This window comes from Microbacterium sp. NPDC089987 (assembly GCF_044748505.1).
GTDB lineage: Bacteria > Actinomycetota > Actinomycetes > Actinomycetales > Microbacteriaceae > Microbacterium.
On sequence record NZ_JBIVGE010000003.1, the window covers coordinates 1 to 54,646 of the forward strand.

The window sequence follows — 54,646 nt, forward strand, 5'->3', positions numbered from 1 at the left end:
TGGAGGGGAGCCAGGCCCTTCAGGCCTTCCGCTCAACCGCTTGGGGCGAACAAGTAATAAGTTACGCCGATCCCCCACACCCCGCAAATCACCACCCACCCCCGGGCGTGTCGCACACCACCGTCTGCCCGTGAATACGCGGATGATCAGGCTGTTCCGGCGTAGTGTCTGCTCATGCAGCAGATGGAGCCTTCGCACCCCGTGCCGCTGCCCTCCCGGCTGGCGGTGGGCGAGCTGGCCTGGCGCAGTGTGTGCGCCGTGGGCCGGGCGCTCTCCCCCGACGACTTCCTGCCGCCGGATCCCGGCCAGATCGCCGCTGCCTATCGCACCGACAGGGAGCTCCGCATCGACGGCGAAGTGCCCGACGTATGGTCGCCGCTGTCTGGCGGACGGCCGATGGCTGGGTTCGCACGCATGGCAATTACCCGCATCACGCCTCCGCGCTCACGGCAGCGCTTCGGGTGCCTCTCCACGCTTCGCCCGAGGACATCTCGAGCAGGCTGGCGACCATGGCGTCCGACGTGGCCGCCCACGGGATCACCGCCGCGGGCGGGCTGTGCGTCACGGTGCGCCGAGAGGATCCGCAGCGCGACGCGATGCTGCGGCGGCATCCGCTCGTCGAGACGCGTCGCGTGGCGGACTCCCCCGCGCGTCCGCTGCCGCTCCTTTCAGCGACCGCTCCCCTCTCGGGCGTGCGCGTCCTCGACCTCACCCGCGTGATCGCCGGTCCGGTCGCCACCCGCACGCTCGCCTTCGCGGGAGCAGACGTGCTGCGACTCGACCCGCCTCACCTCCCGGAACCGGAGTGGCAGCACCTGGACACCGGCCACGGCAAGCGCACCGCACTGCTCGACGTCGGTGCCGAGTCGGCGCGTGTCGAGAGCCTGCTCGCAGATGCGGACGTCGTCGCGCTCGGATACCACCCTTCCGCGCTTGCACGTCTGGGGCTCTCGCCTGCAGACCTCGCTCGACGGCATCCGCATCTCGTCATCGCCCAGCTGAGCGCGTGGCCTGGCGATGACTCGCCGCGCGGGTTCGACAGTCTCGTGCAGGCGGAGTCCGGGATCTCGTGGATCGAGTCCGCTGACGGTGCGTCGCCAGGCGCGCTCCCCGCGCAGGCGCTGGATCACTCCGCCGGCTATCTGCTTGCCGCCGCGGTGATCACGGCCCTGCGACGCCGTGCGGAGGTCGGCGGCGGCTGGCTGGTGCGCGCCTCCCTGCGGCGCGTCGCGGCGGAGCTGCTCGGGATGCCACGGCGGCCCGTCCCCGCGCCTGCGGATGAGTACGAGGCGCGAACTCAGGAATTCGAGGTGGCGGGTCGACGGGTGACGACCGTGGCACCCGCGGTGCTGTGGCCTGGTGCACCCGCGCGCTTCCGTCCGGCCCGTCCGTGGGGCGGCGACACTCCGGAGTGGTGAGCGCCCTCCGTGGCACGACGCGACATGAGCGAGGCCGAGCGTCAGTCCCGCGTCTGGGTCATCTCCGACGCCGCGCAGAGGCGACCACGATACCCAGCGACAGCACGAGCGTGGCCGCGCCCCACAGTCCGCACGCCGGCGGCAGCACCCGGTAGGCCAGATGCTGCACGGTGAACGACGCGTCGAGAGGACCGAACGCGAGCAGCCCGACGACCCACGCGGCGATGAGGATCGCCGGCAGGCTCAGCATCCAGATCCACCGGGCCCACGCCGGCAGCATCCGCGGGAGGCGCTCGACCGGCCGGCGGCGCAGCCAGATCAGGGCGAAGACGCCGATGACCAGCAGTCCGACCACACTCGATCCGTGCTGCAGCCACTTGTAACCCGCGAGTGGTCCCCACATCTGCTGCAGCGCGGGAATCGCCTCCACGCCCCAGCGTCCCTCGTGGGTGAAGAGGTCCCAGCCGATGTGCGAGAGTACCCCGAGCATCAGCGAGATCACCAGCAGCAGCGGATAGCCGAAGCGCTCGCGCGGAGCGACCAGCTCGATCGCTGCGTCAGCGCCAGTGCGTCGCCAGTCAGCCGGAAGACGATCGGCGATGGCATCCGGGGCCAGCTCGACGGATGCCGGACGAAGCACCACCCGCCAGACCAGCAGCAGCACGAAGGCGACGAGAGTCGTCCACACGATGTTCGACCAGCCGTGCGTGAAACCGTACGAGAGTCCCGCCCCGCGCAGGAACAGCGGCAGATCCGGCGTCATCGCACCGATCGCGATCGCAGCCGGAACCAGCGGTGATCGCGCGAACGGCAGCGCGATCACCGCATGGCTCGGAGTGAAGGGCATGCTCAGCCGATGAAGACGCCCGCGAGGGTCTTCTTGCCGCGGCGCAGCACGGAGACGCCGCCGGGCAGCGTGCCCTGAACGGTGGTCTCATGATCGACGACCTTCGCGCCGTCGAGTGTGACGCCGCCCTGCGTGATCGCCCGTCGCGCCTCGGATGCGCTGGTGACCAGGCCGGTCGCGACCAGCGCATCGACGACGGATGCTCCGGTCGGCACCGTGGCATTCGGCAGCTCGTCGAGTGCCGTGCGCAGGGTCGCCGCATCGAGCTCGCTCAGGTCACCCTGCCCGAACAGCGCCTCCGACGCCGCGATCACCGCGGCCGTCGCCTCGGCGCCGTGCACGGTGGTGCAGACCTCGAGCGCGAGGCGCTTCTGCGCCGCTCGTCGGAACGGCTCGCTCTCGACGAGAGCGGCGTACTCCTCGATCTCGGCGCGGGTCAGGAAGGTGAAGACCTTGAGCCGTTCGATCACGTCGGCGTCGGCGGTGCTGAGCCAGAACTGGTACATCCGGTACGGGCTGCACATGTCGGCGTCGAGCCAGACCGCATTGCCCTCGCTCTTGCCGAACTTCGTGCCGTCGCTGTTGGTGATCAGCGGGGTGCCGATGGCGTGCGCGGAGGCGCCCTCGACGCGGTGGATGAGATCCGTGCCGCTGGTGAGGTTGCCCCACTGGTCGCTGCCGCCGGTCTGCAGCACGCAGTCGTAGGAGCGGTACAGCTCGAGGAAGTCCATGCCCTGCAGGATCTGGTAGCTGAACTCGGTGTAGCTGATGCCGGCATCCGAGTTCAGACGCGCTGCCACAGCGTCCTTCTTGAGCATCGTGCCGACGCGGTAGTGCTTTCCGATTTCGCGCAGGAAGTCGATGGCGCTCATCGGCGCCGTCCAGTCGAGGTTGTTCACCATGCGGGCGGCGTTCTCGCCCTCGAAGCTGAGGAAGCGCTCGACCTGTGCGCGCAGGCGCTGCACCCACTCCTCGACGGTCTCGCGCGTGTTGAGCGTGCGCTCGGCCGTGGGGCGCGGGTCGCCGATCAGGCCGGTCGAGCCGCCGACGAGGCCGAGCGGCTTGTGCCCCGCGAGCTGGATGCGGCGCAGCGTGAGCAGCTGCACGAGGTTGCCCAGGTGCAGGCTCGGCGCGGTCGGGTCGAATCCGCAGTAATACGTGATCGGGTCCCCGGCGAGAAGGGCGCGCAGCGCCTCCTGATCGGTGGACACGTGGACGAGGCCGCGCCACAGCAGCTCGTCCCACACGTTCTCGAACGTGGGGTCGAGCGCCACCGGGGCGGTCGTCAGAGCGGGATTCGACACGCGTTCCAGGCTATCAGCGCACGACACGCGCACCGTCCCGTCGGGTGTCGGATGCCCGTGGGATGCTGTCGGCATGTCGCCGGTCGATCCGCTCACCTCCGCCGTGCTCGCCTCGATCATCCTGATCGTGCTGGTCATCGTGCTCGTGCTCTCGCTGCTCGGCGTGCGCACGCCCTCGACGGCGACGATGGCGGTGTGCGCCGTCCTGCTCGTCGCTGCGGTGACGATCGTGATCGTCGTCCACCCGATCGCGATGCCGGCGATCGGGGTGCCGATGACGGTGATCGGGATCGGCGCCGCGACTCTCGGAGGCAACCCGTTCACTCGACGGGCGCTGGACATCGCCACCGGCAAGCGCGTGCGCGAGACCCCGGACGGCGGCATCCTCATCGTCGCCGCGCAGCACGCAGATCCCGCGGACGTGCGGACCCTCATGCGGGGAGGAACCGTGATCGGCTACCTCGAGCGGATCTGCACCGTGCTGGCGATCGCCGTGGGGTTCCCGGAGGCGATCGCCGCGATCATCGCTGTGAAGGGCATCGGCCGCTTCCCCGAGCTGGGCGAGGCCGAAGCGAGGGAGCGCTTCATCATCGGCACCCTCGCCAGCCTGCTCTGGGCAGGGGCGATCGGCCTGATCCTGCGCCTCAGCCTGGGTTGAGCTCGAGCAGCCGGAATCCCTCGACCACCGCTGCCGAGCCCGCGGCCGTCAGCGCCTGCGACACCGCCGACTGCGTGACCCCCTCCTCTGCGGCGAGCTCGCGCTGAGTGCGGCCGAGGCAGCGGCCGTAGGTCAGCCGGCGCAAGCGCTCCCGCATCCCGCCGACGAGTTCATCCCGAGCCAGCAGATACGCGTTCGCCCACCGCACCTGCTCGAGAGGCATCTGTACACTCTCGTGCACGACGATCCAGGTGCGGGCCTCGGGCGCCGCGCGCTTCTGCAGCGCCTGCACATGCTCGATGGCGCTGCGCGCGGCCCACCAACCCGGTCCCTCGGAGATACCGTCCTTCGATGCCGTCGAGGGGATGCGGCCCACATCACCGACGCCGATTCCGAAGCGGAACTCCACTCCGTCCGGCAGTGCGAGACGGATCAGCAGCAGAGAGGCCAGTGCGGCGTCGAGCGTCGGGTAGATGCCCTGCTGCTCATCGCCGACCGTCGGGCGGAGCGGCTGCGCAGCCAGGGGAAGGTCCTGCTGCGCCCGAGCGATCGCCGCGTCGAAGTGCTGCTGTGCTTCGATGCGGTCATCCAGCTGCCGGGATCCGATGATGTCGGCCGTGACTGCGATCACCATGGCATTAGGGTATCACTGATATCGCACGATAATAAGCAGATCGCTCATATTCCGCGGTTATCAGTTCCGGAGATCGCGGCGATCACAATCCCAGGGCGTGAGCGGCAGCCTGTGCGCGTGCTACGAGCTCGGCCCGCTGCTCGGTCACGCGATCCGGTGCGGTGCCCCCGACGCCCGAGCGCGACGCCACCGATCCCTCGATGGACAGCACCTCTCGCACCTCGGCAGTCAGATGCTCCGACACCGAATTAAGCAGCACCTCATCCGCATCCTCGAGTCCGATGCCGCGCTCCTCGCAGGCGCGCACCAGCGCGCCCGAGATCTCGTGCGCATCCCGGAACGGCACGCGGCGCTTGACCAGCCACTCCGCGACATCCGTCGCCAGCGAGAAGCCCTGCGGCGCGAGCGCCGCCATCCGCTCCGTGTCGAAGCGCAGCGTGGCGACCATGCCGGCGAACGCGGGCAGCACCACTTCGAGCGTCTGCACCGAGTCGAAGACCGGCTCCTTGTCCTCCTGCAGGTCGCGGTTGTAGGCCAGCGGCAGACCCTTGAGCGTGGCGAGCAGCCCGGACAGGTTGCCGATCAACCTGCCCGACTTGCCGCGCGCGAGCTCGGCGATGTCGGGGTTCTTCTTCTGCGGCATGATGCTCGACCCGGTCGAATACGCGTCGTCGAGCGTGACGAAGCCGAACTCCCGGGTGTTCCAGAGGATGATCTCCTCGCTCAGACGCGACAGGTCGATGCCGGTCATCGCGGCGATGAACGCGAACTCGGCCACCACATCGCGGGCCGAGGTGCCGTCGAGCGAGTTCTCGGCCGGGCGGTCGAGCCCGAGCTCGCGTGCCACGAGAGCAGGGTCGAGGCCGAGCGTCGAGCCGGCGAGCGCTCCCCCGCCGTACGGCGAGACTCCGGCGCGGCGCCGCCAGTCGACGAGCCGCTCGAGCTCGCGCACCAGAGGCCAGGCGTGCGCCTGCAGGTGATGGGCGAGCAGCACCGGCTGTGCGTGCTGCAGGTGCGTGCGTCCCGGCAGGATGGCGCCGGGGTGCGCCTCGGCCTGCGCGACCAGTGCGTCGATCACGCGCAGCAGGTGCTTGGCGATGACCCGGGCGTGGTCGATGAGGTACATGCGCACGAGGGTGGCGATCTGGTCGTTGCGGCTGCGACCGGCGCGCAGCCGGCCCCCCACCTCGGCACCGACCTCGGCGATGAGCGCCTTCTCGAGCGCTCCGTGCACGTCCTCGTCACCCGGATCGGGCAGCAGGGTGCCATCTGCGATCCGCGCCGCGAGAGCGTCGAGTCCCTCGTGCATGATGCGTGCTTCGTCGGCTTCGAGGTAGCCCGCCGCCTGCAGAGCGGTCGCGTGCGCGTGGGACCCCGCGATGTCGTACGGGGCGAGAATCCAGTCGAAGTGCGTCGAGCGGCTCAGCTCGGCGAGCTCCGGCGAGGGACCGCCGGCGAAGCGCGCGCCCCAGAGTGCGCCGTCGTTCGTGCCGTTGCCGCTCACGCTGCCGTCTCCTGCTTGCCGAGCAGCCACACGAGCAGCGCCTTCTGGGCGTGCAGACGGTTCTCCGCCTCGTCCCAGACGACACTCTGCGGGCCGTCGATGACCTCGGAGTCGACCTCGTAGCCGCGATCCGCGGGCAGGCAGTGGATGAAGATGGCATCCGGTGCGGCCTGCGACATGACCTCTGTCGTGACCTTGTACCCGCCGAGATCGCGCAGACGCTCGATCTTCTCCTCCTCCTTGCCCATCGACACCCAGGTGTCGGTGACGACGACGTCAGCGCCGACGGACGCCTCGCGCCGGTCGGAGACCAGGGTGATCGAGCCGCCGGTCTCGGCCGCACGGGCCTCGGCCGCAGCGACCACGTCAGCGCGAGGAGCGTAAGCCGCGGGCGAGGCGATGCGCACGTGCATCCCGGCGGTCACTCCGGCGAGCGCGTAGGAGTGCGCCATGTTGCTGCGTCCGTCGCCGAAGAACGACAGGGTGAGACCCTTGAGGTCTCCCTTGTGCTCGCGAATCGTGAGCAGGTCGGCCAGCAGCTGGCAGGGGTGGAAGTCGTCGGAGAGTGCATTGACGACGGGAACCCGGGTGCCGCGCGCCATCTCCTCGAGCCCCGACTGGGCGTAGGTGCGCCACACGATGGCCGCCACCTGGCGCTCGAGCACACGGGCGGTGTCGGAGGGGGTCTCCTTGCCGCCGAGCTGGCTGTTCGCGGTCGAGATGATCAGCGGCGATCCGCCGAGATCGGCGATGCCCACGGCGAACGAGACGCGGGTGCGAGTGGAGGACTTGTCGAAGATCACCGCGACCGTCTGCGGGCCGGCCAGGGCCTTGCTCGCCCAGCGGTCCTTCTTCAGCTCGAGCGCGAGGTCGAGGATCTCCGCCTGCTCGGCGGGGGTCAGGTCGTCGTCGCGCAGCAGGTGGCGGGTCATGCGGAGGCCTCCGAGAGGGTCGTTGCGGTCTGTGCCTGCGCGGTCTCTGCGACGGCCGCGAGCGCGGCGCCGAAGCGCGTGACGAACTCGTCGACCTCGTCGTCGCCGATCGTGTAGGCGGGGGCGATGCGGATGATGTCGGCCGTGGGCGCGTTGACGATGAGTCCGCGCTCGTGTGCGGCCGCGCGGACGTCGGCGGCGACCGGTGCGGTGAGGTGGATGCCGATGAGCAGGCCTGCTCCCGAGGTGCGGTCGACCAGCGGCAGCGACGTCACCGCATCGCGCAGCTGTGCTCCTCGCGCGGTGACGTTCTCGAGCAGGTTCTCGCTCTCGATGTAGCCGAGCACGGCGTTGGCGACGGCGCTCGCGAGCGGGTTGCCGCCGAACGTCGAGTTGTGGGTTCCGGGATAGAACAGGTCGCCGGCCGCTCCGAATGTGATGAGCGCGCCGAGCGGGAAGCCCGCCCCGATGCTCTTGGCCACGGTCACCGCATCCGGCGTGATGCCCTCGCGCTGGAAGGCGAACCACTCCCCCGTGCGTCCGGACCCGGTCTGCACCTCGTCGAGGATCAGCAGCGCGTCGTTCTCGGTGGCGAGCTCGCGAGCACGCACGAGGAATCCGGCCGGGAGCTCGACGACGCCCGCCTCGCCCTGGATCGGCTCGACGATCAACGCCGCGACGGCCTGTGACGCGAATGCCGACTCGAGGCTCTCGACGGAGCGCTCGACGGTCACCACATCGGGGATCGCGGGCTGGAAGGGGTCGCGGTACGCGGCCTTCGGCGTCAGCGACAGCGTGCCCATCGTGCGCCCGTGGAAGGCGCCCTCGACCACGAGGATCGTCGTGCGGGCTCTGCCCTCGGTCTCGGTGAAGCGCGCGCCGTGCAGACGCGACAGCTTGATCGCGGTCTCGTTCGCCTCGGCGCCGGAGTTGGCCAGGTACACGCGGCCCTGCTCACCTGTGCCGGCCAGGCGCTTGAGTCGCGCGGCGATCTCGAGCTGAGCAGGCGAGGCGAAGTAGTTCGACACGTGCGACAGCGTCGCGGCCTGCCGCGAGACGGCGTCGACGAAGACGGGGTGGGCGTGCCCGAGGCAGTTCACCGCGATGCCACCGAGGAAGTCGAGGTAGCGGTTCTCATCGGCGTCCCATACCCACGAGCCGTCACCCCTGGTCAGCAGCGCCAGGCGCCCGCCCAGACTCATCAGATCGCGTGCCGCGTCATCGTTCCAATCAGGCATCCTTGACCACCTCCGTGCCGATTCCCTTGCTTGTGAACAGCTCGACCAGCACCGAATGCGGCACCCGTCCGTCGATGATGGCGGCGGCGTCGACGCCGCCCTCGACGGCATCGAGGCAGGCTCGCATCTTCGGGATCATCCCCGACTCGAGCGTCGGAAGCATCTCGGCCAGCGAGCTGGATGTGAGATGCGAGACGAGTGAGTCGCGGTTGGGCCAGTCAACGTAGAGCCCTGGCACATCTGTGAGGATCACCAGCTTGCGCGCGTCGAGCGCGACGGCGAGGGCGGATGCCGCGGCATCCGCGTTGACGTTGAGCGACTGCCCGGGGTGGTCGAGGTCGGGGGCGATCGAGGAGACGACCGGAATGCGCCCGGAGGCGAGGTGGTCCAGCACCGGGGTCGGGTCGACCTGCACGACGTCGCCGACGCGACCGAGGTCGACCTCTTCGCCGTCGATCACGACGCCACGACGACGACCGCCGAACAGACCCGCGTCCTCTCCGCTGAGCCCGGTCGCGATGGGCCCGTGCGAGTTGATCTTCGCGACCAGCTGGGGGTTCACCTGGCCGGTGAGCACCATGCGGACCACGCTGATCGCCTCGGTGTTGGTGACCCGGTAGCCGCCCTTGAACTCGCTCGGGATCGCGAGTCGGTCGAGCATGTTCGAGATCTGCGGGCCGCCGCCGTGCACGACGACGGGCTGAACACCGACATAGCGCAGGTACGCGATGTCCTGCGCGAACGCCTCCTGCAGCTCGTCCGAGACCATCGCATTGCCGCCGTACTTCACGACGACGATCTGGTCGCGGAACTTCTTCAGCCACGGCAGGGATTCGATGAGGGTGCCGGCCTTGACGGCCGCCTCTTCGGGCCGGGTGTCGTGGATGTCGGTCATGAGGCGTAGGCGCTGTTCTCGTGCACGTAGTCGTGGGTCAGGTCGTTGGTGAGGATGGTGGCGGTGGCGTCGCCCAGCTTCAGGTCGATCTCGATATGCACCTCGCGCGGTGTCAGGTCGACCTCCTCGCGCGGTCGATCCGGGCCGCCGGCGGTGCACACGCGCACGCCGTTCATCGAGACGTCGACGTCGTACGGGTCGAACTGGGCGGAGGTGGTGCCGATCGCGGCGAGAACTCGGCCCCAGTTCGGATCGTTGCCGAAGATCGCCGCTTTGAAGAGGTTGTTCCGTGCAACCGACCGGCCGACCTCGACGGCCTCGGTCTCGGTGACGGCGTTCCTCACCTCGATGGCGATGCTGTGGCTCGCGCCTTCCGCATCCGCCTGCAGCTGCTCGGCGAGATCCCGGCAGAGCTCCGTGAGCGCGGCGGCGAAATCGTCCAGATCGGGACGGATGCCGCTGGCGGCATTCGCGAGCAGCGTGACCTGATCGTTGGTGGACATGCATCCGTCCGAGTCGAGCCGGTCGAAGCTGACGGCGGTCGCCCTGCGCAGTGCCGCGTCGGCTTCGGATGCCTCGAGGTCGGCGTCGGTGGTGATGACGACGAGCATGGTCGCGAGTCCCGGGGCGAGCATGCCCGCGCCCTTGGCCATGCCGCCGATCGTCCAGCCGTCGCGGCTGACGACCGCGATCTTCGGCACACTGTCGGTCGTCATGATGGCGGCCGCCGCGTCGTCGCCGCCGTCGGAGCTGAGTGCGGCGATGCCGCGCTCGACGCCGTCGAGCACCTTGTCGCGGAACACCTCGTCGCCGGTGCCGATGAGCCCGGTCGAGCACACCAGCACGTCACCGGCGCTGACATCGAGCAGTTCGGCTGCCTTCTCGGCGGTGAGGTGGGTGGTCTGGAAGCCGAAGGCGCCGGTGAAGCAGTTCGCTCCCCCGGAGTTGAGCACGACCGCCTCGACCACGCGATCGGCGATGACCTGCTGCGACCAGATGATCGGGTTGGCCTTGGCGCGGTTGGTGGTGAAGACAGCGGCGCCGATCTTGCGGGGGCCGCGGTTGACGACCACGGCGACGTCGGGCTTGCCGGTGCTCTTCAGGCCTGCGGCGACTCCGGACGCTTCGAATCCCTGGGGTGCGGTGACACTCACGGCGCGACTCCGTTCACAGTGAGGGCGCGACCTTCTGGCAGGCCGAGCGCGATGTTCATGGACTGCACGGCGGCGCCGGCCGTCCCCTTGACGAGGTTGTCGACGGCGGTGACGACGATCACCCGGTTCGCGGCCCTGTCGATCGCGAGGCCCATCAGCGCGGTGTTCGCGCCGAGCACGTCGGCGGTGCGGGGGAAGTGGCCTTCGGGAAGCAGGTGGACGAATGTCTCGTCGCCGTAGGCGCTCTGCCACGCGTCGCGGATCTCAGCGTCTGAGACTCCTTGGGCGATCGGCGCGCTCGAGGTGGCGAGGATGCCCCTGGCCATCGGGACGATGACGGGGGTGAACGAGATGCGGATGTCCTCATGACCGGTCCCTGAGCCCGCCGAAGGGGACGCCGCGGCGAGCGCCTGCCGGATCTCGGGGATATGCCGGTGCGAGCCGCCGACCGCGTACGGGTTGGCGGTGCCGAGGATCTCGCTGCCGAGGAGGTTGGTCTTCAGGCTCTTGCCGGCGCCCGAGGGGCCGACGGCGAGCATGCTGACGATGTCTGACGGGTCGATCACGCCGGCCGCGACGCCTGGGGCGAGGCTCAGGCTCACGGTGGAGGCGTTGCAGCCCGGGGCGGCGATGCGGTTCGCTCCGCGGAGGTTCTCGCGCTGCTTCCGCCCGTCCACCAGCAGCTCGGGCACGCCGTAGGTCCATGCCTCGTGGAAGGTGCCGCCGTAGAAGGCATCCCAGGCGTCTCGCGAGGCGAGGCGGTGGTCGGCGCCCGCGTCGATCACCAGCGGCGCGTCCTGCAGGGCATCCGTGTACTGGCCGGACTGGCCGTGCGGCAGCGCGAGGAAGACGATGTCGTGCCCGGAGAGGATCTCGGGAGTGGTGTCCTGCAGCGTCAGATGTGCGAGGGATCGGAGGTGCGGCTGGTGCTCGATGAGCGGCTGACCCGCGTTGGAATGCGCGGTCACGGTGCGGATCTCGATGTCGGGATGGGCGGCGAGAAGCCGCAGGATCTCGCCTCCCGCATAGCCGGATGCGCCGGAGACGGCGACGGAGTACGTCATGCTTCTACCTTAACGGTCGGTGCTCGGTCGGCCCCGAGGATGACGCGGGGTGCGAGCGATGGACGGGCCGGGGCGGCGACGCCGGCTCCCTCCGATATAGGTCCCTGAGCTTGTCGAAGGGCGGAGAGCGCGGGGTCGCCTAGAGTCGGCGGCCGCCGCGGCGTCGGCGCACAGGAGCGACGCTGAAGATGAGCGTCTGCGAGAGCTGTGCGACCGAGGGCATGCCGCGACAGTAGCGCCGCGGGCGCGGCATCCGCAAATCCGCCACGTCTCGGCGGAGAGGGATGCCGCCGATCGCAGGACCTGCACCTCGGATGTCAGGGCGATGTCAGCTGGTCGATGAGCGCGCGTTCGTCTTCCCGGCTGAGTCCTGCGCGGCGCTCCCGATCAGGCCGCGGGCGCGCTCGTCGTCGAGGACGACGCGGATCGTCTCCTCGAGCGGGCGGATCGCCCCTCCGGCCGCGCGGTATGCGGAGTTGTCACGGCGCATGAAGCCGGGCATGTCGGCGGGCAGCCAGAGCGGCAACGACCTCTCCCCCATCCAGTACTGCACGCCGTGCGCCTCGAGCCACCCATCGCCCGCCTCCAGAAGCTCTCCGCTGTGTCCGGCCGCGGCTCGGATGCGGCTGAGCACCTCGGCCAGCGGATGCACGTCGCCGATCGCGTTCACGATCCCCCGCCGCCGCTCGGCGGTGAGGAAGGCGGCGAGGTCATCGACGTCGATCACCTGCACCGCGCGTGCGGCCAGCTCCGGGACCAGCACGGGGTCGATGCCCGCGCGCGCGAAGGCCGCCGCCCAGTAGCCGAACCGGTCGCTGGGGTCCCCCTCGCCCACGATGAGTCCGGGCCGCACGATGAGCGCCCGGTCTGCGAGCGTCATCACGGCGTCCTCCGCCGCGACCTTCTGCGCGCCGTATTGGTACTCGTCACCGGGCTGGGCGGGCGGATGCCGGATGCCCGACTCGTCGAGTCCCTTGGTCGTGTCGTCGGAGTACACCGACATCGACGACACGTACGTCCAGTGATCGGCTCGGTCGCCGAGTGCGGCGACGGCCGCGGCGACGTGGTCAGCGCGGGAGGAGATGTCGACGACCTCGTTCCAGCGCTGCTCGGCGAGCCGATCGTAGACCCCAGGGTCATCGCGATCGCCGCGGAGCAGCACCGTGCCGGCCGGCGCCGGGCGCTCTCCGCGTGCGAGACAGGTCACGGCGGCACCGGCATCCCGCCACCGCTGCGCGATCCGCCCCGAGAGCCATCCTGTTCCGCCGAGCACGAGCACCTGGGTCATGCCGCAATGACAGCACCGGCACCGTGTGAGCGGAAGGGATTCCGCTCAGAGCAGACGGAACACAGCGCAGAGGGAACACAGGGCAGACCGGAACGCAGAGCAGCCCTCCTGCGCCGGTCGGCTCAGGAGGGCTGCTCTGGGTGCAATCAGTCGCGGATGCTCGCACCGAAGCGCTCGGTGGCGACGGCGACGCCGGCGAGCTTCGCCTCGGTCGCCTCGGCCGCGGTGAGCGTGCGGTCGGATGCCCGGAAGCGCAGCGCGAAGCTGAGGCTCTTCTGCCCCTCGCCCAGCCCCTCGCCGCGGTAGTCGTCGACGAGGCGCGCCGACTCGAGCAGCTCGCCTGCGCCCTCGATGAGCGCGGTGCGGACCTCGGATGCCGGCACCTCCATGCCCACCACGAGCGAGACGTCCTGCGTCGCGGCGGGGAAGGTCGACAGCGACTCGGCCACGACCCGGTGACCGGCGAGGGTGAGCACGCGGTCGAGATCGAGCTCCAGCACGTACGCGCGTCCGGGAAGATCGGCGTCGGCCGACACCTGCGGGTGCAGTTCGCCGACATAGCCGACCTGCTCGCCGTTCACGCTCAGCACGCCGGCGCGGCCCGGGTGCAGCGCCGCACGCTGCGTCTGCTCGACATCGATCTCGACGCCGGCGGCAACCGCGATCACTCGGACCGCATCGAGCGCGTCGGAGAGATCGACGTGCTCGGCGGCGCGCCCCGGCTGCCGGGGCGTGATGTTGCCGGTCAGCAGCGCCGAGACGAGACGCGGCTGCGGCGGAATCGACGCGTCGAGCTCGGCGAGCGTCTCATCAGACGGACGCCGGCCCAGTGGCGGCACGAAGTCGGTGCCGTACGCGACGCCCTCCTCGGGCGTGAACACCGAGCCGACCTCGAACAGCGCCAGGTCGACGAGTCCGCGTGAGATGTTGCGGTGCGCGGTCTGGAGCAGTCCCGGGATCAGCGACCGGCGCAGGAACGGCGCCTGGCCGTCGAGAGCGTTGGCCAGACGGATGCTGGGCAGGTGCGCCCCGCTCGCCGAGCCGTGCAGATCGTTCTGCTCCTCCGTGGTGAACGGGAACGACGGCGTCTCGACGAAGCCGGCCGCGGCGAGCGCGTCCGCCACTCGGGTGCGCGCGATCTGCAGCGCGGTGTACCCGCGGCCGGACGGCGGGGTCGGCAGGATCGAGGGGATGCGGTCGAGCCCATGGATGCGGGCGACCTCCTCGACGAGCGTCCACTTGTCGGTCAGGTCGCGTCGCCAGCTCGGCGGGATGACGAACCAGCCCTGTGACGGGGTGCCTGAGCCGGCCGAAGGGCGCACCTCGGCGCCGATCATCTCGAGGGCGCCGACGATCTCCTCGTCGGTGTAGTCGACGCCCACGACGCCCTCGGTGAACCCGCGGGGCAGGTCGATTCCGGCGATCTCGACCTCGGCGTAGAGCGCACCGCCCTCATCGGTCAGCGTTCCACCTGCGAGCTCGACCATGAGGTCTGCCACCCGCCGTGCGGCTACGAACGGAATCAGCGGGTCGACGCCGCGCTCGAAGCGCTTCGACGCCTCGCTGGGCAGCTTGTGCCGGCGAGCCGTGCGGGCGATGGTGACGGGATCGAAGGTGGCCGCCTCGATGAGCACGTTGCGGGTCTCGCCGCTCATCTCGGTGGTGCCGCCGCCCATGACACCGGCGAGGCCGATGGGACCTGACCCGTCGGTGATCAGCAGGTCCTCGACGTGCAGGGCGCGATCCTGTCCGTCGAGCGTGGTCATCCGCTCGCCCTCGACCGCACGGCGCACGACGATGCCGCCCTGCAGCCTGTCGAGGTCGTACCCGTGGATCGGGTTGCCGAGCTCGAGCATCACGTAGTTGGTGATGTCGATCAGCACGCCGAGCGAGCGCATCCCCGCCAGGCTCAGCCGTGCGATCATCCACGGCGGAGTGGGGCGGGACGGGTCGACGTCGCGCACGACGCGCACGACGAACTCGGTGGCGCCGACCGCACCGCGGATGGGCGCCTGATCGTCGACGCGGATCTCGAATCCGGATCCGGGCTGCAGCTGTGCGAAGTCGCGCTCGGCAGGATCGCGGAACTCTCCGCCGGTGGCGTGCGAGTACTCGCGGGCCAGACCGCGCAGCGAGAACGCGTAACCGCGGTCGGGCGTCACATTCACGTCGACGGCGAAGTCGTCGAGGTGCAGCAGAGCGATGGCATCCGCCCCGACCTTCGGGTCGAGACCGAGGGTCGAGAGCACGATGATGCCGTCGTGCTCGTCGCCGAGACCCAGCTCACGCGCCGAGGCGATCATGCCGTCGGAGACATGACCGTAGGTCTTGCGGGCCGAGATCGGGAAAGGACCGGGCAGCACCGCACCGGGCAGGCTCACCACGACCTTGTCGCCGACGACGAAGTTGTGCGCGCCGCAGACGATGCCCCTGGGCTCGGCCTCGCCTACATCGACCTGGCACCAGTTGATCGTCTTGCCGTTCTTCTGCGGCTCGGGCTCGATCGACAGCACCTGCCCGACCACGACAGGGCCGGAGATCTCGAAGCGGTGGATGTCCTCCTCTTCGAAGCCGACCGACACGAACGCGGCCAGCACGTCCTCGGCCGTGGCATCGGCTGCCACATCGACGTACTCGCGCAGCCAGGAGATCGGAACGCGCATCACACCACCATCCCGAACTGCTCGCTGAAGCGCACATCGCCCTCTGCCATGTCGCGCATGTCCTTCACGTCGCTGCGGAACATCAGGGCGCGCTCGACGCCGATGCCGAAGGCGAACCCGCTGTACACCTCGGGGTCGATGCCCGCCGCGCGCAGCACGTTCGGGTTGACCATGCCGCAGCCGCCCCACTCGATCCAGCGCGCGCCGCCGGTGAAGGTGGGGTGCCAGAGATCGAATTCCGCGGACGGCTCGGTGAACGGGAAGTAGTTGGTGCGCAGCCGCGTCTTCGCCTCGGCGCCGAACAGCTGCCGGGCGAGGTGGTCGAGCGTGCCCTTGAGGTGCGCCATCGTGATGCCCTTGTCGATGACGAGCCCCTCCACCTGGGTGAACACCGGCAGGTGGGTCGCGTCGAACTCGTCGGTGCGGTACACACGCCCGGGGCAGAGCACGTAGATCGGCAGCTCGCGGTCGAGCATGGAGCGCACCTGCACGGGGCTGGTGTGCGTGCGCATCACGAGGTGGCGCGACGTCGGGTCGACGTAGAAGGTGTCCTGCTCCTGGCGGGCTGGGTGATCCTCGTCGAAGTTGAGCGCGTCGAAGTTGAACCACTCGTGCTCGAGCTCGGGCCCCTCTGCGACCTCCCACCCCATGCCGACGAAGATGTCGCTGATCTGCTCCTGCATGAGCGGCAGAGGGTGGCGCGCGCCGACGCGCGAGCGCGACGCGATCGCCGTGATGTCGACGCGCTCCGCCTCGAGTCGAGCGGCCGTTTCGGCCTCGGCGAGCTCGGTCTCCTTGGCGGCGAGGGCCTGGGTCACGCGGCCCCGGCCCTGCCCGATCAGCTTGCCGAACGCGGCCTTGTGCTCGGGGGCGACCTGACGCATCGACGCGTTCAGCACGGCAAGCGGAGAGCCCTCGGCGACGTGCGAGGCGCGTGCCGCCTTCAGCTCTGCCGTGTCGGCTGCGGCGCCGATCGCGACGAGCGCGGCGTCGACGGCGACCTCCACCGCCTCGGGTGTGATCTGGGGTGCTGCGGGCGAGTCTGACACGAGAGAAGAGTCTACCGGCGCCCCGGATGCCGACCCGCCCGCCGATAGGATCGCCAACGACGGCGACCGACGAGCGCGACGGGATGGACGATGACCGCGAACGAACTGCCCACCACGCAGGCCATCACCCTGGTCTCTGCGCCCGCGCCGTACGTGCTGGCGATCGACATCGGCTCGGGCTCCACCCGCTGCAGCCTGTACGACGCCTACGCCCGACCGATCAAGAAGCGCATCGCCAAGGCCGACCATCTGTTCGTCGAAGAGTCGGACGGCACCGCCGAGATCGATGCCGATCTGATCGTCGCCGAGGTGGCCGACGTGATCGGCCAGGTGGTGGACGGCATCGAGCCCGGGCTCATCCGCGCGGTGGTGATGGACACGTTCGCCTCCTCGCTGGTGTGCGTCGACGCCCACGGCGATGCCCTGACGCCGTGCTACACCTACGCGGATTCCCGTTCCGCGGGGCATCTGGCTCAGCTGCGCGCGCGCCTGGACGAGGCCGAGGTGCACCAGCGCATCGGCGCACGACTGCACACCAGCTACCACCCGCCGCGCCTGCTGTGGCTGCAGGACGAGCATCCCGACGTCTTCGCCCGCACGGCGAAGTTCCTCTCCCTCGGCGAGTACGTGTACGCGAAGCTGGCCGGCATCGAGGGCGCGGCCACATCGACGATGGCGTGGGCGGGCATCCTCAACCGGCACACCTGCGAGCTCGACGACGAGCTGCTCGCCGCGGTGGGCGTCGACCGGTCGCGCTTCGCGCCGATCGTCGACCCCGACGAGCCGATCACCGCGGTCTCCCCCGACGTCGCGCGGCGCTGGCCGGCCCTCGAGGGCGCGGCATGGTTCCCTGCGGTGCCGGACGGATACGCGTCGAACGTCGGGGTGGGCGCGTCAGCGCCGGACACCGCCGCCCTGTCAGCGGCCACGTCGGGTGCGATCCGCGTGATCGTCGACGGGACACCCGATGTGCTGCCCTCGGGACTGTGGGCCTACCGCATCTCCCGCACGCAGTCGATCGTCGGCGGTGCGCTCAACGATGTCGGACGCGTGACGCTCTGGCTGCAGGCCACGCTCGCTCCCCTCTCGTACGAGGAGATCGACGAGCTGCTGCGCGCCGCACCCGAGGACAGCACGCCGCTCATGCTCCCTTTCCTCACCGGCGAGCGGGCCACCGGATGGGCGGGCAGCGCGCGTGCCGCACTGACCGGGGTGTCATCCGCCTCGGGGCCGCGCGAGCTGTGGCGCGGCGCGGCCGAGGGCATCGCCGTCTCGTACCAGCGGGTGTTCGAGCAGCTGCACGAGGTGAGCCCTGGCATCGAGCGCGTGATCGCCTCGGGCGGCGTCACCGGCGCCTTCCCCTCGCTGATGTCGGTGGTCGCGCAGGCGCTCGGGTTCCCCGTGCAGGTGGTCAAGGTGAAGCGCGTCACGATGCGCGGAGCCGCCGCCATCGCCCTGTCGGTGCTGCAGCCCGAGCATCCGCTGGCGATCATCCCGCAGACCGCTCGCACCGAGCCGGATGCCGGGCAGCGGGAGTACTACGACGACCTGCGGCGCCGGTTCGACGAGGCGTACGCGGCCATCATCGCCGGCTGAGACGGCCCGGAACGGATGAAGGCGCCCCGGACGGGGGCGCCTTCGCTCTTCTGTCAGATCTGGGTGGGCGGCATGCCCGAGCCGGGATCGAACTTGCCGGCGCCGCGCTGCATGGCGATGACCTCGGTCACCGTCGACTCGCCGTGGATGCGGGGGTCGCCGCCGGCATCCGGGGTGTAGCCCTTGAGCTTCGCGGAGTGACGCGTGCGCACCTCGACCCACTTCGCCACGCCGGCGAGGATCAGGCAGAGCGCGATGTAGATGCCGCCGATCACGAACGCCGACTGCAGGATCGGGCGACCCTGCTGCGAGCTGAGCAGCTTCGCGTAATACAGCAGCTCGGGGTAGGTGATGATGAAGCCGAGCGCGGTGTCCTTGAGGGTGACCACCAGCTGCGCGACGATCACGGGCAGCATCGCGCGCACCGCCTGCGGCAGCAGGATGAGGCGCATCACGCCGCTCTTGCGGAGGCCGATCGCGTACCCGGCCTCCTTCTGCCCCTTGGGCAGTGATTCGATGCCGGCGCGCAGCGCCTCGGCGAGCACCGAGCCGTTGTAGACCATGAGGCCGATGACGACCGCCCAGTACGGCTCCATGTCGATGCCGACCACGGGGAGCCCGTAGTACAGCAGCATCATGAACACGAGCACCGGCACAGCGCGGAACAGCTCGATGATCACGCCGACCGGGATGCGCACCCAGGCGTGATCGGAGAGGCGGCCGATGGCGAGGGCGAAGCCGAGGATCAGGCTGAGCACGGCCGCGAGGGCGAAAGCGCCGAGGGTCTTGCCCAGCGCACCGAGGATGCCCGCCCACACGTTCGAGAAGGTGAAGACGTACCACTTCTGCGCTTCGAACTGACCGGTGGTGTACATCCGGTATGCCACGAAGCCGATCGCGCCGAGCACGACGAGGATGGTGACCACGGCGAGGACGCGGTTGCGGACGATCGCCCGGGGACCGGGGACGTCGTAGAGCACTGAGGTCATCGTGCGATCCTCCACTTGTTCTCGAGGTGGCGCTGCACCGCGCTCATCGCGAGCACGAGGATGACGAACACGACGGCGACCCAGAGCAGGACCTCCATCGGGTTGCCCGGCCGCTCCGCGGAGTCGTTGACGCGCGCGCGCAGGGCGGCGAGCTCGCTGATCGAGAAGCCCGCGGCGACGGTGGTGTTCTTCAGCAGCGCGATGAACACGCTCATCATCGGCGGGACGACGGAGCGGAACGCCTGCGGCAGCACCACCACTGTCATCACCTGGCCGAACGGAAGCCCGATCGCGCGTGCGGCCTCGGCCTGCCCGACGGGAACCGTGTTGATGCCGGCGCGCAGCACCTCGGCGACGTAGGTGGCGGTGTAGATGCCGATGGCGAGGATGCCGAGCACGGTGTTCGACAGCCGGGGAAGCCCCAGCTGCGGATAGCCGAACACGAAGAAGAAGAAGACCAGCGTGAGAGGGGTGTTGCGGATGATGTTCACGTACGCGGTGCCGACGGCACGCGCGATCGGCACGGGCGAGACGCGCATCGCGCCCACGATGACGCCGAGCACGAGCGCGATGAGACCGCCGATGAAGAACACCAGCAGGGTGTTCCCGATCGCCTCGCCCCACAGGTCGAGGTTTCCGAAGATGACGTCCACGCCGTCTTCCCTTCTCAGGAGGTGTTCGGGGCGGCCCTGTCAGGGCCGCCCCGAGAGGTGATCAGTACGCGTCGACCTTCGGCTGCTCGACCTTGATGCCCGACTTGCCCAGGTTCTTGTCGAAGATGGCCTGCCAGATGTCGTTGTTCTCGGTGAAGAGGTCGTTGATGTGCGTGCGCAGCGCATCATCGCCCTTGGTCAGGCCGACGCCGTAGCGCTCTTCGGTGAAGAGGCCGCCGGTGACCTTGACCTCGTCCGGGTACTGCGCGGCGTAGCCGATCAGGATGGCCTGGTCGGTGGTGACCGCGTCGACCTTGCCGTCGATGAGGTCCTGCACGCACGCGGAGTAGAGGTCGTACTCCTGCGTCTTGATCTCCTTGAAGTTCTCCTTGATGTTCTGGATCGGCGTGGAGCCGGTCGCAGAGCACACGGTCTTGCCGTTGAAGTCCTCGAGCTTGTCGGCCTCGGGGTCGTCCTTGCGGATCAGCAGGCCCTGCCCGGTGATGAAGTAGGGACCGGCGAAGTCGATCTGCTCCTTGCGCTTGTCGTTGATCGAGTAGGTGCCGACGTAGTAGTCCACGTCGCCGTTCACGATCGCCTGCTCGCGGTTCGCCGAGGCGATCGGCTTGAACTCGATCTTGTCCTCGCCGTAGCCGAGCGAAGCGGCGATCCAGCGGGCGATGTCGACGTCGAAGCCGCTGCGCTCCCCCGACGTGGCGTCGAGGTATCCGAGACCCGGCTGGTCCTCCTTGACGCCGATGGTGACCTTGCCGGCCTTCTCGATCTTGTCGAACGTGGGGCTGCCGTCGAGCTTGACGTCCTTCGCGACCTCGAACAGCGGCTTGTCGCCACTGTCTCCGGCGTCGCCGCCTCCCGGGTTGCTGGGGCTGCCGCTGTTGCAGCCGGTGAGGGCGAGCAGCGCCGCCGTGGCGATTCCGATCCCTGCGAGAGCTCGTGTGCGTCGCATGTGCGTCTCCTTCTGTGCTGTGGTGCGTATCGGTGAGGGTCAGTGGGTGAGGAGCTTCGAGAGGAAGTCCTTGGCGCGGGGGCTCTTCGGGTTGGTGAAGAACTCCTCGGGCGTCGCCTCCTCGACGATCTGCCCGTCGGCCATGAAGACCACACGGTTCGCGGCCTTGCGCGCGAAGCCCATCTCGTGGGTCACGACGATCATCGTCATGCCCTCCTTGGCGAGCTCGACCATCACGTCGAGGACCTCGTTGATCATCTCGGGATCGAGCGCGCTGGTCGGCTCGTCGAAGAGCATCACCTTCGGATGCATGGCGAGGGCGCGTGCGATCGCGACGCGTTGTTGCTGGCCGCCGGAGAGCTGCGCGGGCAGCTTGGATGCCTGCTGCGCGACGCCGACGCGCTCCAGCAGCGCCATGGCCTCCTTCTCGGCCTCGGCCTTGCTCTTGCCGAGCACCTTGATCGGACCGAGGGTCACGTTCTCGAGGATGGTGAGGTGCGCGAAGAGGTTGAACGACTGGAAGACCATGCCCACCTCGGCACGCAGCTTCGCGAGGCCCTTGCCCTCGGCGGGAAGGGTCTTGCCGTCGATGCGGATCTCGCCGCTCGTGATCGTCTCGAGACGGTTGATCGTGCGGCACAGCGTCGACTTGCCCGAGCCGGAGGGACCGATGACGACGACCACCTCGCCCCGGTCGACCGTCAGGTCGACGTCCTTGAGGGCGTGGAACTCGCCGTAGTGCTTCTGGACGTTCTCGACCACCACGAGGGCGTCATTGCGCTCTGCCATGAATCACAGACTAGGGCAGAGCCATCGTCCGATGCCGCGGCCCCACGCCCGTTTACCGATTCGTGATCGGCGTCCGGCCGCGTTCCCCAGCCCGAGGCGGGCGGCTCAGTCCGCCGCGCGCTGCGCGAAGGCCGACTCGTAGAGGCAGACGCTGGCGGCGGTGGCGAGGTTGAGGGACTCCGCGCGGCCGAAGATCGGCAGGCGCAGCGCACGGTCGGTCTGCGACAGCGCGTCGTCCTCGAGTCCGCGCGCCTCGTTGCCGAACAGCCAGGCCGTCGGCTGGGCGAGAAAGCCCTCGGCGCGGGCAGCGAGAAGATCGTCGCCCTTCACATCGGCTGCGACGACGTTCATCCCGGCTGCGTGCGCCCGGCGGATCACATCGTCGAGGTCTCCCCCGACGGAGACCGGCAGATGGAACAGAGAGCCGGTCGTCGAGCGCACGACCTTGGGGTTGTACGGGTCGACGGTGCGACCGGTGAGCACCACCGCATCCGCCCCTGCCGCATCCGCGGCGCGGATGATGGTGCCGAGGTTGCCGGGGTCGCGCACCTCCTCGCAGATCGCGATGAGCTTCGGCGAGGCCGCGAAGATGTCCTTGACCGAGGTCGGGGTCTGGCGAGTGACCGCGATGAGCCCCTGCGGGGTCACGGTGTCGGCCATGGCGGCGAGCACCGCCTCGGTGACGTACTCGACCTCGATCTCGTGCTCATCGGCGAGGGCGCGCACGTCGGCGTGCTTCTCCCATGCGGTGGGAGTCGCGAACAGCTCGATGATCGCCTCGGGCAGGTACTGCAGCGCCTCGCGCACCGACTGTGGACCCTCGAGCAGGAACAGGCCGGTCTCGACCCTTGCGCTGCGCTTGGTCAGCTTGGCCACGGCACGGACGCGGGGAGAGCGGGGGTTCTCGAGCACAGGCCCAGTCTATCGGGGCCGGGGAAGGCGAAACGGGCGCCTCCCCGAGGGGAGACGCCCGTGCAGACCACTCGGATCAGGCAGCGGCCTTCGGCGCGTTGACGTCCGAGGGCAGAGCGTTCTTGGCGACCTCGACGAGGGCGGTGAACGTGCCGGCGTCGGTCACGGCCAGGTCGGCCAGCATGCGACGGTCGACCTGCACGCCCGCGAGGCCGAGGCCCTGGATGAAGCGGTTGTACGTGATGCCGTTCTGGCGGGCAGCGGCGTTGATGCGCTGGATCCACAGACGGCGGAAGTCGCCCTTGCGCTTGCGACGGTCGCGGTACGCGTAGACGAGCGAGTGGGTGACCTGCTCCTTCGCCTTGCGGTACAGGCGCGAACGCTGGCCACGGTAACCGGACGCGCGCTCGAGGATGACGCGACGCTTCTTCTGCGCGTTGACTGCGCGCTTGACTCTTGCCATTTTCGTGTTCCTATTCGTACGTTCGGGCGCTCAGCGACCGAGAAGCTTCTTCGCGACCTTGGTGTCGGCCTTGGAGAGGACCTGGTCCTGGTTCAGGCGACGAGTGCGCCGGCTCGACTTGACCTCGAGGTTGTGGCGCATGCCGGCCTGCTGCTTCTTCAGCTTTCCGCTGCCGGTGATCTTGAAGCGCTTCTTCGCACCCGAGTGGGTCTTCTGCTTCGGCATCTTCTCTTCCTTCGTGTGGCGCCCTGGCGGGCGACGGTGGGTACCCGCTCGGAAGCGGGAGCTTTGGGGGCGGCTTACGCCTCGGACTCGTCGGTCGGGTCGGACTCCGACCCGCTCTTCGCGTCGCGCGCGGCCTGCTTGTTCGCAGTGCGGACCGCATTCTGCTCGGCCTTGGCCTCCGACTTGTTCTTCAGCGGAGCCACGACCATGACCATGTTGCGACCGTCGATGGTGGGGTTCGATTCCACGGTGCCCAGTTCGGCGACGTCCTCGGCGAACTTGCGCAGCAGGCGCACGCCCTGCTCGGGACGCGACTGCTCGCGACCGCGGAACAGGATCATCGCCTTGACCTTGTCGCCGGCTTTGAGGAAGCCCTCGGCGCGCTTGAGCTTGGTCGTGTAGTCGTGAGCTTCGATCTTCAGACGGAAGCGGACCTCTTTGAGGATGGTGTTCGCCTGGTTGCGGCGCGCTTCCTTGGCCTTCTGCGCGGCCTCGTACTTGAACTTGCCGTAGTCCATGATCTTGACCACGGGCGGCTTGGAGTTGGGGGCAACCTCGACGAGGTCGAGATCTGCCTCCTGGGCCAGACGCAGTGCTGCCTCGATGCGGACAACGCCGATCTGCTCACCCGCGGGACCGACGAGGCGGACCTCGGGGACGCGGATGCGCTCATTGGTACGGGGATCGCTGATGCGGAGCTCCTAAGACGTGGGTTCTCGGCCACCGGGACGCGGGTCGCGTCTCGGGCGAAATCGGAGTTCTCCCCACCCGCCGGCGCGATCAGACACACCGGCTTGTGACACCCTTTCCACCGGAACCGGCGGGGTGCTGAACCCGGTAGCCTGGAACGGCAAGCGCGGGTGGGATAAGAATCCTCTTTCGTATCGGAGCATGACACTCCGAAGCCCGCAGAAGTCTACCAGAAAGCATGCCGAAGTGACGATTCCTGCCGAGCACCACGATGACCGCCACGATCGCTGGGAGCAGCAGGAGCACGCCGCGAGTGCTGCGACCCGGGACATCGCGGATGTGCCCGCCGTCGAGGTGATCACGACCACCGCCGTGCACCTGATGAGCGCCGCGGCCGTGAAGGTCGGTCTTGCCGACTCCCCTGAGCAGCAGACCGACCTCGACGAGGCACGCAAGCTCATCAACACCCTCGCCGGTCTCATCACCGCAGGAGCACCCGAGATCAGCGACATGCACGCCCGCTCGCTGCGCGATGGCCTGCGCTCGCTTCAGCTGGCGTTCCGCGAGGCGTCCGTGATCCCCGACCCGATCGGCAAGGGGCCGGGCGAGAAGTGGACGGGTCCGGTCAACTGACCCGCTCAGCCCGTCGAGCGGGTGAGCTTCACCGTGAGCGAGTCGACGAGCACGGCCATGCGGTCATCGGCCGCCCAGCGCTGCGCGAGCCGTGCCAGCACAGCGTCGAGGGTCTCGCGTTCCAGGCCGTCGATCAGCTCGAGGGTGACGATGAGCTCCGGACCGCGCATCCGGGCATCCGGATCCCCCGCAGCGACCGACACGTCGATGACCGCCAGCTCGTGCGCGATGCTCTCCCGCAGCGCGGTGAACACCTCGGGCGAGAGGTGGCTCGGCTCCCACCGCTGCGCCTGCGCGATCGCCCAGACAGCCGGCCGGCGGAGGACGAACTCGGTCTCGGATGCCGGGTCGAGCACGATCAGATCCGTCTGCTCGCTCGACGCCGACAGCGCCACGCGGATCGCCTCGACGGGGATCGGCCGAGCAGCGGCATCCCAGCGGCGCATCGTGTCGACCGAGGAGAACACCGGCTGCACGCGACGGCCGTCTGGGGCGGCGACCGTGACGATCGAGAGCTCCTGCGTCTTGTCGACCGTCAGTCCTGTCACCTCTGAAATGGGTTCCTGAGCCTGCCGAAGGGCGCCCTTCTCGGCGATCAGCGGCACGAGCACGCGCGCGTCACGGAACGCATCGACCACCTCGACCTGAGAGCCCTCGCCGCTGCGGAAGCGCAGCAGCGCGGCGAGCAGCGCGGGGTCGGCGGAGCCGTCGTCGGCGGCGTGCGGGTTCGCCTCGAAGCTGCGACCCGCCCACGGAACGCCGGCCGAGTCGCCGGGGTTCTCGTGCCCGTGGTCGCAGGCGTCGTCAGTCGCCGGCGACATCCAGCGCCTCGGCGAGGGTGAACTGACCGGCATACAGGGCCTTGCCCACGATGGCGCCCTCGACGCCGAGCGGTACGAGCTCGCGCAGCGCCGCGATGTCGTCGAGCGTCGCGACGCCACCCGAGGCGATCACGGGCTTCGGGGTGCGCGAGGTGGTCTCGCGGAGGAGTTCGAGGTTCGGTCCGCGCAGGGTGCCGTCCTTGGTGACGTCGGTGACGACGTAGCGGCTGCAGTTCGCCTCTTCGAGGCGCTCGAGCACGTCCCAGATGTCGCCGCCCTCCTTCGTCCAGCCGCGGGCGGCGAGCGTGGTGCCGCGCACGTCGAGCCCGACGGCGATCGCCTCGCCGTAGCGGCTGATGACGTCGGCCGACCACTCCGGGTTCTCCAGGGCGGCGGTGCCGAGGTTGATGCGCGTCGCACCGGCCTCGAGGGCTGCGTCCAGGCTCGCGTCGTCGCGGATGCCGCCGGAGAGCTCGATGCTCACGCCGCGGTACTGCTTGATGACCTTGCGCAGGATCGCGGTGTTGCTGCCGCGCCCGAAGGCCGCGTCGAGGTCGACGAGGTGGATCCACTGCGCGCCGGCGTCGACGAACTCGCCGGCCGCGTCGACGGGGTCGCCGTAGCTCGTCTCGGTGCCGGCCTCGCCCTGCGTCAGGCGCACCGCCTTGCCGCCGGCCACATCGACCGCGGGCAGCAGGATCAGCGAGGGGGACTGTGCGAAGTCGTTCATGTCGTCCTTCGAAGGGGGTGAGTGCGGCCCGAGCGGGCACGAGAGATCAGAGTAGTCGGGCCTGAGGGTCGTCTCAAATGACGTGACGCTCGGCACCATGGGCCACTGGGGTTCTCGCAGGCCCCGGCGGTACGATCAGAGGGCGCACGAGCGGGACATCTTCGCCCGTGCGCTCATCTACATGGAGGGACGTGAGGCATGGCCGACGCGCACGATGACAGCGGCGCAGGTCCGCTGCGCCGACGGACGAGCGCGACGCGTCGGTCAGCAGCCGAGTCGGAGGCACTGGCGTCGGAGGTGCCGCTGGCGCCGTCCGGCGTCCCCGCCGAGGCTCCCCGCTATCACCGAGGGTCGGCTGCTGCGACATCCGCGCCCGCCCCGTCTCCCGCAGCGGCAGCGGCATCCGCTCCAGCCACGGCATCCGCGCCCGCTCCGGCTCCCGCCTCCTCACCGGCACCTGCGCCGACATCTCCGGCTGCTCCGGCGACGCCGACCGCATCGCGGCGCGATCAGCGCGAGCGGCCCTCGTTCCTGCAGCATGACGCCCGTGAGGAGCCGGCCAGGACCGGCGCTCGCGGGATGCTGAACCGGATCGGATTCTCGCTCGCGCCCGGCGCCGCCGAGCGGGCCGTGCGCGACAACGAGCTGCTCGTCAGCCAGCACTGGCCCGGTCCGCGCACCATCGCCGTGGTGAACGGCAAGGGCGGCGCAGGCAAGACTCCTGCGACGGTGCTGCTCTCGGCCGTCTTCGCGCGTTTCGGCGGCGCGGGCGTGCTCGCCTGGGACAACAACCAGACCCGGGGCACATTGGGCTGGCGCACCGACACCGGTCCGCACGACAGGACGCTGTTCGAGCTTCTTCCCGAAGCCGATCGCCTGCTGGGCGCGGGAGCGCAGTCCGCCGATCTCGCTCACTTCGTGCACCACCAGGCACGCGAGAAGTACGACGTGCTGCGCTCGAAGCCCATGCGGCTCGCGCAGGAGAACCGGCTGCGCTCGGCGGACATCGACGCGATCCACGCCGTGGCGGCGAAGTACTACCGCCTGATCATCATCGACTCGGGGAACGACGAGTCCGACCCGATGTGGCTGCGGATGATCGACCACGCCGACCAGATCGTCGTGGCGACCACGACTCGCGATGACCACGCCGAAGCGGGTGCGCTGCTGCTCGAGGCGCTCGAGGACCGCGATGAGCGATCCGCACGGCTCGCTCATCAGTCGGTGGTCGTCGTCACTCAGGCCGACCCCAAGGCGACCCCCGCCGATGTCGACCAGGTGGTCACGGGCTACCGCGATCTGGCACGCGAGGTGGTCGCGATCCCGTTCGACCACGAGATGGTCGACGGCCACTTGCGACTCGGCGCACTCGCCCCGAGCACGCAGACCGCCTGGCTGGCCGCGGGAGCGGCCGTCGCGCGCGGACTCTGACGACCCGGCTGAACGTTCGCCTCGCGAGCGCTCACGCCATCCGAGCGCCGTTCAGAGCGATTCGATCCAGTTGCGCAGCAGCCGGATGCCCGCCTCCCCCGACTTCTCAGGATGGAACTGCGTCGCCGAGAGCGGGCCGTTCTCGACCGCCGCGATGAAGCGCTCACCGTGCGTCGCCCACGTGACGGCCGGCTGCGGGAACGGCGGGATCACGTCGAGCTCCCACGCCGTGGCGGCGTAGGAGTGCAGGAAGTAGAAGCGCTCGTGCTCGATGCCGCGGAAGAGCACGCTGCCCTCCCCGGGCTCGACCGTGTTCCAGCCCATGTGCGGCAGCACCGGGGCATCCAGTTCGGCGATCGTGCCCGGCCACTCCCCCAGCCCCTCGGCGGGCTGGTCGCGCTCGATGCCGCGCTCGAACATCACCTGCATGCCGACGCAGATGCCGAGCACCGGGCGGCCGCCGGCCAGGCGCCGGTCGATGATCTCGTCGCCGCCGTGTGCGACCAGCGCCTCGCGCACGGCCGCGAACGCGCCCACGCCGGGAACGAGCAGTCCGTCAGCCTCGAGGGCCCGCTCCCGGTCACGGGTGAGCTCGACCTCGGCGCCCGCTGCGACCAGCGCCTTCACGACGGAGTGGACGTTGCCCGACTCGTAGTCGAAGACGACGACGCGCCGCGCGGTCACAGCGCCCCCTTCGTGGAGGGGACGCCCTCGACGAGCGGGTCCAGAGCCTTGGCCTGGCGGAATGCACGGGCGAACGCCTTGAACTCCGCCTCGGCGATGTGGTGCGGGTCGCGACCGCCGAGGACGCGCACGTGCACCGTCAGCCCGGCGTTGAAGGTGATCGCCTCGAACACGTGACGCACCAGCGATCCGGTGAAGTGCCCGCCGATGAGGTGGAACTCGAAGCCCGCTGGCTCGCCGTCGTGCACCAGGAAGGGGCGTCCCGAGATGTCGACCACGGCCTGCGCGAGAGCCTCGTCGAGCGGAACGAGGGCGTCGCCGTAGCGGGAGATGCCGACCTTGTCGCCGAGCGCCTCGCGGATCGCCTGGCCGAGCACGATCGAGATATCCTCGACGGTGTGGTGCGCGTCGATGTGGGTGTCACCGGTGGCGCGCACGGTGAGGTCGGTCAGCGAGTGCTTTGCGAAGGCCGTCAGCATGTGATCGAAGAACGGCACGGTGGTGTCGATCTCGCTGCGACCCGTGCCGTCAAGGTCGACGACGACCTCGACCGTCGACTCGGAGGTGCTGCGGGTCCGGCGGGCGGTGCGGTCGGTCATGATGACGATCCAATCGACGCGAGGGCTTCCAGGAAGGCGGTGGTCTCGGCTTCGGTGCCTGCGGAGACACGGAGGTGATGCGGGATCCCGACGTCGCGGATGAGCACGCCGCGGTCATACAGCGCGCGCCAAAGAGCCTGCGGATCGTCGACCCCGCCGAACAGGACGAAGTTCGACCACGAGGCGTGCGGTCGATACCCGAGCGCCTCGAGCGTGGCCGAGATGCGCTCGCGCTGCTCGACGATCTCGTCGACCATCCGCAGCATGGTCGACGAGTTGCGCAGCGCCGCCACGGCGGCCGCCTGCGTGAGCGCGCTGAGGTGGTACGGAAGGCGCACGAGGCGCAGCGCGTCGATGAACGCCGGGTCGGCGGCGAGATATCCGACGCGAGCGCCGGCGAAGGCGAACGCCTTGCTCATCGTGCGCGAGACAGCGAGGCGCGGGCGACCGTCGAGCAGGCTGAGCGCCGAGGGCGCGTCATGCGGGGCGAACTCCTGGTAGGCCTCGTCGACGATCACGACCCCGCGAGCCGCCTCGTAGACGGCCTCGATGACGTCGAGCCCGAGCGGCGTGCCGGTGGGATTGTTCGGCGTGCAGAGGATGACGACGTCGGGGTCGACCTCGGCGATCTGCCGTGCGGCATCGTCAGGGCGGATCGTGAAGTCCTCCTGACGCGTGCCCGCGATCCACCGCGCTCCGGTGCCCTGCGTGATCAGCGGATACATGGAGTACGTGGGCGCGAAACCGAACGCCGTTCGACCGGGGCCGGCGAATGCCTGCATGATGTGCTGCAGCACCTCGTTCGAGCCGTTGCCGGCCCAGATCTGCTCGGCAGTCAGTCCGTGACCGAGGTAGTCCGCGAAGGCCTCTCGCAGAGAGCTGAACTCGCGGTCGGGGTAGCGGTTGACGTCTCGCAGCGCGAGGGCGATGTCGTCGAGGATGTCGCTCGCGACCTCGTCGGGGACGGCATGGGTGTTCTCGTTGACGTTCAGAGCGACGGGAAGCGGCACCTGCGGGGCACCGTACGGCGTGAGTCCGCGCAGATCGGCGCGGAGGGGCAGCTCATCGAGGGATGTCACATGCTCCATCGTAGGCCGCGCATCGCGGCCACCGCCGCGGATGACGGTGCGCCCTCACTCGGAGTGCGCGGCCCCGGAGTAGGCGGTCGGGATGGCGATCGAGGTGCCCACCTGGATCATGCCGGAGGTGAGGTTGTTGAGCCGCTTGATGTCGTCGATGACATCACGCGGATCGGCTGCGGGCGCGGCCTCGGCGGCGATAGACCAGAGAGTGTCGCCGGGCAGCACGGTCACGGTCTCGAAGGCGACCGGGTCGCTCTCCCCGGATGCGAGGGCCGAGCCCCCTGCCAGCACGGAGACGCCGATTCCGGCGATGACCGGCGCGGCGGCGAGCGTGGCGAGCAGACGACGGCCGCGCGCGGTGAGGCGCAGCCGGGTGGGGACAGAACGCCGGGCAGCTGCCGAGACCGATGCGGTCAGGGGGGTCTGGATGCTGATGGTGCTCATGTGATGCTCCTCTTCACTCTCCCCGCCCATCGGGCGGGAGTGGTGCAGCTTTCGCATCCGGCATCCGGCCGGGGATGCCGGATGCGAAGCTACGTTCCGAATCTATCTTCGATATCGAACATCTGTCAAGGATTCTTCGAATACAGTGCCGACACTTCCGCGACACGCTCGAACAGATCTTCCGTTTTCCGAGAGAACTCGGATACGGTTTCGATGAAGTCAGCCCACCATGGGCCACCGACATTCGAATCGGATCCCCGCGATGACGCGGATCCGCACCGTGTGAGGGCATGAAGGAGCACCCATGAGCGAGACCCCCGAGACCGCAGCCGAGGCTCCCCGCACGCGGCGCCGCAAGAGCCTCAGCCCCAAGCAGATGGCGATCCTCGAGGTGATCCAGACCTCGATCGCCCGCCACGGCTACCCGCCGAGCATGCGCGAGATCGGCGACGCCGTGGGACTCAAGTCGCTCTCCAGCGTCACCCACCAGCTCGGGCAGCTCGAGCTGAGCGGCTACCTGCGTCGCGATCCCGGCAAGACCCGCGCGATGGAGGTGCTGATCGACCTTCCCGGCACCGGCGCCGAGAATCCCGCCGACACCGCGCCGTCGGTGGGCGATGCCGCCCTGGTGCCCCTCGTCGGGCAGATCGCGGCCGGTGTGCCGATCACGGCAGATCAGCAGGTGGAGGAGATCTTCCCACTGCCCAGGCAGCTCGTGGGCAAGGGCGACCTGTTCATGCTCAAGGTCAACGGCGAGTCGATGATCGACGCGGCCATCTGCGACGGCGACTGGGTCGTGGTGCGCACGCAGAACAACGCCGAGAACGGCGAGATCGTCGCCGCGATGATCGACGGCGAGGCGACGGTGAAGACCTTTCGCCGTCGTGACGGCCACACCTGGCTGCTCCCCCGCAACTCGGCCTTCGAGCCCATCCTGGGCGATGAGGCGGTCGTGCTGGGCAAGGTCGTCGCGGTGCTCCGCGCGGTCTGATCCGGCATTCGCACAGAAGAGGCGCCCCTTCCCGTCTGCTCGGGAAGGGGCGCCTCTTCGTGGTGGAGGGGACTCAGACGGTCACGGCGACGTCCTCGCGAACACGCCGGGTGGCCTCGACGATGTTGCGCAGCGACTGCACCGTCTCCTCGTAGGCACGGGTCTTCAGGCCGCAGTCGGGGTTCACCCACAGCTGGCGCAGCGGCAGCTCGTCGACCGCGCGGCGCAGCAGCGCCTCGATCTCCTCGACGCTGGGAACGCGCGGCGAGTGGATGTCGTAGACGCCCGGTCCGACTCCGTGGTCGAAGCCGAAGCGCGCGATGTCGGCGACGACCTCCATGCGGCTGCGCGCGGCCTCGATCGAGGTGACGTCGGCATCGAGCGCGCGGATCGCGTCGATCACGACGCCGAACTCCGAGTAGCAGAGGTGCGTGTGAATCTGCGTTCCCGCGGCGGCGCCGCCGGTCGCGAGCCGGAACGAGCGCACCGACCAGTCGAGGTAGTCGGCCTGATCCGCCGCCTTCAGCGGCAGCAGCTCGCGCAGTGCCGGCTCATCGACCTGGATGATCGCGATCCCCGCACCCTCGAGGTCGGTGATCTCATCGCGCAGGGCGAGGGCGACCTGGTTGGCCGTCTCGCCGAGCGGCTGGTCGTCGCGCACGAACGACCACGCGAGGATGGTCACGGGACCGGTGAGCATGCCCTTGACCGGCTTGGTGCTCAGGGACTGGGCGTACGCGGCCCACGAGACGGTGATCGGGGCGGGGCGCGAGACGTCTCCCCAGAGGATCGACGGGCGCGTGGCACGCGAGCCGTACGACTGCACCCAGCCGTGCTGGGTGACGGCGAACCCGTCGAGGTGCTCGGCGAAGTACTGCACCATGTCGTTGCGCTCGGGCTCGCCGTGCACGAGCACGTCGAGGCCGAGCTCCTCCTGCAGGGCGACGACCTGGTCGATCTCGCGGCGCAGGAAGTCGTCGTAGTCGTCAGCCGGCAGCTCGCCGCGCAGGAACTGCGCACGCGCCCGGCGGATGTCGCCGGTCTGCGGGAACGACCCGATCGTCGTCAGCGGAAGTGCGGGGAGGTTCAGCGCCTGCTGTGCGTTCTCGCGCTCGGCGTACGAGACGCGCGAGAACTCGGTCTCGGCGACCTCGTGCCCGCGCACGGCGCCGTCGCGCACGCCGGGGGCGTCGCGTCGGTCGGCGAGGGCGGCGGATGCCGAGTCCAGCGCGTCGGCGATGGCATCCCGGCCCTGAGCCAGACCGTGAGCGAGGGTGACGACCTGGCCGACCTTCTGGTCGGCGAAGGCGAGCCACGAGACGAGACGCCGATCGAGCGCGGTCTCGTCGTCGACGTCGTGCGGCACGTGCAGCAGCGAGGTGGAGGTGGATGCCGAGATGCTCGACGCCCCGAGCTCACGCAGCGACTCGAGCTTGGCGAACGCCGCGTCGAGGTCGCCGCGCCAGATGTTGTGCCCGTCGATCACGCCGCCGACGAGGGTCTTGCCCTCGAGCGCGGGGAGCGCGGCGGGCACCTCGCCGCGGACGAGGTCGATGCCGATGGCCTCGACGGGCGCGGCCGCCAGCACCTCGAGCGTCGCGCCCAGCGCGGCGTAGGGCGCGGCCACGAAGATCCGCGGGCGCTCTCTCACGCCGCCGAGAGCACCGAGGGCGCGGGCGGCGGCATCAGCGAGAGCGGCGGTGTCGACCGGCAGCGACTCGCTGACCAGCGCCGGCTCGTCGAGCTGCACCCACTGGGCGCCGGCGGCCTTCAGCTTGGTGAGCAGCTCGGCGTAGACGGGCAGCACGTCGTCGAGGCGGCTGAGCGGCTCGAACCCCTCCGGCGCATCGTCCGACGCCTTCGCCAGCGCGAGCAGGGTGACCGGTCCGACGATCACCGGGCGGGTGACGTATCCGGCGGCCGTCGCCTCGGCGACCTGCTGCACGAGGTGCTCGCTGGCGAGCGAGAAGGTCGTCTCGGGGCCGATCTCGGGGACGAGGTAGTGGTAGTTGGAGTCGAACCACTTCGTCATCTCGAGCGGTGCGCGCTCTCCCTCGCCGCGCGCGACGGTGAAGTACGCGCCCAGCCCGATGGAGCCGTCTGCATCGCGCAGGTCGTCGAAGCGGGCGGGGATGGCGCCCACCGTGACCGCGGCGTCGAGCACCTGATCGTAGAACGAGAACGACTCGGGGATCGACGAATCATCGCGACCGAGACCGAGTTCGGCGAGACGGGCTCGCGTCGTCGCGCGCAGCTCGGCGGCCGTGCGCTCGAGCTCGGCCTGATCGGAGCGGCCGGCCCAGAAGGACTCGACGGCCTTCTTCAGCTCGCGCCGGCGACCGATGCGCGGGTAGCCGAGGATCGTCCCTGCGGGGAAAGCGGTCATGGTGTTCCTTTCGATGCTGCGGAGAGCTGGCGCGCGGGGATGATCCCGGCGGACTGGAGGACGTCGAGCACGGTCTCGTGCTGGTTGAACGCGTACAGGTGCACACCCGGGGCGCCGCCGTCGACGACGGCGCGGATGAGGTCGGCGGCCCACCGGATGCCGATCTGGCGGCGTCCCTCGGCAGTGGGCTCGATCTCGAGCTCGATGGCGAGCTCGCTGGGCAGCTCCTCGCCGGTGAGCTCGAGCACGCGCGCCAGGCGCGCGGGCGAGGTGATCGGCATGATGCCGGGGAGGATCGGGATGGTGACCCCGGCGCGGCGGGCCCGCTCGACGAACGCGAGGTAGTGGTCGGGGTGGAAGAACAGCTGCGTGATGGCGACCGTGGCGCCGGCGGCCTGCTTGGCCAGCAGCGCGTCGACGTGCTGGCTGCTGTATGCCGAGCGCGGGTGGCCGTTGGGGAACGCGGCAACGGCGATGTTCACCCTGCGGCGCGGCGCGACGCGCACGGCTGCGGGGTTGCCGCGCACCGGCGACTCCTCGTACGGCGCCCGCTCGGCCTGCACCCGGTCGATCAGCTGCACGAGCTGAGCGGAGCTCTCGAGGTCGCCGAGGAACACATCGTCCTCGCTCTGGCCCGCCGGCGGGTCGCCGCGCAGCGCGAGGAAGCCGAGGACACCGGCGTCCAGGAACTCGCGGATCAGACGCGCCGCGCCCGCATAGGTGTTGCCCACGCAGGTGAGATGCGCGAGCGGCTCGGTGTCGGTGTGCGTGCGGATGTATCGCAGCACCTCGAGGGAGCGGCCTCCGGTCGACCCGCCCGCGCCGTAGGTCACCGAGATGAAGTCCGGTCCTGTCTCGGCGAGACGGTCGATGGTGTCGTGCAGTGCGCGGGCGCTCTCGGCGGTGCGTGGCGGATACAGCTCGAAGGAGAACGGGATGCTGCTCATGGCGGTTCTCCTTCAGAGGTGGTTACGGCGGGGTGTCCTCAGACGGTAGGACAGCCGCTCCGCGCGGCGCACACTCTGTGACGCCGTGTGTCACCTGCGGGCTCTGGCTAGGCTCGGACCATGACCGCACCGCACGGCTCGTGGCCCTCGCCCTTCACGGCTCAGATGATCGCGCAGGCGTCTCCGCGCATCGACGGAGCGCGCTTCGTCGGCGACGAGGTGTGGTGGGGCGAATCGGTTCCCGCCGAGGGCGGCCGTGTGACGGTGCGCAGCTCGAGCGGTCACGAGATCCTGCCGGCGCCCTGGAACGCCCGCTCGCGGGTGCACGAGTACGGCGGCGGCGCATGGACGGCCGGCGCCGAGGGCACGCTGTTCTTCGTGCACGGCGCCGACCAGCGGGTCTACCGGTTGTCCCACGGCGGCGCCCCGGAGCCGCTGACCGCGGCTGGGCCCTCGTACGGCGGGCTCCGACTGCAGCACGGCCGCCTCCTCGCGGTGCGAGAGGACCTGCGACCGGAGCAGCATGTGCGCGCGATCGTGGAGATTCCGCTGGACGGTGCCGCAGCCGACGACGAGGGCGCGGGGCGCACGCTCATCTCGACAAGCGGCTTCGTCGCCCATCCCGCCCTCTCGCCCGACGAGAAGCGGCTGGCGTGGGTGCAGTGGAGCACGGTGCGGATGCCGTGGGATCAGGCGCTTCTACACGTCGCTCCCCTCGGTGGCGATGACATCGCGTCGACGCCCACCCGTGCTGCCCTGCAGCCGGAGTGGGTGAGCGACGACGAGCTGCTGTATCTCGACGACCCGTCCGGCCGGTGGAACCTGCACAGGGTCCGGCTCGGGGACGCCGCGACCCCGATCACGCCCGCCGATGCCGACACCGGCGGCGGACTCTGGGTGCTCGGCAACCGCTGGTACCAGCCGCTCGACGACGGCCGCATCGTCGCCGTGCGCACGAACGGCGCCGATGAGATCGTGCTCATCTCCGCGGACGGCGCGGCCGTCGAGCTGCTGACGCTGCCGATCACCGCCGGCGCCAGCGTCGACGACGCCCGCGGCTCGCGCGTGCTCATCTCCGGCGCTGGGCGCACGGTCGGGACGGGCCTCTGGTGCGTCGACCTCGACGATGGCACGATCACAACCGTCACGGGCGGAGCCGAGGCCGATGCCGCTTGGATCCCTCGCGCGCGGCCGGTCACCTTCGACGGCCCGCGCGGCCCCGTGCACGCGTTCGACTATCCGCCGACCAACCCCGACGCCGCAGCGCCCGCGGGCGAGCTGCCGCCGTACATCGTCATGGTGCACGGCGGCCCCACCGCGCACGTCTCGGGTGCGGCATCCACCGCATACGCCTACTGGACCAGCCGCGGCATCGGCGTGCTCGATGTGAACTACGGCGGCTCGACCGGGTACGGTCGCGCCTACCGCGAGCGCCTCGGCGGGCAGTGGGGCATCGTCGATGTCGACGACGTCATCGCGGCCGCCCGCGGCATGGTCGAGGCCGGGCTGGCCGATCCCGCCCGCATCGCCATCCGCGGCGGATCTGCCGGCGGCTGGACGGTGCTGTGCGCGCTGGTGCGCGGCGGCACGTTCACCGCGGGCATCTCGCGTTACGGCGTGGCGGATCTGCGGATGCTCGCGGCCGAGACCCACGACTTCGAAGCCCGCTACCTGGATGGTCTGGTCGGGCCGCTCCCTGAGGCGGAGAGCGTGTACATCGAGCGCTCGCCGCTCTCGCACGCCGATCGCATCGACGTGCCGGTGCTGCTGCAGCAGGGCTCCAATGACCGGGTGGTGCCGCCGTCGCAGTCGGAGGCGATCCGCGACGCGCTGGCTGCCAGAGGCGTGCCGCACGAGTACCTGCTGTTCGAGGGCGAGGGCCACGGCTTCCGCGCAGCCGAGACGATCATCGCCTCACTCGAGGCCGAACTGCGCTTCCTGGGGCGGACCTTCGGCTTCGAACCAGAACTGGGTTCCTGAGCCTGTCGAAGGGCTACTCGCCGACGCGGTTGCGCAGGCGCATGGCCCGCTCGGCCTCGCGCGTGTCCTGACGCTCGCGCAGCGTCTGCCGCTTGTCGTACTCCTTCTTGCCCTTCGCGAGCGCGATCTCGACCTTGGCGCGGCCGTCGGAGAAGTACAGCTTGAGCGGGATCAGCGTATAGCCGCCGGCGGAGACGGCGTGCTCGAGCTTGTGGATCTCGTCCTTGTGCAGCAGCAGCTTGCGGATGCGCTTGGCGGAGTGGTTGGTCCAGTGCCCCTGGGAGTACTCGGGGATGTGCACGGCGTCGAGGTACGCCTCGCCGCCCTTCACGTACGCGTAGCCGTCGCTGAGGTTCGCACGCCCCTGACGCAGCGACTTGACCTCCGTGCCGGTGAGCACGAGGCCCGCCTCGTACGACTTCTCGAGGTTGTAATCGTGACGCGCGCGACGGTTGGTCGCGACGACCTTCTCCCCGCGTTCCCTGGGCATGTTCTTCTCCTGACGACAGACAGCCCTCCACCCTATCGGTTCCCGAGGCGGGCGAAGGATCAGGTGCGCAGCCAGCGCCGGATGGCGAACCCGGCCGACAGCGCAGCCAGCACGACGCCGATGCCGATCAGCACGGGCACGACGAAGACGGCATCCTGCATGTCGACCAGCGGACGCATGAACGGCACCCGCTCGGCGAGGTAGCCCTCGACGCCGAACTTCACGCCCGCCAGCACGGCAGCGCTGGCGAACACCGATCCGAGGAAGGCCGCGAAGACGCCCTCGAGCACGAACGGTGTCTGGATCGATCGGTTCGAGGCGCCCACCAGACGCATGATCCCGATCTCCTTGCGGCGCGCGTAGGCCGAGAGGCGGATGGTCGTGGCGATCAGCAGCACGGCGGCGATCAGCATGAGAGCCGCGACGCCGACCGCGATGTAGGTCGCCACGGTGAGCGCCGAGAACAGCGGATCGAGCAGACGGCGCTGATCCTGCACCTCGTCCACCCCGGCGACTCCCGAGAACGCCTCGGTGAGCACGCGCGACTGCTGCGGATCCTTCATGGTGACGCGGAATGCGACGCCCATGTTCTCGACGCCGAACGCGTTCGCCTGCTCCTCGCCGAAGCGCTCCACCCAGTTCTGGTAGGTCGTCTCCTTGTCGTCGAAGACGACGTCGCTGATCAGCGGCTTCAAGGCGGGCCCCGCGAGGTCGCCCTCGACGGTGGTGATCTGCTCCTCGGTCGCCTCGTCTGACGTGCAGTTCTGCGAGGTCGAAAGCGGCGAGCACATGTAGATCGTGACCTCGGCCTTCTCACCCCAGTAGCCGCGCATCGTCTGAATCTGCGTCTGCATGAGGATGGCCGCGCCGACGAACGTCAGCGAGACGAAGGTGACCAGCACCACCGAGATGACCATGGAGATGTTGCGACGCAGGCCGATCAGGGCCTCGCCGACGATGAGTCCGAAGTTCATGAGGTCGGGCCCACTTCCTCGTCGTCGTCGCGCGAGAGGCCGAGACGGTCGGCCATGCCGAGCTCGGCGACCTCCACCTCCGGGAGCACGATCGGGCTGGTGCGGGGACCGACAGCGGTCGCATGCCCCTCCGGCGGGGTGGTGACAGCAGGCGGGCGCTGAACGCCCTGGGCGGCCGGCGGCATGGCATCCGGATTCGACGTCGGCCGCGCAGCCGGATGAGAAGCAGCCGGCTGCTCGACGGGCGGCGTCGGCACGACGCCGGTGACCGTCTCGCGCTGGATCTCCTGCACGGCGGTGAGCGCTGCGGCCACGGCCGCGCCGGGCACCGCCTCCGGCGTGAGGCGCGGGATGCTGGAGGTGTCTCCGTAGCCGCCGCCGACCTCGTCGCGCACCATCTCGCCGCCCTTGAGCTCGATCACCCGGCGCTGCATCTGGTCGACGAACGCCGCCTCGTGCGTCGCCATGACCACCGTCGTGCCACCGGCGTTGATGCGGGTGAGCAGCTGCATGATGCCCACGGACGTCGCCGGGTCGAGGTTTCCGGTGGGCTCGTCGGCAAGCAGCACCTTCGGCCGGTTGACGATGGCGCGGGCGATCGCGACGCGCTGCTGCTCACCGCCGGACAGCTCGTGCGGCATCCGCTTCGCCTTGCCCTCCAGGCCCACCAGCGCGAGCGCCTCCGGCACCGCCTGCTGGATGAACCCGCGCGACGAGCCGATCACCTGCAGTGAGAAGGCCACGTTCTGCGCGACGGTCTTCGACGGCAGGAGGCGGAAGTCCTGGAACACCGAGCCGATGTGCCGCCGGAAGTACGGCACCTTGCGGTTCGCGAGGGAGCGGAGGTCGCGGCCGAGCACGGCGACGCGGCCGGTGGTGGGGACATCCTCACGGAGGATCAGCCGCAGGCACGTCGATTTGCCAGAGCCCGAGGCTCCGACGAGGAAGACGAACTCCCCCGCGTCGACGTTGAAGTCGACTTCTGACAGTGCGGGGCGTTTCGTGCCGCGATAGCGCTTTGTGACGTTCTCGAACCGGATCATGGCCATACGAGCCTAGGCGCGGGGCGGCGCAGGGTCGCCAGCGACACTCCCCCATGCCGTTCCCGTCGACGGCGACTGATATACACGTAGGGCGCGGATGCACCGCGAGGCAGGTCGTGCGGCTCGAGCCCACGGCGCAACGAAGACGACGAGGAGAAGGCCATGAGCGTTCCCGCAGGATGGTACGACGACGGATCGGGGCGCCAGCGCTGGTGGGACGGTGAGCAGTGGACCGAGCACTACGCGCCCGAGAGCGCTGAGAGCCCCGTCGCCGGTGACGCGGCCGAACCCTCGGATTCCGCTGCGGGCGAAGATCTGACGGTGGATGCCCGGGCATCCACCGAACCGCACAGCGACTACCTCCCGCCAGCTGCTCCCGGCGCGGCGGAGGGCGCCCGCCCGACCGAGGCCGACCCCGCCGTCACGCCGGAGGGCTATCCGCAGAGCGCGTACGGTCAGCCGCCCTACGGCCAGGACCCATACGCGCAGGCAGGCTTCGGGCAGCAGGGCTACCCCGGTGCCGCGGGCGTCGACCCGCAGAACCCGTACGCCGCACCCGCGCCCTACGGCAATGCTCCTTCATACGGCGGCGCGTACTCCGCGCCAGACGCCGGACCGCGCAAGACCCCGCTGCTCGGCTACATCGGCCTCGGGCTCGCCGTCGTCGGCGGCATCATCGCCTGCATCCCGAACTTCGTCACCTTCGGCATCGGATCGTTCCTGCTCTTCGCCGCGTTCGTCGTGTCGATCATCGCGCTGTTCATCAAGAACACCGCGAAGTGGCCCGGCATCGTGGGTCTGATCCTGTCGATCGTGATGGGCGTCGTCGCCACGGTCGTGCTGAGCGTCACCCTCTTCGCCACCGCGATGAACGACAGCGCCTGGGATTCGTCCTACGACCCGTACGCCACCGACGAGCCCTGGACGGAGCCGTCTCCCGAGCCCAGTGCCACCGATGACGCGACCGACGAGGCGATCGGCGGGCGACCGTCACCCGAGGAGCTCGCCGTGGGCCTCGAGGAGATGGCCGGCATGTCCGAGGCCACCGGCTACTCCGACGAGCTGCTGCTGTGCCTCGGGCAGGAGTTCTACGACTCCGACCTGAGCGACGAGGCCCTGCAGAGGGTCGCCGAGGGCACCATCGAGTTCTCGGATCAGGCCGACGCGGCCGAGTTCGGGAACACGTTCACCGACGCGGCGAGCGCCTGTGCACAGCAGCAGTGATCGTGCGCTGACGCAGACGGGCCCGGAAGCATCGCTTCCGGGCCCGTCTCATGTTCGGGTGAGGATCAGTCCTCGTCCTTGCGCTTGCGCCAGCGGATTCCCGCCGAGATGAAGTCGTCGAGGTCGCCGTCGAACACGCTCGCGGGGTTGCCCGACTCGTGACCGGTGCGCAGGTCCTTGACCAGCTGCTGACCGTAGAGGAAGTACGAGCGCATCTGATCGCCCCAGCTGGCGGTGATGTTGCCCGCGAGCTCCTTCTTCTTGGCCGCCTCCTGCTCCTTCTGCAGCAGCAGCAGGCGGGTCTGCAGCAGGCGCATGGCGGCGGCGCGGTTCTGGATCTGCGACTTCTCGTTCTGCATCGAGATGACGATGCCGGTGGGAAGGTGGGTCAGGCGCACGGCGGAGTCGGTGGTGTTCACCGACTGGCCGCCAGGGCCCGAGGAGCGGAACACGTCCACCCGCAGGTCGTTCTCGGGGATCTCGACCTCGGTGGCCTCTTCCATCAGCGGAATGACCTCGACAGCCGCGAACGACGTCTGGCGCTTGTCGGCCGAGCCGAACGGGCTGATGCGGGCGAGGCGGTGCGTGCCTGCCTCGACGGAGAGCGTGCCGAATGCGTAGGGCGCCGCGATCTCGAAGGTCGCCGACTTGATGCCGGCGCCCTCGGCGTACGAGGTGTCCATCACCTTCGCGGGATACTTGTGGCGCTCGGCCCAGCGCAGGTACATGCGCATGAGCATCTCGGCGAAGTCGGTGGCGTCGTCGCCGCCGGCACCCGAGCGGATCGTGATGATCGCGTTGCGCTCGTCGTACTCGCCGTCGAGCAGCGTCTGCACCTCGAGCTGGTTGATGGCCTGGGTGAGCGACTCGAGCTCGACGCGCGCCTCGGCGGCGGAGTCGTCGTCCTGCATCTCGTTGGCGAGCTCGATGAGCACGTCGAGGTCGTCGAGCCGGCGCTCGACCTCGGTGACGCGCTTGAGATCGGCCTGCTTGTGGCTGAGCGCGCTGGTCACCTTCTGCGCCTTCTCGGGGTCGTCCCAGAGGTCGGGGGCGCCCGCTTCCTCGCTGAGTCGCGCGATGTCCTCGCGCAGGGAGGTGACGTCGACGACCTCGCGGATGTCGCCGAAGGTGTGTCGCAGGGCCTGTATGTCGGCGGAGAGATCGAGTTCGAACATGGCAGTACACCTTATCGCGCCGGGGAGCCGCTTCCCTGACCGCGGTATGTCCCTGCCCCGGCTGCGATGCAGGCGGGGCTAGCGTGGCGGTGTGGTTGACAGCGCGGCGGGTGTCCTCAGGCGGTTCGGACCGATGGTCTATGCGCCGACGGTGCTCTTCTCGCTGGGCGAGGGCGCAGTCATCCCCCTCATCCCCGTGATCGCCACGCGGCTCGGCGCCGACGTGTCGCTCGCGGCGCTGGTGGCCGCGGCGCTCGTGATCGGCCAGTTGTGCGGCAACCTGCCCGCGGGTGCGCTGGTCGCGAAGGTCGGCGAGCGGTTCACGATGGTCGTCGCGGGCGCCCTCTCGATCGTGGCCGGCGTCGGGATGCTGCTCGCCGAGCACCTCGCCGTCTTCGCCGCTTCGGTGTTCGTGCTCGGCTTCTGTGCGGCGGCGTTCGGGCTGGCCAGGCACGCCTTCATGACGACCCGAGTGCCCCCGCGCTTCCGCGCCAGGGCGCTGTCGCTGCTGGGCGGCAGCTTCCGCTTCGGCGTCTTCATCGGGCCGTTCGTCGCGGCCGCGCTGATTCAGCTGACCGGGTCGGAGCAGTCGACGATCTGGGCGATGATCGTCTGCTGCGCGGCGATCGTGCCGCTGGTGCTGTTCGGCCCCGACCCCGAGAAGAGCAGCCCCGCGCTGCTGAAGCCGACAGGAGCCGCGGTCGCGGAGGACTCCGGCGAGGTCGTCACGGGGTCGATCCCGACCCGCGACCGCTATGGCGTGCTCGAGACCATCTCGTACTACCGCGGCGTGCTGATGCGCCTCGGCCTGTCGGCCGCAGCGCTGTCGGGTGTGCGCTCGGCCCGCCAGGTGATCCTGCCGCTGTGGGGCGTGTCGCTCGGACTCGACGCCAGCTCGATCGCGATCGTCGTCGGAGTCTCTGGCGCCATCGACTTCGCCCTGTTCTACGCCAGCGGCCAGGTGATGGACCGCTTCGGCCGGATCTGGGCGGCACTTCCCGCGCTGCTGCTCATGGGCGCAGGGCTCATCGCCCTCTCACTCACGCATGACCTCGATCAGGCGACGATGTGGTTCGCGCTGATGGCTGCCGTGCTCGGTCTCGGCAACGGCCTCTCCAGCGGCATCCTGCTCACCTATGGCGCCGATCTCGCGCCCGAGACGGATCCGGCGACCTTCCTGGGTGCCTGGCGGACGTTGACGGATGCCGGCGGCGCTGCCGCCCCCGTGGTCGTCGCGTCGATCGTGGCACTCGCCTCACTTCCCCTTGCGACCGGAGTGATGGGCGGCGTGGCGCTGCTGGGCGCTGCGGGCTTCGCCGTGTGGACGCCGAAGTTCCTGCCGCGGCGCGAGCCCTGACACGCGGCTCAGCGCAGCGCGGTGCGGCTGGTCGCGGTTGCCTCGAGCGGGACGCCGTCCGGCACGAAGGGCGAGAAGAGCGGCGGATGCCAGGCCGCGGCGACAGTGACCCGTGCCGACACGCCGTCGGGCGTGCCCGCGGACATCAGACTCGCGCCGGAGCCGACGGCATCGATCACTGCGGCGGCCTGCTCGCGGACGCCCTCGTCGGCGAGCTCGGCCCGAACGCCCTCACCGTCGGCCTGCAGCGTGAAGCCGTCGGATCCGGCGAGCGCGGCGGCATCGGCAAGCGAGTCCAGACGCTTCTGCGCGATGTAGAGGTCCGTGGCGCACACGCACACGAAGATCACCGCGATCGCGAGCAGCACGTACCCGAGGACCAGCGGCAGCACGCTTCCTTCGTCGTCCGCGAGCGATGCGCGGGTCCGGTCGCGGCCGTTCATTCGCTCCCCCACAGCCTCGAGACCTTCTGTGCGGCCTGCGCCTCGACGGGAATGGCCGCGAGTTCATCGAGTCCGAAGATCGGCGGCATCAGCGGAAGCGTCACCTCGGCTCGCACCGTGACGATCACCGTCGCGCCGGCACCCGGGCACTCGGCAGCCGTCGGACGGCAGCTGATCGCCACGTCGACGGCGCTCTCGTCCATGCCGTACTCGCGGATGACACCGGCGAGCACGGTGTCTCCTCGTTCGGCGGCGGCCCGGGCATCCGGCGCCTGACCGATCACGCGTGCCGTGTGGCGGGCGGCAGCCTCCGCGCCCAGCGTCTGCTCCTGCACGGCCCCCAGCACGAGCACCAGGTACACGAGCGGAACGAGCAGCAGAACGCCCGCGACGATGAACTCGAGGGCGGCGGACCCTGCCTCGTCGTCGAGGAGGGACTCACTCGTCTCCGAACGATTCGACCGGCGCACGAGCCTCCACCTCCAATCCGAACGGCACGCCGAGGAGGCCGAGCACGGGCAACGTGGTGCGGACCCGCACGAGCACGCTCGGATGCCCCAGGCTCACGTCCTCCCCGATGGCGACGTCGCCGGCGTACTCGGGGCCGACGGCTCTGGTGATCACGGCCTCGGTGCGCGCGACGCCCTCGTCGAGCGTCGTATCGGCGAGCGCCGCGTGGTGCGCGCCTTCGACCGCCGCGTCGTGGACGACGTTGCGGACGTACATGGCGAGCGCGATCTGCAGCACAGCGAGGGTGAGCGCGGTCAGCAGCGCCCCGACGAGCACGAACTCGACGGGGCTGGAGCCTCGCTCATCGGCGAGGAGCGACCGCGCACGCATTCCGAGCGTCGATCAGATGCCCGAGACGCGCGAGATCGCCTGCTCGAACAGGTCGACCAGCGCGGGCCCGGCGACCGCCCAGATGACCACGACGAGCGCCGCGGTCATCAACGTCACCAGCACCCAGCCCGGCACATCGCCCCGCTCGTCCTCCGCCAGTTCACGGCCGACCGTGAACCATCTCTTCAGCGTCTGCATCTCTCTTCCCTCCGGATTGTCGATCGTCTCTCAGCCGAGGCCCAGTCGCAGGATGAACAGGCCGGGGTACACCGCGAAGAGCACGCTCAGCGGCAGGATCAGGAACACGAGCGGCAGGAGCATGAGGATCTCCTTCTGCCCGGCCTGCTCGATGAGCACCCGCTTGGCCTCGTCGCGGGCATCTGCAGCCTGCGAATGCAGCACCGTGGCGAGCGGGGCGCCGTGCTCGAGCGCGGCGATGATCTGGTCGGTCGCGCGCGACAGGCCGGGCAGCTGCAGGCGCGTGGCCGTCTCGCCGAGCGCGTCCGCGAGCGGTGACCCGGTGTGCACCGCGAGCACGGTCTGCCGCAGCTCGCCGGTCAGCTGCCCCGTGCCGATCGCCGACACGCGGCGCAGCGCGTCGAGCAGCGATTCGCCGGCCGAGAGGCACAGCGCCAGGAACTCCAGGGTGGTGGGCAGCTCGTCGGCCAGTCGCGCCCGACGAGCACGCGCTCGCGCCGTGAGCTGCATGTCATAGGCGATCGCAGCGCCGGCTGCGGCGATGATGGGCAGCAGCGCGGCGGGCGGCGTCATGCGACCCGAGACCGCGAGGATCACCACGATGACCGCGCCGATCAGCAGTCCGGCCACTCCCCACGCGAGCTGACGCCCGCGGAAGGTTGCGGGTGCCTGCGCGGCGCCGGCCTGCGCGAGGCGCAGCCGCAGCGTGTCGCCGCCGCCGAGCATGCGGTCGAGCATCTCGCGCAGCCTGTCCCAGAGCCGCCGACCGTGCACCGGCATGACGTGGACGGTCGGCAGGATGCCTGCAGGAAGGGCTTCGTCGTCGACGACGTCGCGCACATAGGGTGCGATCCGCCGCTCGAGAGAGGTCGCGCCCCAGCGCGGCAGCGCGGAGAGCACGCCGAGCAGCCCGACGGCGAGCGATCCGCCCAGCAGCACCGCGATCGCGGCATCCGTCACCCCGCTCATCCGAACCACCGCTGCGGCTCAGGCAGCCGACCGATGCGCAGCATGATCCGGAACGCCACCACCGACACGACAGCCCCGACGAGGATCACGATCACTCCCTCGGTGCTGCCGTACGCGTCGCGCCCCTCGGGACGCATCGCGAGCAGCCCGAGGATCACCCACGGCGCGACCGCGCCGAGCACGGCGGCGCCGCGGATCCAGGACTGCCGCGCCTCGACCTCGCCCCGCAGCGCCGCATCCGCGCGCACCGAGGATGACAGCGCGCGCAGCACACCGGTCAGCTCGGTGCCGCCGACCTGGCGAGCCATCCGCAGCGTCTCGGCGATGCGGTCGGCGATCGGATCGGCGAGGGTCGCCTTCAGCCGGTCCAGGCTCGACTCGAAGCGTCCGGTCGACTGCAGGTCACGGGCGAAGACCAGGAACGCCGGACGCACGGCGAGCGGCGCCGACTCGGCGAGACTCGCGACCGCGTCCGGCAGAGAGAGGCCGACTCGGATGGCGGCGACCAGCAGATCGCAGATATCGGGCCACATCTGCCGTCGCGCCTTGCGCAGCCGCAGCCGGCGGCCGCGCAGGAACACCACCGGCGCCGCGGCTCCGGCGAGTGCGGCGAGCAGGGCCAGAACCGGGATGCCCGTGAGCAGCCACACGAGGGCCGCCGCAACGGCGGCGATCGCAGCCATGACCACGACGATCGTGCGCGTCGCCGTGCGGGAGTGCCCGGCCTCGTCAAGGAGCCGTCGCAGGCGGGTGCTGCGCGGATCGCGAGCCGGACGCTCCTGCGGCGGCCAGAGCCAGGGCGACGCGCAGAGCAGCAGACCCGCGCCCAGCAGTGCGCCGACGAGCAGAGTCATGTCGCACCCTCCGCCCGATAGAGGGACCTGCTGACGATGCGCCCGTCGATGACCTCGCCCGTCGGCGAGATCACCTCAACGACCCGTCGTGACCCGTCGGGCTCCCGGCGGCAGTGCACGACGAACGAGATCGACGACGCCAGGGCGGGCGCGATGAAGGCGCGGTCGATGTTGCGGCCCGCGAGCAGCGGCAGCAGCGCGAGCTTCTCGAGTGCCTCGGCGGCCGAGTTGGCGTGCACGGTGCCCGCACCAGGCACACCCGTGTTCAGCGCGAGCACGAGATCGAGCGCCTCGGCATCGCGAACCTCGCCGACGACGAGGCGATCGGGGCGCATGCGCAGCGCCTCCTTCACGAGCCGCCGCAGGGTGATCTCGCCGGTGCCCTCGAGGCTCGCCTGCCGTCCCTGCAGCGCCACCACGTCCGGGCCGTCGACGGCGAGCTCGAACGTCTCCTCCACGGTGATGATGCGCTGATCTGCCGCGCAGGCCGCGAGCAGAGCGCCGAGGAGCGTGGTCTTTCCCGCGTGGGTGGCCCCCGAGACGATGATGCTGCGGCCGTCGCGCAGGGCGGCGACCAGCATGCCGGCGACCTGCGGGGGCACCGACCCCTGCGCGATCAGCGCATCGAGCGTGCGGTGCCGCTTCAGGAACTTGCGGATGTTCACCGCCCACGATCCGCGCACCACGTCGGCGATCGCGACATGCAGGCGCGAGCCGTCGGGCAGCGACGCGTCGACGAACGGCTGGCTGACATCGACCCTGCGGCCCGTGGTCTGCAGCATCCGCTCGACGAGGTCGCGCACCAGGGCATCCGTCAGCTGCAGGTCGACGCGGTAGGTCGCCCCGCCCTTCGCGACGAAGACACGGTCGGGCGTTTTCGCAAGTGACATGCCGACCGAAGCTAGCTCATTTTGCAGCCGGTCGTAGCGGAGGACCATCGAGAAGTCGGTATCGCTGTCCAGAACAACTAGTGGGGCGTACAACAGTTGCCGCCCCCGGTGTACGAAACCGAGAGCGGCAGAGGAGCTGTTGTGATCCCCAATGTAACCGCCGACCCTGGCCAGAGCCGGGCTGTTCGTCGTGTCGCGTTTACCCGTACCCAACTTGCCGAGTTCGCCCGCGTTGATGCCCAACAAATTCGCTCGAATGGGCGGACAGGCACACCGAATAGCGCGGACGAGAGTCTGGATGAGCAATTGGTGCCTTGTTCAGACATCGGCTCAGATAACCAAGACGGAGCGGCTCAGATAACCCCTGACCGGAGGTCAGGTGTGGAGCTTCTGAGAGAACTTCGGTCTGCAATACGTCCGCGTGGTTCGCGGAAGAGGCTCGATGTGCCATCGCTTCCCACAACGGCGTCATTCGAGTTCGCGAAGATGAAAGCGAACCGAGAGCGCTCCGCTATGCGGCATGCGACGGCGGATGCGAAGGCTGCACACTTGCAGGACAGGCTGGGTCGTGAGTACCTCGCGAAGTTGAAGCCGGGCAAGCTCCCCAAGCGGGAGCACGGTGGATACATGCTGGTCGCGGTCTACCTGTGCGCCCTCACCTGGAGGGTGATGAATGACCGTCACCTCGCAGACCGGGCGCAACCGACGCACGCACAGCTGTCGGCAACCCTCCGGTGCTACATGGACAAGTACCTGTCGAAGTTCCTTCTGCCCTGGGACCCGACAGCCAGGCCGACGCCCTACCAGCGGTTCGCCTACTTGGAGGACGAGCAGGCTGACTACCTCGCAGACTCCCTCGCCACGTCGCTGCTGCACGATTGGAAGCCAGAGTGGATCGAAGAACAGCAAAGGCGCGGAACGGTAGGCGGACTCGCGGGTAAGCCGCGCAGGCCGACCAAGGCAACTGATGAGAACCGCCGCAAGCTGGCGACTCTGCGGGCCGAGAACCCCGGCTGGACACAAGTGCGACTTGCCAATGAGCTGGGTGTGTCAGTGTCCACGATCAAGCGGATCTCATAAATCTTCCTCCAACCGGTTCTGAGCATGCGTTCGGGCGCAGCACTGGCGACCCGAAGGTGGCCGCATTCGTGAGCGCTATGGCTGGCCTCATGAATGCGTACCTCGATGACTCCACACCCGCTGGGTGGGATGCCCGGTTGGCACGTATCGAGCGCCTCGCGCGCCGACACCTGGCAGAGGGCGGCGACGTTCTGCGCATAAGCCGGACCCGCAACATGCTTTCGGTGGACTACGGCACATATCGGATCGTGCACACGCGGGCGAACACGGCTGAGGCGCGAGAGCCGCACGGCCTCTTCCTGCAGGACGTGCTCACCTGGATCGACGACTGATCGGACACCAGTACTCACCGCTTCGCCCCGAGGTCGATATCACTCATCGAGGACATGATGAGCACACAGGTCGAGCAGCAACTGGCACTTCCGTTGGGGCGTCCTTGCGTCACCTGCACGCACCCGGATCGGCTGGCCATCGAGCAGGAGATCGCCGAGGGCACGCCTTTGCGGACCATTGCGGACCGTCACGATGTCGCCCGCTCCAGCGTCCGGCGTCATCTCACCACTCACATGGAGGTGGATGCGGAGACCAGCGCCCGTTTGGGCCTCGATCCGGAATCGCTCGCTGTGCGCGTCTACGAGGTCGCAGAACGCGCTCGTGACATCGCAACCGACGCGTTGGATGCTGGGAGCCTTGCAGTGGCTCTGAGGGCTGGAGACGCCGAGTTGCGGGCGCTCGCCGCATTGGCCGGACTGGGGGTTCGAGATGAGGGGCGAGTCGTTGAGTACGACATGTTCCGCGTCACCTCCCATGCAGTAGTCCGTGCCGCCCGCCGGGACGAGCGAGTCGCCAATGCCGTCGCCGCGCAGCTCGACATCGTGGACGAGCAGGGGATCGCCGACGATATCCGTGCGCAGTTCACTCCTGCGAGTCTGGAATCTTCTTCGTAGCAGCGCAGTGGCGCTCCAAAGAAGATTCCGTCAGTGTTGGTCCTCGGTCCCGTATAGCGGTCGGAGCAGGTCACCGAGATCGATCTGGAGTGCCGAGGCGATCCGCCACCACGTCGCCAAGGTGCCGGTGGTCGCCGCCTGCTCGCGGTCTCCCCGCGTCCGGGGCTTCCCGAGTTCCAGGCTCACCAGCGTCGCGCGCCCTACCCCTGAGTGCGCAGCCAGTTCGTCGTACGTCCACCCCCGATTCTCACGCAGACGGCGAAGGTGACGGCGGAGGGCATCGAAGTCGGGGTCATCGGCAGGAGCAAAGTCGGGCACCCCTCAACGCCATCGCGTGTCGCGCTCAGTCCTATTATGGAAAACCAGCACAACATGATGGTTAGCCATCAGTCAAGAGCTGGGGCTTGTCCCCGGCACTGCCTGTGGAGGCCCGATGCCGAAGAAGACTCTGCGCGCCAATCGTGGAATGCGAATCGCTGCGCTCGCCGCAGCGCTACTCGCAGCGACGAGCATGACCGGTTGCAGCATGTTCCCGATGTCGAAAGCAGACGCCGGAGAGCAGTACCTGTCGATCTTGTGCCCAACCAATGCCGCGTTAGACGTTTTCAACGCCGCCGTGGACAGCCAGGATCTCGAAGCGATTAAGGCCGCGGCGCAGGAACTCGCCACCGCACAGCGCGCGGCAGCCAAGCAACTCACCGATGACTCGACCAGCTGGCCCGCCGAAGTAGCCGAAGCTGACCGGCGGACGATGGCCGACCACTACTTCGCGAACATCTCTTGGCTGAACTCGGTCACAAGCGCAACGACGGTTGCAGACATCCCGATGCAGCTGCCCGGCGACGACGGGTTCGGCGAAGCCAGCCAACGCATTCGAGCGGGTCTCGATCTCTCCACCGACACCTCCGTGGGCTGCAAGTAGCCCGTGACACCGAGGCAATATCACGGCGATGACAGCTGGGGAATCATCTTCGGCGTGTTCGGCTCGCTCCTGTACGTCGTGTTCGCCCTCATCCGACTTGTGGTTGTGGTCGTCGCGACCTGTGTCCGGCGCGACGCGATTCCTGATCTGAAGTCGTACCCACCCCTCAAATCTGCAGGGGTGCCCCCACCATCCACGGGCCGCAGAAAAACTACGGCCCAGACGGGAGGTCCAATGAAGCTCACCGACGACGACCTGACGAGCCTCTTCCCTTATGGAATGTCCGTCACTCAGGAAAGTCACGTTCCCGGCGATGACCCAGAGGACGTGATCCCGCTGCGAGGGATCGTCACGCCCCACGACGAGAACCCGGACTGGTTCAACCTGTGGATCACCGACGGAGCGAACACCGTGTTCACCCGTGAAGTCGAGCCGGATGGCACGGGCGGGTACATGAATGACCGACTCGGCGTCGCTTACCGATTCTTCCCTCTCCCGGAGTCGCGGCAGGTGATCCTCTGATGAGCTGCTTCGGCGACATGCAGGAGTTCTTCGGCCCGGAATCGTCTTGGCCCGCCTTCCGCGCGGTCGCCGAGGACCACATGCTCGACTTCAGGGCGATCATGATTCCCGAGAAGGACGACGAGTGGATCGTCACCACCACAAACGGACGCTGGGCCTTCCGACGCCTACCTCAGGAGCAGCGCGACGCATTCGTCCAGCAACTGCGGAAGGACGGTCTGAGCGTTGGCTAAGTTCCTGATCCACCAAGGCCGCAACGCATACCCGTTCGGCGTCTACCGGTCAATGGACGACTACTTCTACGGTCACGACGCCCAGCACAAGATGGCATACGGTCGCGCTGTCGTCGCCAGCATGGGGAACGCCACTACGTGGGACGAATGGATCGAGCAGCTCGCATCGAAGTTTCCCGGCCCCACTGACATGTGGGACATCATCGATGCCGATGGCACGTTCGAACTCGAAGAAGTTCTCGCGGAGGCCCGCGCGAGCCTCACCTACGGCGATTGAGCACCACTTCGGTGCTGGTCGTGGACGTGCCAAGCGGGGTCGTGCCCCCTCGACGGCCGATAGCGCGGGAGTGCGCAAACTCACCGGCCGCGCATCTCGGCGTGATGTCGGTCCCTCCTGTTACATGTAGAGCAGAGAGGAGAGCTGATGATCGACTGGTCACAACTGCGAGACATGATGTGGGAGGCGCGCTGGGACGGACTTGTCGCCATTGGGCAGGCACTCTGGGCCAACGTTCTCACTCACTGGTGGTTCGGGCCGCTCCTTCTCGTGATGCTCGCGACCTTCTCGCGCAGGGCTTGGCTACGGCTAGTCCGCTACATCGGCACCACATTCCTCCGAGGCACCTAGCCCCGAGTTCGGCTGCGCGACGGTAGCAACACGCGCGCGGACTACGCCGTCTCGCCCTGGGCCGCGTCGCCGGATTCTGGGATGATCGATGGTGGGGGAAGCGCCACGGCGGCTGACGACTTCGCCGTACGAACCGTGCTTTCTCATTGTGAAGGCGTTATGTCAGAGGCAGCGGAGATGTGGTTCGATCAGCGTGGTGTGAATGGGGGTGACCTGGCGTAGTGCATGATTCGACCATGGGGGCATTGCAAGCTGTGTTGCACGACGTGCGCGACGCGTTGCAAGCCTCTAACCACTCGTTCGACTACGCCCAGGCCGCACAGGTCGCGCACGAGGTCGAAATCGTTCGCAACCCGCAAGCTCGTCCCCCCTGGGTAGTCGCATCCGAGGTAGAGGGGGGATTCGCTCCTCAATTGGGGTCTCCCGAGATCATCAAGATCGCGGAGTACGCCGCAGCCGAGGGATTTCGAGTTATGCGGTTCCAGCTCGTGGACCGCCGTCACGACCTCATCGCGCAGCCCGAGCAGGACGAGTGGTCAGAACAGCTCGTGGAAGCTTTCCAGGAACGTGGCCAGTACGGACTGCAGCTCCTCCTCCGCCGCGACTTCCCGAACGTTTTCCTTAACGGTGTCGAGTTGTACCTGCACCCCGGTATCAGGATCGAGATTCGTCGCCGGGGAGTGCTCCTAACGAACGATGAGTCGAGGCTCCGTTCGTTCCTCACATCCGCGTGGAAGGCCCTCCGTCTGTCGTGAAGGCTTTCTACGACTTCCTCCGCATCGCTATCGCGTGTTTTGGCTTCGTGCTTCTCGACCCCGCCGTGTCCTCATGGTTCTCAGCGCTCCCGGAATGGCTGCGGGGGATTATCGGAGTAGCGATATCGGCTGGCCTTACATGGGGACTCTTTCAACTCGTGAACCCCACGACGCAGATTCACTTCTCGTGGCGCGAGATCGCAGAGGGGCCGGAGGAAGAGGGGCCAACTCTGACTATCGAGGCGCGACCAGGCCAGCCGGGTCAGACATACTCGATTCTGGTTCAGCGGAATACACCCACGTACGTCGGGCGTGCCATTCTTCGTGGCTTCGTTCGCAGCAGGTTGCGCGTCGAGATAGAGGCGAGCCAGGCGGAGTTACAGATGGTGCTTCAGAGCGAGAACAATTTCGTGCAGCGTCACGGTCAGACCATTTCTGTGCAGCCGAGTAGGCCCAAGCATCCCGTCAACGATGTGCCCTTCGACCTCGATCTGAGTTGGGACGAGATCACCCGATCGGAGTTCGACGCGAAACTACGGTTCGAGGTCACTACCGACCATTTCATATCTACTTGGCTGGCGCGTCTGCTCGTTTGGGTCCACCCGTCCGTACGCAAGATTAGGAAGGTCACACGTGGCTAATTTCACCTCCGGACACTTGTCTGTCTGGGTTGCCAGCATCAAGACGAACGTCACTCTTCAGCAGCTCCAGCACGAGATGACGCAGCAGCGCCCCAGTCATGCGGCGATGCAGCCTGGGTGGAGTTCCATATACGACGACACGGCGCTACTGAACACGATCTCGCCTCCGCCGCAGCTCAGCACGCCCCAGGTGGACCCTCCAAGCGGCAACCTGTACCCGGAACGCCTCCTCGGACGTTTGTACTTCTGGGCGGCAGACCCTGGGATGCGCCGCGCACTGGGAACCGCTGCAACCCCGCAGCAGACCCACCGTCTGCGGGCCGTGGATTTCATGTTCAGCCGGGTCGATGCAGACACGCTCATGGTCGTGATCTCCACGAGGAACTGGATCGAGCAGCAGACGGTCAAGCCCGCGCTCGAATCTCTCGTGCTGGCCATTGATAATTCCGCCCTCGTGCAGATGGACAGCTCGCCGCTAGATCTCATCGACTCGGATATCTTCATGTGGCTCCTCCACCGATCCGCCGCGAACCCACAGGTGGCCACCGGTCTGAAACTCGACAAGATTCGCGAGATAACGAGCCAGGATGTGCTGTCGCGTGGAGCCAACCTGTCCCATGGCGTTGATCTAAGCCGCCGCGAGTTGCTGGCGCTGATAACCAACGACTCGATTCGGTTCGGCCCTGCAAAACTCGTCGTCATCTACGACGAGACGAACGCCTACCTCGATTTCGAACTCTTCAAGGAGGGCGGCTTCTCGGTCAATGCGAAGGGGAGCCAGTACGCAGCTGTGATGAGCCGCGCTGTCATCGGCCCGCAAGCCATGCAGGATCTCGCGTTCGGCGTTGTGCCTCTTCTACGTGAGGCGTTCACATTCGACAGGACGTGGGCGGCTTCCGACAAGGCTACGTTTCTCGACTCGTGCCTTCAAGGCTTGCGGGGGATAGACGACGACGCGGCAGAGTTGGACGCCGAGCTGACCTGCCCTCATTGCGGGGAACTGGTGCACACATAGAATCCATCCGCTCGTCGGATTGCAGTTGCCGTCTCAGCGACCTTGCCAGGCGAGACGGCGCTGAGGTCGGCCATGAGTGTCTCAAATTGAGGATTCTTCACATCAATTGATACATGTCTCAGGCGCTGAGTATCATTCACATTAGTTGATACACCCAGCTCCAGGAGGTGCCTATGGCAGAGACGGCGACCAGTTACACGTTCGGCTACCGACGAGTGTCCAGCGTCAAACAGTCGTACGAACGACAGACGAAGGTGTTGCACGACGCGGGGATACCGGAGGACCGGATCTTCGAGGACAAGATGAGCGGCAAGTACGCGAGCCGCCCCGAGTTCGACAAGCTACTGAAGCAGGTGCGTCCAGGCGACAGCGTCGTCGTCTCATCCCTCGACAGGTTCGGACGCACAACGCTACACATCCTCCAAACCATCGAGGAACTGGCATCCAGAGGAGTCGAGGTGCGTTCGCTAAAGCCCGGCGAGCAGTTCGAGGGCATCACGGGAAAGTTGATCCTCACGATCATGGCTGCCATCGCCGAGTGGGAACGCGAGAACATCAATGAGCGTGCCGCTGAAGCCCGCGCTGCACGAGACGCCAACGGGATAAAGCGAGTACGCCCGAAAACAGCGCTTACACCGGACACCGTGGACGCGATCCGGGCACTCCGAGCGGCTGGTAAGACGATCGGTTACATCGTGTCCAACCAGAAGGTGTCGAGGGCATCGGTCTATCGCGCTCTCGGCGCTGCCTAACGGTCGCCTGAGAAGACACGACTCATCGGAAACG

General features: G+C 68.7%; 60 protein-coding genes. 20 read left to right on the top strand and 40 right to left on the bottom strand.

Annotated elements, in window-relative coordinates; genetic code table 11:
• Nucleotides 1-509: 509 nt before the first annotated feature.
• Nucleotides 510-1,418: a CoA transferase gene (locus ACIPV2_RS12845; RefSeq protein WP_400841850.1), complete on the top strand. Its 909-nt coding sequence runs from the start codon at nt 510-512 to the stop codon at nt 1,416-1,418.
• Between the two features lie 58 nt (nt 1,419-1,476).
• Here ACIPV2_RS12845 and ACIPV2_RS12850 read toward each other — a convergent pair whose 3' ends face one another.
• Complete coding sequence (locus ACIPV2_RS12850; RefSeq protein WP_400841852.1) at nt 1,477-2,265, bottom strand: DUF4184 family protein; 789 nt, start codon at nt 2,263-2,265, stop codon at nt 1,477-1,479.
• A gap of 2 nt (nt 2,266-2,267) precedes the next feature.
• Nucleotides 2,268-3,569 (bottom strand): tyrosine--tRNA ligase, encoded by a 1,302-nt coding sequence (gene tyrS, locus ACIPV2_RS12855; protein ID WP_400841854.1) that lies wholly within the window; start codon nt 3,567-3,569, stop codon nt 2,268-2,270.
• Between the two features lie 73 nt (nt 3,570-3,642).
• Between tyrS and ACIPV2_RS12860 the strand changes: the two genes are divergently transcribed.
• On the top strand, nt 3,643-4,227 hold the full coding sequence (locus ACIPV2_RS12860) for a hypothetical protein (RefSeq protein ID WP_400841856.1): 585 nt from the start codon (nt 3,643-3,645) through the stop codon (nt 4,225-4,227).
• On the opposite strand, the gene ACIPV2_RS12865 is transcribed toward ACIPV2_RS12860, so the two are convergent.
• The 10 genes from ACIPV2_RS12865 to pheS form a co-directional block, all read right to left on the bottom strand.
• Nucleotides 4,214-4,861, bottom strand: coding sequence for a SatD family protein (locus tag ACIPV2_RS12865; protein ID WP_400841858.1), 648 nt, complete (start codon nt 4,859-4,861; stop codon nt 4,214-4,216). The genes ACIPV2_RS12860 and ACIPV2_RS12865 overlap by 14 nt on opposite strands.
• Before the next feature lie 82 nt (nt 4,862-4,943).
• Nucleotides 4,944-6,365 (bottom strand): argininosuccinate lyase, encoded by a 1,422-nt coding sequence (gene argH, locus ACIPV2_RS12870; RefSeq protein WP_400841860.1) that lies wholly within the window; start codon nt 6,363-6,365, stop codon nt 4,944-4,946.
• A complete protein-coding gene (argF, locus tag ACIPV2_RS12875; RefSeq protein ID WP_400841862.1) occupies nt 6,362-7,297 on the bottom strand; it encodes an ornithine carbamoyltransferase in 936 nt (311 codons plus the stop codon). The genes argH and argF overlap by 4 nt, the downstream gene beginning before the upstream one ends.
• Entirely contained in the window at nt 7,294-8,535 is a 1,242-nt protein-coding gene (locus ACIPV2_RS12880; RefSeq protein ID WP_400841864.1) for an acetylornithine transaminase, read from the bottom strand. The genes argF and ACIPV2_RS12880 overlap by 4 nt, the downstream gene beginning before the upstream one ends.
• Nucleotides 8,528-9,430, bottom strand: coding sequence for an acetylglutamate kinase (gene argB, locus ACIPV2_RS12885; RefSeq protein ID WP_400841866.1), 903 nt, complete (start codon nt 9,428-9,430; stop codon nt 8,528-8,530). Before argB ends, ACIPV2_RS12880 begins: the two co-directional genes overlap by 8 nt.
• A complete protein-coding gene (argJ, locus tag ACIPV2_RS12890) occupies nt 9,427-10,584 on the bottom strand; it encodes a bifunctional glutamate N-acetyltransferase/amino-acid acetyltransferase ArgJ (protein ID WP_400841868.1) in 1,158 nt (385 codons plus the stop codon). Before argJ ends, argB begins: the two co-directional genes overlap by 4 nt.
• Nucleotides 10,581-11,648, bottom strand: a complete 1,068-nt coding sequence (gene argC / locus ACIPV2_RS12895; RefSeq protein WP_400841870.1) for an N-acetyl-gamma-glutamyl-phosphate reductase — start codon at nt 11,646-11,648, stop codon at nt 10,581-10,583. The genes argJ and argC overlap by 4 nt, the downstream gene beginning before the upstream one ends.
• Before the next feature lie 328 nt (nt 11,649-11,976).
• The gene (locus ACIPV2_RS12900; RefSeq protein WP_400841872.1) at nt 11,977-12,936 is read right to left on the bottom strand and encodes a reductase; all 960 of its coding nucleotides are present in this window, start codon (nt 12,934-12,936) and stop codon (nt 11,977-11,979) included.
• Nucleotides 12,937-13,082: 146 nt separating this feature from the next.
• Nucleotides 13,083-15,599, bottom strand: coding sequence for a phenylalanine--tRNA ligase subunit beta (gene pheT, locus ACIPV2_RS12905; RefSeq protein WP_400841874.1), 2,517 nt, complete (start codon nt 15,597-15,599; stop codon nt 13,083-13,085).
• Nucleotides 15,599-16,648, bottom strand: a complete 1,050-nt coding sequence (gene pheS / locus ACIPV2_RS12910; protein ID WP_400841876.1) for a phenylalanine--tRNA ligase subunit alpha — start codon at nt 16,646-16,648, stop codon at nt 15,599-15,601. The genes pheT and pheS overlap by 1 nt, the downstream gene beginning before the upstream one ends.
• 90 nt (nt 16,649-16,738) lie before the next feature.
• On the opposite strand from pheS, the gene ACIPV2_RS12915 reads away from it, so the two are divergent.
• On the top strand, nt 16,739-18,244 hold the full coding sequence (locus tag ACIPV2_RS12915) for a gluconokinase (RefSeq protein ID WP_400841878.1): 1,506 nt from the start codon (nt 16,739-16,741) through the stop codon (nt 18,242-18,244).
• 53 nt (nt 18,245-18,297) lie between these two features.
• Here ACIPV2_RS12915 and ACIPV2_RS12920 read toward each other — a convergent pair whose 3' ends face one another.
• The 8 genes from ACIPV2_RS12920 to infC all read right to left on the bottom strand — a co-directional run bounded on the left by ACIPV2_RS12920 (nt 18,298) and on the right by infC (nt 23,934).
• Nucleotides 18,298-19,233: an amino acid ABC transporter permease gene (locus tag ACIPV2_RS12920; protein ID WP_400841880.1), complete on the bottom strand. Its 936-nt coding sequence runs from the start codon at nt 19,231-19,233 to the stop codon at nt 18,298-18,300.
• Complete coding sequence (locus tag ACIPV2_RS12925) at nt 19,230-19,886, bottom strand: amino acid ABC transporter permease (RefSeq protein WP_400841882.1); 657 nt, start codon at nt 19,884-19,886, stop codon at nt 19,230-19,232. The genes ACIPV2_RS12920 and ACIPV2_RS12925 overlap by 4 nt, the downstream gene beginning before the upstream one ends.
• Before the next feature lie 61 nt (nt 19,887-19,947).
• On the bottom strand, nt 19,948-20,853 hold the full coding sequence (locus ACIPV2_RS12930) for a glutamate ABC transporter substrate-binding protein (protein ID WP_400841884.1): 906 nt from the start codon (nt 20,851-20,853) through the stop codon (nt 19,948-19,950).
• 39 nt (nt 20,854-20,892) lie between these two features.
• Complete coding sequence (locus tag ACIPV2_RS12935; protein WP_101188249.1) at nt 20,893-21,642, bottom strand: amino acid ABC transporter ATP-binding protein; 750 nt, start codon at nt 21,640-21,642, stop codon at nt 20,893-20,895.
• 105 nt (nt 21,643-21,747) lie between these two features.
• Nucleotides 21,748-22,554: a TrmH family RNA methyltransferase gene (locus ACIPV2_RS12940; RefSeq protein WP_400841887.1), complete on the bottom strand. Its 807-nt coding sequence runs from the start codon at nt 22,552-22,554 to the stop codon at nt 21,748-21,750.
• A gap of 76 nt (nt 22,555-22,630) precedes the next feature.
• Nucleotides 22,631-23,017 carry a 50S ribosomal protein L20 gene (rplT, locus tag ACIPV2_RS12945; protein WP_071643620.1) on the bottom strand — a complete coding sequence of 129 codons (387 nt, stop codon included), beginning with the start codon at nt 23,015-23,017 and terminating at the stop codon, nt 22,631-22,633.
• Between the two features lie 30 nt (nt 23,018-23,047).
• Nucleotides 23,048-23,242: a 50S ribosomal protein L35 gene (gene rpmI, locus ACIPV2_RS12950; protein WP_071643619.1), complete on the bottom strand. Its 195-nt coding sequence runs from the start codon at nt 23,240-23,242 to the stop codon at nt 23,048-23,050.
• 74 nt (nt 23,243-23,316) lie between these two features.
• The gene (gene infC / locus ACIPV2_RS12955) at nt 23,317-23,934 is read right to left on the bottom strand and encodes a translation initiation factor IF-3 (RefSeq protein ID WP_101188251.1); all 618 of its coding nucleotides are present in this window, start codon (nt 23,932-23,934) and stop codon (nt 23,317-23,319) included.
• Between the two features lie 199 nt (nt 23,935-24,133).
• On the opposite strand from infC, the gene ACIPV2_RS12960 reads away from it, so the two are divergent.
• Entirely contained in the window at nt 24,134-24,565 is a 432-nt protein-coding gene (locus tag ACIPV2_RS12960) for a DUF1844 domain-containing protein (protein WP_101188252.1), read from the top strand.
• Between the two features lie 5 nt (nt 24,566-24,570).
• Here ACIPV2_RS12960 and ACIPV2_RS12965 read toward each other — a convergent pair whose 3' ends face one another.
• Nucleotides 24,571-25,386 (bottom strand): SseB family protein, encoded by an 816-nt coding sequence (locus ACIPV2_RS12965; protein WP_400841890.1) that lies wholly within the window; start codon nt 25,384-25,386, stop codon nt 24,571-24,573.
• Nucleotides 25,370-26,116: a bifunctional 1-(5-phosphoribosyl)-5-((5-phosphoribosylamino)methylideneamino)imidazole-4-carboxamide isomerase/phosphoribosylanthranilate isomerase PriA gene (gene priA, locus ACIPV2_RS12970; RefSeq protein WP_400841892.1), complete on the bottom strand. Its 747-nt coding sequence runs from the start codon at nt 26,114-26,116 to the stop codon at nt 25,370-25,372. Before priA ends, ACIPV2_RS12965 begins: the two co-directional genes overlap by 17 nt.
• 198 nt (nt 26,117-26,314) lie before the next feature.
• Here priA and ACIPV2_RS12975 point away from each other — a divergent pair, with 198 nt between their 5' ends.
• Entirely contained in the window at nt 26,315-27,547 is a 1,233-nt protein-coding gene (locus ACIPV2_RS12975) for a MinD/ParA family protein (RefSeq protein ID WP_400841894.1), read from the top strand.
• A 51-nt stretch (nt 27,548-27,598) separates the two neighbouring features.
• Here ACIPV2_RS12975 and hisH read toward each other — a convergent pair whose 3' ends face one another.
• The 4 genes from hisH to ACIPV2_RS12995 are packed head-to-tail and all read right to left on the bottom strand — an operon-like array spanning nt 27,599 to nt 30,356.
• Complete coding sequence (gene hisH / locus ACIPV2_RS12980; RefSeq protein WP_400841896.1) at nt 27,599-28,231, bottom strand: imidazole glycerol phosphate synthase subunit HisH; 633 nt, start codon at nt 28,229-28,231, stop codon at nt 27,599-27,601.
• The gene (gene hisB, locus ACIPV2_RS12985) at nt 28,228-28,830 is read right to left on the bottom strand and encodes an imidazoleglycerol-phosphate dehydratase HisB (RefSeq protein ID WP_400841898.1); all 603 of its coding nucleotides are present in this window, start codon (nt 28,828-28,830) and stop codon (nt 28,228-28,230) included. Before hisB ends, hisH begins: the two co-directional genes overlap by 4 nt.
• Nucleotides 28,827-29,918 carry a histidinol-phosphate transaminase gene (locus ACIPV2_RS12990; RefSeq protein WP_400841900.1) on the bottom strand — a complete coding sequence of 364 codons (1,092 nt, stop codon included), beginning with the start codon at nt 29,916-29,918 and terminating at the stop codon, nt 28,827-28,829. Before ACIPV2_RS12990 ends, hisB begins: the two co-directional genes overlap by 4 nt.
• Nucleotides 29,919-29,963: 45 nt before the next feature.
• Nucleotides 29,964-30,356 carry a LysM peptidoglycan-binding domain-containing protein gene (locus tag ACIPV2_RS12995; protein WP_400841902.1) on the bottom strand — a complete coding sequence of 131 codons (393 nt, stop codon included), beginning with the start codon at nt 30,354-30,356 and terminating at the stop codon, nt 29,964-29,966.
• 304 nt (nt 30,357-30,660) lie between these two features.
• Here ACIPV2_RS12995 and lexA point away from each other — a divergent pair, with 304 nt between their 5' ends.
• A complete protein-coding gene (lexA, locus tag ACIPV2_RS13000) occupies nt 30,661-31,347 on the top strand; it encodes a transcriptional repressor LexA (protein WP_101188263.1) in 687 nt (228 codons plus the stop codon).
• Nucleotides 31,348-31,420: 73 nt separating this feature from the next.
• Here lexA and metE read toward each other — a convergent pair whose 3' ends face one another.
• Nucleotides 31,421-33,733: a 5-methyltetrahydropteroyltriglutamate--homocysteine S-methyltransferase gene (gene metE, locus ACIPV2_RS13005; protein WP_400841904.1), complete on the bottom strand. Its 2,313-nt coding sequence runs from the start codon at nt 33,731-33,733 to the stop codon at nt 31,421-31,423.
• Nucleotides 33,730-34,680, bottom strand: coding sequence for a methylenetetrahydrofolate reductase (locus tag ACIPV2_RS13010; RefSeq protein WP_400841906.1), 951 nt, complete (start codon nt 34,678-34,680; stop codon nt 33,730-33,732). Before ACIPV2_RS13010 ends, metE begins: the two co-directional genes overlap by 4 nt.
• 120 nt (nt 34,681-34,800) lie before the next feature.
• On the opposite strand from ACIPV2_RS13010, the gene ACIPV2_RS13015 reads away from it, so the two are divergent.
• Entirely contained in the window at nt 34,801-36,660 is a 1,860-nt protein-coding gene (locus ACIPV2_RS13015) for a S9 family peptidase (RefSeq protein ID WP_400841908.1), read from the top strand.
• A gap of 13 nt (nt 36,661-36,673) precedes the next feature.
• On the opposite strand, the gene smpB is transcribed toward ACIPV2_RS13015, so the two are convergent.
• The 3 genes from smpB to ftsE are packed head-to-tail and all read right to left on the bottom strand — an operon-like array spanning nt 36,674 to nt 39,167.
• The gene (smpB, locus tag ACIPV2_RS13020) at nt 36,674-37,150 is read right to left on the bottom strand and encodes an SsrA-binding protein SmpB (protein WP_101188267.1); all 477 of its coding nucleotides are present in this window, start codon (nt 37,148-37,150) and stop codon (nt 36,674-36,676) included.
• A gap of 59 nt (nt 37,151-37,209) precedes the next feature.
• Complete coding sequence (ftsX, locus tag ACIPV2_RS13025) at nt 37,210-38,124, bottom strand: permease-like cell division protein FtsX (protein ID WP_101188268.1); 915 nt, start codon at nt 38,122-38,124, stop codon at nt 37,210-37,212.
• Nucleotides 38,121-39,167 carry a cell division ATP-binding protein FtsE gene (gene ftsE / locus ACIPV2_RS13030; RefSeq protein ID WP_400841911.1) on the bottom strand — a complete coding sequence of 349 codons (1,047 nt, stop codon included), beginning with the start codon at nt 39,165-39,167 and terminating at the stop codon, nt 38,121-38,123. The genes ftsX and ftsE overlap by 4 nt, the downstream gene beginning before the upstream one ends.
• A 162-nt stretch (nt 39,168-39,329) precedes the next feature.
• Here ftsE and ACIPV2_RS13035 point away from each other — a divergent pair, with 162 nt between their 5' ends.
• On the top strand, nt 39,330-40,391 hold the full coding sequence (locus ACIPV2_RS13035) for a DUF2510 domain-containing protein (protein ID WP_400841913.1): 1,062 nt from the start codon (nt 39,330-39,332) through the stop codon (nt 40,389-40,391).
• A gap of 65 nt (nt 40,392-40,456) precedes the next feature.
• Here ACIPV2_RS13035 and prfB read toward each other — a convergent pair whose 3' ends face one another.
• Complete coding sequence (gene prfB, locus ACIPV2_RS13040; protein WP_400841915.1) at nt 40,457-41,566, bottom strand: peptide chain release factor 2; 1,110 nt, start codon at nt 41,564-41,566, stop codon at nt 40,457-40,459.
• 133 nt (nt 41,567-41,699) lie between these two features.
• Here prfB and ACIPV2_RS13045 point away from each other — a divergent pair, with 133 nt between their 5' ends.
• Nucleotides 41,700-42,923, top strand: a complete 1,224-nt coding sequence (locus ACIPV2_RS13045) for an MFS transporter (RefSeq protein ID WP_400842206.1) — start codon at nt 41,700-41,702, stop codon at nt 42,921-42,923.
• A gap of 8 nt (nt 42,924-42,931) precedes the next feature.
• Here ACIPV2_RS13045 and ACIPV2_RS13050 read toward each other — a convergent pair whose 3' ends face one another.
• The 7 genes from ACIPV2_RS13050 to ACIPV2_RS13080 are packed head-to-tail and all read right to left on the bottom strand — an operon-like array spanning nt 42,932 to nt 47,117.
• The gene (locus tag ACIPV2_RS13050) at nt 42,932-43,366 is read right to left on the bottom strand and encodes a pilus assembly protein TadG-related protein (RefSeq protein WP_400841917.1); all 435 of its coding nucleotides are present in this window, start codon (nt 43,364-43,366) and stop codon (nt 42,932-42,934) included.
• Nucleotides 43,363-43,836: a TadE family protein gene (locus tag ACIPV2_RS13055; RefSeq protein ID WP_400841919.1), complete on the bottom strand. Its 474-nt coding sequence runs from the start codon at nt 43,834-43,836 to the stop codon at nt 43,363-43,365. The genes ACIPV2_RS13050 and ACIPV2_RS13055 overlap by 4 nt, the downstream gene beginning before the upstream one ends.
• On the bottom strand, nt 43,805-44,206 hold the full coding sequence (locus ACIPV2_RS13060; RefSeq protein WP_400841921.1) for a TadE/TadG family type IV pilus assembly protein: 402 nt from the start codon (nt 44,204-44,206) through the stop codon (nt 43,805-43,807). Before ACIPV2_RS13060 ends, ACIPV2_RS13055 begins: the two co-directional genes overlap by 32 nt.
• A 12-nt stretch (nt 44,207-44,218) precedes the next feature.
• Entirely contained in the window at nt 44,219-44,404 is a 186-nt protein-coding gene (locus tag ACIPV2_RS13065; RefSeq protein WP_101188275.1) for a hypothetical protein, read from the bottom strand.
• Nucleotides 44,405-44,434: 30 nt separating this feature from the next.
• Nucleotides 44,435-45,373, bottom strand: coding sequence for a type II secretion system F family protein (locus ACIPV2_RS13070; RefSeq protein ID WP_400841923.1), 939 nt, complete (start codon nt 45,371-45,373; stop codon nt 44,435-44,437).
• Complete coding sequence (locus tag ACIPV2_RS13075) at nt 45,370-46,227, bottom strand: type II secretion system F family protein (protein ID WP_400841924.1); 858 nt, start codon at nt 46,225-46,227, stop codon at nt 45,370-45,372. The genes ACIPV2_RS13070 and ACIPV2_RS13075 overlap by 4 nt, the downstream gene beginning before the upstream one ends.
• Nucleotides 46,224-47,117, bottom strand: coding sequence for a CpaF family protein (locus ACIPV2_RS13080; protein ID WP_400841926.1), 894 nt, complete (start codon nt 47,115-47,117; stop codon nt 46,224-46,226). The genes ACIPV2_RS13075 and ACIPV2_RS13080 overlap by 4 nt, the downstream gene beginning before the upstream one ends.
• A gap of 444 nt (nt 47,118-47,561) precedes the next feature.
• On the opposite strand from ACIPV2_RS13080, the gene ACIPV2_RS13085 reads away from it, so the two are divergent.
• The 3 genes from ACIPV2_RS13085 to ACIPV2_RS13095 all read left to right on the top strand — a co-directional run bounded on the left by ACIPV2_RS13085 (nt 47,562) and on the right by ACIPV2_RS13095 (nt 49,144).
• The gene (locus ACIPV2_RS13085; RefSeq protein WP_400841928.1) at nt 47,562-48,197 is read left to right on the top strand and encodes a hypothetical protein; all 636 of its coding nucleotides are present in this window, start codon (nt 47,562-47,564) and stop codon (nt 48,195-48,197) included.
• 89 nt (nt 48,198-48,286) lie between these two features.
• Nucleotides 48,287-48,529, top strand: coding sequence for a hypothetical protein (locus ACIPV2_RS13090; protein ID WP_400841930.1), 243 nt, complete (start codon nt 48,287-48,289; stop codon nt 48,527-48,529).
• Between the two features lie 57 nt (nt 48,530-48,586).
• On the top strand, nt 48,587-49,144 hold the full coding sequence (locus ACIPV2_RS13095) for a hypothetical protein (protein WP_400841931.1): 558 nt from the start codon (nt 48,587-48,589) through the stop codon (nt 49,142-49,144).
• Nucleotides 49,145-49,174: 30 nt separating this feature from the next.
• Here ACIPV2_RS13095 and ACIPV2_RS13100 read toward each other — a convergent pair whose 3' ends face one another.
• Nucleotides 49,175-49,462: a helix-turn-helix transcriptional regulator gene (locus ACIPV2_RS13100; RefSeq protein WP_400841933.1), complete on the bottom strand. Its 288-nt coding sequence runs from the start codon at nt 49,460-49,462 to the stop codon at nt 49,175-49,177.
• A gap of 115 nt (nt 49,463-49,577) precedes the next feature.
• Between ACIPV2_RS13100 and ACIPV2_RS13105 the strand changes: the two genes are divergently transcribed.
• The 8 genes from ACIPV2_RS13105 (at nt 49,578) to ACIPV2_RS13140 (ending at nt 54,612) form a co-directional block, all read left to right on the top strand.
• Complete coding sequence (locus tag ACIPV2_RS13105; RefSeq protein WP_400841935.1) at nt 49,578-50,066, top strand: hypothetical protein; 489 nt, start codon at nt 49,578-49,580, stop codon at nt 50,064-50,066.
• A gap of 3 nt (nt 50,067-50,069) precedes the next feature.
• Complete coding sequence (locus ACIPV2_RS13110) at nt 50,070-50,588, top strand: hypothetical protein (protein ID WP_400841937.1); 519 nt, start codon at nt 50,070-50,072, stop codon at nt 50,586-50,588.
• Complete coding sequence (locus ACIPV2_RS13115) at nt 50,588-50,821, top strand: hypothetical protein (protein WP_400841939.1); 234 nt, start codon at nt 50,588-50,590, stop codon at nt 50,819-50,821. Before ACIPV2_RS13110 ends, ACIPV2_RS13115 begins: the two co-directional genes overlap by 1 nt.
• Nucleotides 50,814-51,098, top strand: coding sequence for a hypothetical protein (locus tag ACIPV2_RS13120; RefSeq protein ID WP_400841941.1), 285 nt, complete (start codon nt 50,814-50,816; stop codon nt 51,096-51,098). Before ACIPV2_RS13115 ends, ACIPV2_RS13120 begins: the two co-directional genes overlap by 8 nt.
• A 587-nt stretch (nt 51,099-51,685) precedes the next feature.
• Nucleotides 51,686-52,204, top strand: coding sequence for a hypothetical protein (locus ACIPV2_RS13125; RefSeq protein ID WP_400841943.1), 519 nt, complete (start codon nt 51,686-51,688; stop codon nt 52,202-52,204).
• Entirely contained in the window at nt 52,201-52,845 is a 645-nt protein-coding gene (locus ACIPV2_RS13130; RefSeq protein WP_400841945.1) for a hypothetical protein, read from the top strand. Before ACIPV2_RS13125 ends, ACIPV2_RS13130 begins: the two co-directional genes overlap by 4 nt.
• Nucleotides 52,838-53,860, top strand: coding sequence for a hypothetical protein (locus ACIPV2_RS13135; RefSeq protein WP_400841947.1), 1,023 nt, complete (start codon nt 52,838-52,840; stop codon nt 53,858-53,860). The genes ACIPV2_RS13130 and ACIPV2_RS13135 overlap by 8 nt, the downstream gene beginning before the upstream one ends.
• 173 nt (nt 53,861-54,033) lie before the next feature.
• The gene (locus ACIPV2_RS13140; protein WP_400841949.1) at nt 54,034-54,612 is read left to right on the top strand and encodes a recombinase family protein; all 579 of its coding nucleotides are present in this window, start codon (nt 54,034-54,036) and stop codon (nt 54,610-54,612) included.
• Nucleotides 54,613-54,646 lie beyond the last annotated feature (34 nt).

Bases quoted from the DNA above. Each gene is read 5' to 3' on its own strand.
- rpmI (WP_071643619.1), bottom strand. From the start codon at position 23,242: ATGCCGAAGCAGAAGACCCACTCGGGTGCGAAGAAGCGCTTCAAGATC.
- ACIPV2_RS12960 (WP_101188252.1), top strand. From the start codon at position 24,134: ATGACACTCCGAAGCCCGCAGAAGTCTACCAGAAAGCATGCCGAAGTG.
- pheT (WP_400841874.1), bottom strand. From the start codon at position 15,599: ATGCGCGTTCCGATCTCCTGGCTGCGCGAGTACGTCGATGTGGCAGCC.
- priA (WP_400841892.1), bottom strand. From the start codon at position 26,116: ATGAACGACTTCGCACAGTCCCCCTCGCTGATCCTGCTGCCCGCGGTC.
- ACIPV2_RS13045 (WP_400842206.1), top strand. From the start codon at position 41,700: ATGGTCTATGCGCCGACGGTGCTCTTCTCGCTGGGCGAGGGCGCAGTC.
- ACIPV2_RS13060 (WP_400841921.1), bottom strand. From the start codon at position 44,206: ATGCGTGCGCGGTCGCTCCTCGCCGATGAGCGAGGCTCCAGCCCCGTC.
- ACIPV2_RS13035 (WP_400841913.1), top strand. From the start codon at position 39,330: ATGAGCGTTCCCGCAGGATGGTACGACGACGGATCGGGGCGCCAGCGC.
- ACIPV2_RS13015 (WP_400841908.1), top strand. From the start codon at position 34,801: ATGACCGCACCGCACGGCTCGTGGCCCTCGCCCTTCACGGCTCAGATG.
- ACIPV2_RS13065 (WP_101188275.1), bottom strand. From the start codon at position 44,404: ATGCAGACGCTGAAGAGATGGTTCACGGTCGGCCGTGAACTGGCGGAG.
- ACIPV2_RS12965 (WP_400841890.1), bottom strand. From the start codon at position 25,386: ATGTCGCCGGCGACTGACGACGCCTGCGACCACGGGCACGAGAACCCC.
- prfB (WP_400841915.1), bottom strand. From the start codon at position 41,566: ATGTTCGAACTCGATCTCTCCGCCGACATACAGGCCCTGCGACACACC.
- smpB (WP_101188267.1), bottom strand. From the start codon at position 37,150: ATGCCCAGGGAACGCGGGGAGAAGGTCGTCGCGACCAACCGTCGCGCG.
- ACIPV2_RS12935 (WP_101188249.1), bottom strand. From the start codon at position 21,642: ATGGCAGAGCGCAATGACGCCCTCGTGGTGGTCGAGAACGTCCAGAAG.
- ACIPV2_RS12990 (WP_400841900.1), bottom strand. From the start codon at position 29,918: ATGGAGCATGTGACATCCCTCGATGAGCTGCCCCTCCGCGCCGATCTG.
- ACIPV2_RS12850 (WP_400841852.1), bottom strand. From the start codon at position 2,265: ATGCCCTTCACTCCGAGCCATGCGGTGATCGCGCTGCCGTTCGCGCGA.
- ftsX (WP_101188268.1), bottom strand. From the start codon at position 38,124: ATGAACTTCGGACTCATCGTCGGCGAGGCCCTGATCGGCCTGCGTCGC.
- ACIPV2_RS13010 (WP_400841906.1), bottom strand. From the start codon at position 34,680: ATGAGCAGCATCCCGTTCTCCTTCGAGCTGTATCCGCCACGCACCGCC.
- ACIPV2_RS12915 (WP_400841878.1), top strand. From the start codon at position 16,739: ATGACCGCGAACGAACTGCCCACCACGCAGGCCATCACCCTGGTCTCT.
- lexA (WP_101188263.1), top strand. From the start codon at position 30,661: ATGAGCGAGACCCCCGAGACCGCAGCCGAGGCTCCCCGCACGCGGCGC.
- ACIPV2_RS12865 (WP_400841858.1), bottom strand. From the start codon at position 4,861: ATGGTGATCGCAGTCACGGCCGACATCATCGGATCCCGGCAGCTGGAT.
- ACIPV2_RS12900 (WP_400841872.1), bottom strand. From the start codon at position 12,936: ATGACCCAGGTGCTCGTGCTCGGCGGAACAGGATGGCTCTCGGGGCGG.
- ACIPV2_RS12920 (WP_400841880.1), bottom strand. From the start codon at position 19,233: ATGACCTCAGTGCTCTACGACGTCCCCGGTCCCCGGGCGATCGTCCGC.
- ACIPV2_RS13105 (WP_400841935.1), top strand. From the start codon at position 49,578: ATGCCGAAGAAGACTCTGCGCGCCAATCGTGGAATGCGAATCGCTGCG.
- ftsE (WP_400841911.1), bottom strand. From the start codon at position 39,167: ATGATCCGGTTCGAGAACGTCACAAAGCGCTATCGCGGCACGAAACGC.
- ACIPV2_RS13090 (WP_400841930.1), top strand. From the start codon at position 48,287: ATGAATGCGTACCTCGATGACTCCACACCCGCTGGGTGGGATGCCCGG.
- ACIPV2_RS13050 (WP_400841917.1), bottom strand. From the start codon at position 43,366: ATGAACGGCCGCGACCGGACCCGCGCATCGCTCGCGGACGACGAAGGA.
- argB (WP_400841866.1), bottom strand. From the start codon at position 9,430: ATGACCGACATCCACGACACCCGGCCCGAAGAGGCGGCCGTCAAGGCC.
- ACIPV2_RS13080 (WP_400841926.1), bottom strand. From the start codon at position 47,117: ATGTCACTTGCGAAAACGCCCGACCGTGTCTTCGTCGCGAAGGGCGGG.
- ACIPV2_RS13070 (WP_400841923.1), bottom strand. From the start codon at position 45,373: ATGAGCGGGGTGACGGATGCCGCGATCGCGGTGCTGCTGGGCGGATCG.
- argF (WP_400841862.1), bottom strand. From the start codon at position 7,297: ATGACCCGCCACCTGCTGCGCGACGACGACCTGACCCCCGCCGAGCAG.
- hisB (WP_400841898.1), bottom strand. From the start codon at position 28,830: ATGACCGACCGCACCGCCCGCCGGACCCGCAGCACCTCCGAGTCGACG.
- ACIPV2_RS13095 (WP_400841931.1), top strand. From the start codon at position 48,587: ATGAGCACACAGGTCGAGCAGCAACTGGCACTTCCGTTGGGGCGTCCT.
- ACIPV2_RS12880 (WP_400841864.1), bottom strand. From the start codon at position 8,535: ATGCCTGATTGGAACGATGACGCGGCACGCGATCTGATGAGTCTGGGC.
- ACIPV2_RS12975 (WP_400841894.1), top strand. From the start codon at position 26,315: ATGGCCGACGCGCACGATGACAGCGGCGCAGGTCCGCTGCGCCGACGG.
- rplT (WP_071643620.1), bottom strand. From the start codon at position 23,017: ATGGCAAGAGTCAAGCGCGCAGTCAACGCGCAGAAGAAGCGTCGCGTC.
- ACIPV2_RS13125 (WP_400841943.1), top strand. From the start codon at position 51,686: ATGGGGGCATTGCAAGCTGTGTTGCACGACGTGCGCGACGCGTTGCAA.
- ACIPV2_RS13075 (WP_400841924.1), bottom strand. From the start codon at position 46,227: ATGACTCTGCTCGTCGGCGCACTGCTGGGCGCGGGTCTGCTGCTCTGC.
- metE (WP_400841904.1), bottom strand. From the start codon at position 33,733: ATGACCGCTTTCCCCGCAGGGACGATCCTCGGCTACCCGCGCATCGGT.
- argC (WP_400841870.1), bottom strand. From the start codon at position 11,648: ATGACGTACTCCGTCGCCGTCTCCGGCGCATCCGGCTATGCGGGAGGC.
- ACIPV2_RS12845 (WP_400841850.1), top strand. From the start codon at position 510: ATGGCGTCCGACGTGGCCGCCCACGGGATCACCGCCGCGGGCGGGCTG.
- ACIPV2_RS12860 (WP_400841856.1), top strand. From the start codon at position 3,643: ATGTCGCCGGTCGATCCGCTCACCTCCGCCGTGCTCGCCTCGATCATC.
- ACIPV2_RS12930 (WP_400841884.1), bottom strand. From the start codon at position 20,853: ATGCGACGCACACGAGCTCTCGCAGGGATCGGAATCGCCACGGCGGCG.
- ACIPV2_RS12995 (WP_400841902.1), bottom strand. From the start codon at position 30,356: ATGAGCACCATCAGCATCCAGACCCCCCTGACCGCATCGGTCTCGGCA.
- ACIPV2_RS13115 (WP_400841939.1), top strand. From the start codon at position 50,588: ATGAGCTGCTTCGGCGACATGCAGGAGTTCTTCGGCCCGGAATCGTCT.
- ACIPV2_RS13140 (WP_400841949.1), top strand. From the start codon at position 54,034: ATGGCAGAGACGGCGACCAGTTACACGTTCGGCTACCGACGAGTGTCC.